The organism is Cupriavidus sp. AU9028, from assembly GCF_019795295.1.
Classification (GTDB): Bacteria; Pseudomonadota; Gammaproteobacteria; order Burkholderiales; family Burkholderiaceae; genus Cupriavidus.
Window position 1 is genome coordinate 1 of record NZ_JAIMCG010000007.1, and the last position, 57,671, is coordinate 57,671.

Annotated in this window: 48 protein-coding genes, 1 tRNA gene and 1 pseudogene (1 of these 50 running past the window's edge); 29 read left to right on the forward strand and 21 right to left on the reverse strand. The window is 65.7% G+C overall.

Annotated features, from left to right (window positions below; genetic code table 11):
- The first annotated feature begins 356 nt into the window (after positions 1-356).
- From K6V06_RS09430 to K6V06_RS09510, 18 genes and pseudogenes are all read left to right on the forward strand, one after another.
- Positions 357-1,571, forward strand: a complete 1,215-nt coding sequence (locus tag K6V06_RS09430) for an ABC transporter substrate-binding protein (protein WP_370637431.1) — start codon at positions 357-359, stop codon at positions 1,569-1,571.
- 73 nt (positions 1,572-1,644) lie between these two features.
- Positions 1,645-2,508 carry an NAD(P)-dependent oxidoreductase gene (locus K6V06_RS09435; protein WP_222242568.1) on the forward strand — a complete coding sequence of 288 codons (864 nt, stop codon included), beginning with the start codon at positions 1,645-1,647 and terminating at the stop codon, positions 2,506-2,508.
- Positions 2,509-2,722: 214 nt separating this feature from the next.
- On the forward strand, positions 2,723-2,908 hold the full coding sequence (locus K6V06_RS20685; RefSeq protein WP_255581736.1) for a hypothetical protein: 186 nt from the start codon (positions 2,723-2,725) through the stop codon (positions 2,906-2,908).
- 128 nt (positions 2,909-3,036) lie between these two features.
- Positions 3,037-3,121: transfer RNA gene (locus tag K6V06_RS09445), tRNA-Leu, on the forward strand.
- Between the two features lie 284 nt (positions 3,122-3,405).
- The gene (locus tag K6V06_RS09450) at positions 3,406-3,831 is read left to right on the forward strand and encodes a hypothetical protein (protein ID WP_222242580.1); all 426 of its coding nucleotides are present in this window, start codon (positions 3,406-3,408) and stop codon (positions 3,829-3,831) included.
- A gap of 327 nt (positions 3,832-4,158) precedes the next feature.
- Positions 4,159-4,413 carry a transcriptional regulator gene (locus K6V06_RS09455; RefSeq protein ID WP_370637432.1) on the forward strand — a complete coding sequence of 85 codons (255 nt, stop codon included), beginning with the start codon at positions 4,159-4,161 and terminating at the stop codon, positions 4,411-4,413.
- Positions 4,414-4,435: 22 nt separating this feature from the next.
- Positions 4,436-6,478 (forward strand): class I SAM-dependent DNA methyltransferase, encoded by a 2,043-nt coding sequence (locus tag K6V06_RS09460; protein WP_222242582.1) that lies wholly within the window; start codon positions 4,436-4,438, stop codon positions 6,476-6,478.
- On the forward strand, positions 6,465-7,709 hold the full coding sequence (locus K6V06_RS09465) for a restriction endonuclease subunit S (protein ID WP_222242584.1): 1,245 nt from the start codon (positions 6,465-6,467) through the stop codon (positions 7,707-7,709). The genes K6V06_RS09460 and K6V06_RS09465 overlap by 14 nt, the downstream gene beginning before the upstream one ends.
- Complete coding sequence (locus K6V06_RS09470) at positions 7,706-10,864, forward strand: type I restriction endonuclease subunit R (protein WP_222242586.1); 3,159 nt, start codon at positions 7,706-7,708, stop codon at positions 10,862-10,864. The genes K6V06_RS09465 and K6V06_RS09470 overlap by 4 nt, the downstream gene beginning before the upstream one ends.
- Positions 10,851-11,618: a M48 family metallopeptidase gene (locus K6V06_RS09475; RefSeq protein ID WP_222242588.1), complete on the forward strand. Its 768-nt coding sequence runs from the start codon at positions 10,851-10,853 to the stop codon at positions 11,616-11,618. The genes K6V06_RS09470 and K6V06_RS09475 overlap by 14 nt, the downstream gene beginning before the upstream one ends.
- Positions 11,619-11,713: 95 nt before the next feature.
- Positions 11,714-12,100 carry a helix-turn-helix domain-containing protein gene (locus K6V06_RS09480; RefSeq protein ID WP_222242590.1) on the forward strand — a complete coding sequence of 129 codons (387 nt, stop codon included), beginning with the start codon at positions 11,714-11,716 and terminating at the stop codon, positions 12,098-12,100.
- Positions 12,101-12,114: 14 nt separating this feature from the next.
- Entirely contained in the window at positions 12,115-12,525 is a 411-nt protein-coding gene (locus tag K6V06_RS09485; RefSeq protein WP_222242592.1) for a hypothetical protein, read from the forward strand.
- A 75-nt stretch (positions 12,526-12,600) separates the two neighbouring features.
- On the forward strand, positions 12,601-12,909 hold the full coding sequence (locus K6V06_RS09490; protein WP_370637443.1) for an ATP-binding protein: 309 nt from the start codon (positions 12,601-12,603) through the stop codon (positions 12,907-12,909).
- 108 nt (positions 12,910-13,017) lie between these two features.
- A pseudogene (locus K6V06_RS20870) lies at positions 13,018-13,113 on the forward strand (Fic family protein); the annotation flags it as partial.
- Positions 13,114-13,955: 842 nt separating this feature from the next.
- The gene (locus K6V06_RS09495; RefSeq protein WP_222242594.1) at positions 13,956-14,189 is read left to right on the forward strand and encodes an antitoxin VbhA family protein; all 234 of its coding nucleotides are present in this window, start codon (positions 13,956-13,958) and stop codon (positions 14,187-14,189) included.
- 261 nt (positions 14,190-14,450) lie between these two features.
- On the forward strand, positions 14,451-18,278 hold the full coding sequence (locus K6V06_RS09500) for a hypothetical protein (RefSeq protein ID WP_222242596.1): 3,828 nt from the start codon (positions 14,451-14,453) through the stop codon (positions 18,276-18,278).
- 501 nt (positions 18,279-18,779) lie between these two features.
- Complete coding sequence (locus tag K6V06_RS09505; protein WP_222242598.1) at positions 18,780-19,214, forward strand: helix-turn-helix transcriptional regulator; 435 nt, start codon at positions 18,780-18,782, stop codon at positions 19,212-19,214.
- Positions 19,215-19,299: 85 nt separating this feature from the next.
- Positions 19,300-19,710 (forward strand): VOC family protein, encoded by a 411-nt coding sequence (locus K6V06_RS09510; protein WP_222242600.1) that lies wholly within the window; start codon positions 19,300-19,302, stop codon positions 19,708-19,710.
- A gap of 49 nt (positions 19,711-19,759) precedes the next feature.
- Here K6V06_RS09510 and K6V06_RS09515 read toward each other — a convergent pair whose 3' ends face one another.
- From K6V06_RS09515 to K6V06_RS09540, 6 genes are all read right to left on the reverse strand, one after another.
- Positions 19,760-21,106, reverse strand: a complete 1,347-nt coding sequence (locus K6V06_RS09515; RefSeq protein WP_222242602.1) for an MFS transporter — start codon at positions 21,104-21,106, stop codon at positions 19,760-19,762.
- Between the two features lie 41 nt (positions 21,107-21,147).
- The gene (locus K6V06_RS09520) at positions 21,148-21,906 is read right to left on the reverse strand and encodes a glucose 1-dehydrogenase (protein WP_222242604.1); all 759 of its coding nucleotides are present in this window, start codon (positions 21,904-21,906) and stop codon (positions 21,148-21,150) included.
- 182 nt (positions 21,907-22,088) lie between these two features.
- Positions 22,089-27,221 (reverse strand): autotransporter domain-containing protein, encoded by a 5,133-nt coding sequence (locus tag K6V06_RS09525; protein WP_222242606.1) that lies wholly within the window; start codon positions 27,219-27,221, stop codon positions 22,089-22,091.
- A gap of 242 nt (positions 27,222-27,463) precedes the next feature.
- Positions 27,464-27,886: a VOC family protein gene (locus K6V06_RS09530; protein WP_222242609.1), complete on the reverse strand. Its 423-nt coding sequence runs from the start codon at positions 27,884-27,886 to the stop codon at positions 27,464-27,466.
- A 57-nt stretch (positions 27,887-27,943) separates the two neighbouring features.
- Positions 27,944-28,522, reverse strand: coding sequence for a hypothetical protein (locus K6V06_RS09535; RefSeq protein ID WP_222242610.1), 579 nt, complete (start codon positions 28,520-28,522; stop codon positions 27,944-27,946).
- A 23-nt stretch (positions 28,523-28,545) separates the two neighbouring features.
- On the reverse strand, positions 28,546-29,511 hold the full coding sequence (locus K6V06_RS09540) for a GlxA family transcriptional regulator (protein ID WP_222243066.1): 966 nt from the start codon (positions 29,509-29,511) through the stop codon (positions 28,546-28,548).
- 211 nt (positions 29,512-29,722) lie between these two features.
- On the opposite strand from K6V06_RS09540, the gene K6V06_RS09545 reads away from it, so the two are divergent.
- Together K6V06_RS09545 and K6V06_RS09550 are read left to right on the forward strand one after the other, a co-directional pair.
- Positions 29,723-30,481 (forward strand): SDR family oxidoreductase, encoded by a 759-nt coding sequence (locus tag K6V06_RS09545; RefSeq protein ID WP_222242612.1) that lies wholly within the window; start codon positions 29,723-29,725, stop codon positions 30,479-30,481.
- Positions 30,482-30,636: 155 nt separating this feature from the next.
- A complete protein-coding gene (locus tag K6V06_RS09550) occupies positions 30,637-31,551 on the forward strand; it encodes a VOC family protein (RefSeq protein WP_222242615.1) in 915 nt (304 codons plus the stop codon).
- A 9-nt stretch (positions 31,552-31,560) separates the two neighbouring features.
- On the opposite strand, the gene K6V06_RS09555 is transcribed toward K6V06_RS09550, so the two are convergent.
- On the reverse strand, positions 31,561-32,478 hold the full coding sequence (locus K6V06_RS09555; RefSeq protein ID WP_222242617.1) for a LysR family transcriptional regulator: 918 nt from the start codon (positions 32,476-32,478) through the stop codon (positions 31,561-31,563).
- Between the two features lie 174 nt (positions 32,479-32,652).
- Between K6V06_RS09555 and K6V06_RS09560 the strand changes: the two genes are divergently transcribed.
- The 3 genes from K6V06_RS09560 to K6V06_RS09570 all read left to right on the forward strand — a co-directional run bounded on the left by K6V06_RS09560 (position 32,653) and on the right by K6V06_RS09570 (position 35,361).
- On the forward strand, positions 32,653-33,672 hold the full coding sequence (locus K6V06_RS09560) for a zinc-binding alcohol dehydrogenase family protein (RefSeq protein ID WP_222242619.1): 1,020 nt from the start codon (positions 32,653-32,655) through the stop codon (positions 33,670-33,672).
- A 182-nt stretch (positions 33,673-33,854) separates the two neighbouring features.
- A complete protein-coding gene (gene nfsB, locus K6V06_RS09565; RefSeq protein ID WP_222242621.1) occupies positions 33,855-34,508 on the forward strand; it encodes an oxygen-insensitive NAD(P)H nitroreductase in 654 nt (217 codons plus the stop codon).
- 103 nt (positions 34,509-34,611) lie between these two features.
- Positions 34,612-35,361: a M48 family metallopeptidase gene (locus tag K6V06_RS09570; RefSeq protein WP_222242623.1), complete on the forward strand. Its 750-nt coding sequence runs from the start codon at positions 34,612-34,614 to the stop codon at positions 35,359-35,361.
- Between the two features lie 86 nt (positions 35,362-35,447).
- Here K6V06_RS09570 and hutG read toward each other — a convergent pair whose 3' ends face one another.
- From hutG to K6V06_RS09605, 7 genes are all read right to left on the reverse strand, one after another.
- The gene (gene hutG / locus K6V06_RS09575; RefSeq protein WP_222242625.1) at positions 35,448-36,263 is read right to left on the reverse strand and encodes an N-formylglutamate deformylase; all 816 of its coding nucleotides are present in this window, start codon (positions 36,261-36,263) and stop codon (positions 35,448-35,450) included.
- Between the two features lie 87 nt (positions 36,264-36,350).
- A complete protein-coding gene (locus tag K6V06_RS09580; protein WP_222243068.1) occupies positions 36,351-37,742 on the reverse strand; it encodes a formimidoylglutamate deiminase in 1,392 nt (463 codons plus the stop codon).
- A gap of 41 nt (positions 37,743-37,783) precedes the next feature.
- Positions 37,784-39,070 carry an imidazolonepropionase gene (hutI, locus tag K6V06_RS09585; protein WP_222242627.1) on the reverse strand — a complete coding sequence of 429 codons (1,287 nt, stop codon included), beginning with the start codon at positions 39,068-39,070 and terminating at the stop codon, positions 37,784-37,786.
- Positions 39,071-39,072: 2 nt separating this feature from the next.
- Positions 39,073-40,773: a urocanate hydratase gene (gene hutU, locus K6V06_RS09590; RefSeq protein WP_222242629.1), complete on the reverse strand. Its 1,701-nt coding sequence runs from the start codon at positions 40,771-40,773 to the stop codon at positions 39,073-39,075.
- 182 nt (positions 40,774-40,955) lie between these two features.
- Positions 40,956-42,539 (reverse strand): histidine ammonia-lyase, encoded by a 1,584-nt coding sequence (hutH, locus tag K6V06_RS09595; protein ID WP_222242631.1) that lies wholly within the window; start codon positions 42,537-42,539, stop codon positions 40,956-40,958.
- Between the two features lie 85 nt (positions 42,540-42,624).
- Positions 42,625-43,398: a histidine utilization repressor gene (hutC, locus tag K6V06_RS09600; RefSeq protein ID WP_222242642.1), complete on the reverse strand. Its 774-nt coding sequence runs from the start codon at positions 43,396-43,398 to the stop codon at positions 42,625-42,627.
- A 246-nt stretch (positions 43,399-43,644) separates the two neighbouring features.
- A complete protein-coding gene (locus K6V06_RS09605) occupies positions 43,645-44,721 on the reverse strand; it encodes a sugar nucleotide-binding protein (protein ID WP_222242644.1) in 1,077 nt (358 codons plus the stop codon).
- A 9-nt stretch (positions 44,722-44,730) separates the two neighbouring features.
- Between K6V06_RS09605 and K6V06_RS09610 the strand changes: the two genes are divergently transcribed.
- Together K6V06_RS09610 and K6V06_RS09615 are read left to right on the forward strand one after the other, a co-directional pair.
- A complete protein-coding gene (locus K6V06_RS09610; RefSeq protein ID WP_222242646.1) occupies positions 44,731-45,777 on the forward strand; it encodes a CDP-6-deoxy-delta-3,4-glucoseen reductase in 1,047 nt (348 codons plus the stop codon).
- A gap of 317 nt (positions 45,778-46,094) precedes the next feature.
- On the forward strand, positions 46,095-47,282 hold the full coding sequence (locus tag K6V06_RS09615; protein WP_222242648.1) for an acetylornithine transaminase: 1,188 nt from the start codon (positions 46,095-46,097) through the stop codon (positions 47,280-47,282).
- 526 nt (positions 47,283-47,808) lie between these two features.
- Here K6V06_RS09615 and K6V06_RS09620 read toward each other — a convergent pair.
- From K6V06_RS09620 to K6V06_RS09650, 7 genes are all read right to left on the reverse strand, one after another.
- Positions 47,809-48,525, reverse strand: coding sequence for an ABC transporter ATP-binding protein (locus K6V06_RS09620; RefSeq protein WP_222242649.1), 717 nt, complete (start codon positions 48,523-48,525; stop codon positions 47,809-47,811).
- Between the two features lie 13 nt (positions 48,526-48,538).
- Positions 48,539-49,315 (reverse strand): ABC transporter ATP-binding protein, encoded by a 777-nt coding sequence (locus K6V06_RS09625; protein WP_222242650.1) that lies wholly within the window; start codon positions 49,313-49,315, stop codon positions 48,539-48,541.
- A gap of 17 nt (positions 49,316-49,332) precedes the next feature.
- The gene (locus K6V06_RS09630) at positions 49,333-50,493 is read right to left on the reverse strand and encodes an ABC transporter ATP-binding protein (protein WP_222242659.1); all 1,161 of its coding nucleotides are present in this window, start codon (positions 50,491-50,493) and stop codon (positions 49,333-49,335) included.
- Between the two features lie 13 nt (positions 50,494-50,506).
- On the reverse strand, positions 50,507-51,442 hold the full coding sequence (locus K6V06_RS09635; protein WP_222242661.1) for a branched-chain amino acid ABC transporter permease: 936 nt from the start codon (positions 51,440-51,442) through the stop codon (positions 50,507-50,509).
- A gap of 206 nt (positions 51,443-51,648) precedes the next feature.
- Positions 51,649-52,848: a branched-chain amino acid ABC transporter substrate-binding protein gene (locus K6V06_RS09640; protein WP_222242663.1), complete on the reverse strand. Its 1,200-nt coding sequence runs from the start codon at positions 52,846-52,848 to the stop codon at positions 51,649-51,651.
- A 718-nt stretch (positions 52,849-53,566) separates the two neighbouring features.
- A complete protein-coding gene (gene ispH, locus K6V06_RS09645; RefSeq protein ID WP_222242665.1) occupies positions 53,567-54,526 on the reverse strand; it encodes a 4-hydroxy-3-methylbut-2-enyl diphosphate reductase in 960 nt (319 codons plus the stop codon).
- A 6-nt stretch (positions 54,527-54,532) separates the two neighbouring features.
- Complete coding sequence (locus K6V06_RS09650; protein WP_222242667.1) at positions 54,533-55,015, reverse strand: peptidylprolyl isomerase; 483 nt, start codon at positions 55,013-55,015, stop codon at positions 54,533-54,535.
- 89 nt (positions 55,016-55,104) lie between these two features.
- Between K6V06_RS09650 and radC the strand changes: the two genes are divergently transcribed.
- From radC to nadB, 4 genes are all read left to right on the forward strand, one after another.
- Positions 55,105-55,911, forward strand: a complete 807-nt coding sequence (gene radC, locus K6V06_RS09655) for a DNA repair protein RadC (RefSeq protein WP_222242669.1) — start codon at positions 55,105-55,107, stop codon at positions 55,909-55,911.
- A gap of 190 nt (positions 55,912-56,101) precedes the next feature.
- Entirely contained in the window at positions 56,102-56,335 is a 234-nt protein-coding gene (rpmB, locus tag K6V06_RS09660) for a 50S ribosomal protein L28 (RefSeq protein ID WP_006575661.1), read from the forward strand.
- Positions 56,336-56,349: 14 nt separating this feature from the next.
- Positions 56,350-56,520 carry a 50S ribosomal protein L33 gene (gene rpmG / locus K6V06_RS09665; RefSeq protein ID WP_144829977.1) on the forward strand — a complete coding sequence of 57 codons (171 nt, stop codon included), beginning with the start codon at positions 56,350-56,352 and terminating at the stop codon, positions 56,518-56,520.
- A 213-nt stretch (positions 56,521-56,733) separates the two neighbouring features.
- A protein-coding gene (gene nadB, locus K6V06_RS09670) for an L-aspartate oxidase (protein WP_222242671.1) crosses the window boundary here: on the forward strand, positions 56,734-57,671 show its 5' portion. The gene runs 667 nt beyond the window's last position; the window shows 938 of its 1,605 coding nt (coding positions 1-938); it begins with the start codon at positions 56,734-56,736; the stop codon falls past the right edge of the window.

Consider the following 57,671-nt stretch of genomic DNA (forward strand, 5'->3'; position numbering starts at 1 on the left):
GGCGTTGGTGGCAGCCATGCGAAAAGTCCTTGGCATGCTCAACGCCATGGCCAAGCACCGTTGCCCCTGGAATCCTGCTCTTTCCGCTTGACCGGCAAGACGGTTGCTCTCCCCCGGCCCCTCTCCCACGCGTGGGAGAGGGGAGCAAAACCGGGGCATTGCAGGCGCCGCCGGTTCGCTCCTTTCCGACCATGGGAGAAGGTAGACAAACTCCGGGCATTCCAGGCGCTGCCGGTTCGCTCCCCTCTCCCGCCCTGCGGGAGAGGGGCCGGGGGAGAGGGCAATGGACCCGGAACGCATCCACCGCATCTGCTGCAACGGTCTCACATCGAACAAGAAACCAAGGAGGAGCAACCATGCCAGTCCCCCCGCCGTCCCATCCGCATCTTCCCCTCGCGCGCCGCCTGTTGCTCAGAACAGTTCTGCTGGCCGGCATCGCGGCAGCCGGCATGGCCGGCATCCCGAAGGCCGCCCACGCCCAGATCCGCATCGGCGTCGACGTCTCCACCACCGGTCCCGCCGCCTCGATCGGCATCCCATCCAAGAACACCATCCTGATGTGGCCGGAAACGCTGGGCGGGCAGAAGGCCGAGTACATCGTGCTCGACGACGCCTCCGACCCCGCCGCGGCGGTGCGCAACGTGCGCAAGCTGATCGCCGAGAACAAGGTCGATGCCATCGTCGGGCCGAACATCACGCCCACCGCGCTGGCCGCGCTCGACGCCGTGAACGAGGGCGAGACGCCGATGATCGCCCTGGCCGCGTCGGCCTCCATCGTCGAGCCCCAGAGCGACCCCAAGCGCCGCTGGGCCTTCAAGATGCCGCAGAACGACTCGCACATGGCCACCGTGCTGACCGAGTACATGAGCAACCATGGCGTGCGCACGGTTGGCTTTATCGGCTTTGCCGACGCCTATGGCGAAAGCTGGTGGCGCGAGTTCTCGAAGCTGGCGGAGGTGCGCAAGATCCGCATCGTGGCCAGCGAGCGCTTTTCGCGCAACGACACCTCCGTCACCGGACAGGTGCTCAAGCTGATGGCCGCTAATCCCGATGCGATCCTCATTGCCGGCGCCGGCACGCCGTCGGTGCTGCCGCAGAAGACGCTGGGCGAGCGCGGCTACAAGGGCAAGATCTACCAGACCCATGGCATCGCCACCGGGGAATTCCTGCGCATGGGCGGGCGCGATGTCGAAGGCACGCTGTTTCCGACCGGGCCGGTGGTAGTCGCAAGGCAACTGCCCGACAATCATCCGGTCAAGCCGGTCGCCGTCGACTTCGTCAAGCGCTATGAGGCGAAGTACGGCGCCAACAGCATCACGCAGTTCGCTGGGGACGCCTGGGGGGCGTGGCAACTGCTCGACGATGCGGCGCGACGGGCGCTCAAGACCGGCGCGCAGCCCGGCACGCGCGAATTCCGCCACGCCATGCGCGACGCGCTCGAAACCACCAGCAATTTGACGGTGCCCAACGGCGTGCTGAACCTGAACCCGCGCGATCACCAGGGCTTCGACCAGCGCTCCCGCGTTATGGGGGTGATCCGCAACGGGAAATTCAGTTACGCGGGACAATAGCGGCAAGGGCGAGCCAACGCTGCCACTGCCGGTGGCCTTGGCAGGCCCTCGACAACACCAAGGAGCAAACCAGATGACGACGATCGCCTTTATCGGACTTGGCGCCATGGGCAAACCCATGGTGCGCCATCTGCTGGCCGCCGGACACACCGTGCGCGCCTCCGTACGCCGTCCCGAGGCCGCCGACGAGGCCCGTGCGCTCGGCGCCGAGCCGTTCTTCTCGCCAGCGGAAGCGGCGCAGGGCGCGGAGATCGTCTTCACCAACGTCACCTCCTCGGAAGACGTGCGCGCGGTGCTGCTCGGCCCGGGCGGCGCGGTCGAGGGCGCTGCTGCCGGCACCATCTGCGTGGATCACAGCACCATCTCGCCGGTGGTCACGCGCGAAATCGCCAAGGCATTGGCCGCGCGCGGCATCGAAGCACTGGACTGCCCAGTGTCGGGCGGCACCGCTGCCGCGGAAGCGGGCGCTCTCACCATCATGGCGGGGGGCAAAGCCGAGGTGCTGGAACGGGTGCGGCCGCTGCTGTCGTGCTATGGCAAGTCCATCACCCATATCGGCGAGAACGGCGCCGGACAGGTCGCCAAGCTTTGCAACCAGATCGCCCAGGTCGTCAATATCCAGGGCATCGCCGAGGCCATGCGCTTTGCCAACACCCAGCAGGTTGATGCCGGCCGGGTGCTGGAGGCGATGTCCACCGGTTTCGCCGGCAGCCGGATGCTGGACCTGATGGGCCCGAAGATGGTTAACCGCGATTTCGCCGCGGGCATCCAGGCCCGGCTGCACGACAAGGACTTCGGTCTCGCCGCGCAGGTCGCGCGCGAGGCCGGGCTGGAGCTGCCCGCGATGCAGGTAACCGCCGCCCAGCTGCACAAGCTGATGGAGAATGGCTGGGGGCGGGACGATACCTCGTCGCTGCTGCGCGTGCTGGAGGGCTGACGGCTCCCGTAGTACAGCCGTCGAAGGGAGCGAGATGGTCGTCAAACGCCGCCTTCGCGCCGGGCAGCTCGGCCAGCACGGGCCGCCCTCCCCGGCCGAAACCGGTGCCGGCCAGACGACCTGCCCGCTTTGCGGTCGCCCCCTGGTTGCCGGCCCCAGCGTCGATCTCCACCACCCCGTGCCGCGCAGCCGCGGAGGCAGGGAGGTGGTGCCCATGCACCGGATCTGCCACCAGAAAATCCACTCGGTCTTCACCGAAGCGGAGCTGGAGCAGCAGTACTACGACATGGAGCGGCTGCGCGGCCACCCGGCCATCGCCGACTTCATCCGCTGGATTGCCCGCAAGCCACCCGAGTATTTCGATCGCAGCCGGACCACGCGAGAGAAGCGGGGACGGTAGATCCGGGCGGTCGGGCGGCGTGGGGGCGGGGATCCAGTATTGTTGGCCCCGAGGATTTGCGGCATAATCCTCGGCTCTGTCTCGTGCTGACTGCCTCTCCGGCAGTCGCGACGGCGCGAGGGCCCCCGGCCCGGGTGGTGAAACAGGTAGACGCAGGGGACTCAAAATCCCCCGCCGCAAGGCGTGTCGGTTCGAGTCCGACCCCGGGCACCATCAGAAGATCTTCCGAAAATTCAAACAGTTGGAAGATGTCGTAGTCCATACCCCGCACCGGGGGATTTTCTTGAAATTGTGGTCAGGTACAGTTTCGGTACAGTGACGCGGCGCGAGCCTCACTTTTGACTGCACATGGCTACGATCGTCAAGACTCCAGGGTATCGGCAGCCTATGCGGAACCAGGCGATAGCCACTCGTCCGCCCGTAGCAGTTCAGGCGAACCCCTGATAAATCAAAGCGTTGCTCAATTTGATACGCCATCCATACCCTATCCGGAGGATATGGACAGGCGGCTGGGTAACACTACTCCTAACAGTAACTCTATCTATAACCCTACTACTACAGCCGCACCGCACCACAGTCTGCAATACCCTAGCGCGCTGGTGCCGGCGGAAAAGCTGTCGATCCAGAATCTCATTACAGGCATTCCCGCGCATGACGCCCAGGCTCTGCTGGATGAGTTGGAGGGAGCGATCAAAAAGCCCGGAACGATCAGAACATCGAAAGTCGCGTATTTCAAAGGACTTGTTGACTGGCACCGGTCGGGCGGTTTCGTGCCCGCAGCGGGCATCCAGATCGCTACCAGAAGGAATCGTCAAGCGGCTAGCGAGGAAGGGGCACCAGCGTCAACACCACTCAGCCGGGCCGAATGCCACGTGCGACTTCAAGAAATCAAAGCCAAACTGGCGCTGAGTGGGAGGATGTAGAAATGACGCGCAAGACCACACTCAGCATCCGCCTGGATGATGATCTGAAGCAACGTTGGCAGGCACTTTGTCTTCGCCAAGGCAGCACGCCCAGCGACGGCCTGCGACTCGGACAGCAAGCTGTTCGGGGCGGAAGCTCGGCAAATTCCGATACTCCGGCCAGCACAATCAACTGCCTCTGCATGTGTGCCACAGTGATAAACTCCCGGCCGTCTTTATCCCGCTTTCCCATCCGAGATGAAACGCTGCGTCGTTGGTATCCGTCGCCCGGAGGATCGGAGCCGTCCGGCCACCGGGCGGAACCAGCCCTCGATCTGGTTTCCATCGATGGCGACGATGGCGGCGGTGCTGTCGGAGGACAACCAAGCCCTGTTGCGCCTGATCCGCGACCGGCGGCCCAAGTCGCTGACGGCGCTGGCCGAACTGACCGGGCGGCAAGTGCCCAATCTGTCGCGCTCGCTGCGGATGATGGAAGGCTACGGCCTAGTCAAGCTCAAGCGCGACGGACACGGCGTGGAGCCGGTGGCGCTGGCGACGGAATTTCTGATCGTGCTGAACGACCCCAAGGCCGCCAAGGCGTAAATCGAACCCAGAACAACAAAGAATGAAGCTCACCCAACAACAACTCGAAACCCACCTCTGGGGCGCGGCCAACATCCTGCGTGGCAAGACCGCTGGGCAGGACTACAAGAACTACATCCTGTCGCTGATGTTCTACAAGCGGCTGTGCGACCAGTGGGAGAACGAGGCCGACGTTGCTATCGCCGAGCAGGAGCGCCAGCAGGGCCGCAGCTTCACGGAAAAGGAAAAAGCCGTCTTTCGCAAACGCGGCGAGCACCGCTATTCCATCCCCGAAGGTAGCCGCTGGGGCGATGTGCTGGCCGCTTCCACCAATCTCGGCGAAAAGCTCACCCAGGCCATGAAAGCAGTGTCCAACGCCAACGACGAACTGCGCGGCGTGTTCACCGTGGACTGGGCGCAGCCCGCGCCCGACGGCAGCGGCAAACCGCTCATCCCCAATGAAGTCGTCCACGCGCTGATCCAGCACTTTAATACGCACGATCTTTCCAACGCCAGCGTGCCGCCGGACGTGCTGGGCCACGCCTACGAATACCTCATCAAGCAGTTCGCCGACGACGCGGGCGCGAAAGCCGGCGAGTTCTTTACCCCGCCGGAAGTGGTGGACACGCTGGTCCGCATCCTCGAGCCGCAGCCCGGCGACTCCGTTTACGACCCCACCTGCGGCAGCGGCGGCATGCTGGTGCATTCGGCGGATTTCCTACGCGAGAACGGCCACCACGCCACCGCTGCCCAATACTTCGGACAGGAGATGAATTGGGGCAACGCCGCCATTGGCAAGATCAACTCCGTGCTGCACGGGCTTGAGGCCGACATCAAGGCGGGCGCGAGCACCATCACCGACCCGGCGTTCAAGGACAGCGCGGGCCAGGTGCGCAAGTTCTCGCTGGCGCTGGCCAATTTCCCCTTCTCCGACGAGTTTTGGTGGCTCAAGCCCGAACAGCAGACGGACGACAAGAAGAAAAGGGACAAGCTCAAGAAAGAAATCTTCGGCAAGGAAGGTTTCAAGGATGCCTATGGCCGCTTTGGGCGCGGCACGCCGTTCAAGGCCCCGCCCGCCGGCTACGGCGATTACGCGTTCATCCTGCACATCCTCGCCTCGCTCAACGAGCACGGCCGCGCCGGCATCGTCTGCCCGCAGGGCGTGCTGTTTCGCGGTCAGCCGGAGGTGGAGGAGGAAACCGGCGAGTTCGACGACGACGGAAGCCCGAAATTCAAACGCCGCAAGGCCGACGACGAGCACCTGATCCGCCGCGCGCTGCTGGAATCGCGCCTGATCGACGCGGTGATTTCACTGCCGCTCAATGTGTTCTACGGCGCGGGCGTGCCCGCCTGCCTCTTGATCCTGCGCAAGCAGCGCCCGCCAACGCGCCACGACAAGGTGCTGCTGGTCTATGCCGCGCGGCATTTCCGTGAGCTGTCCAATCAGAATGAACTGCGCCCGCAGGATGTGATGCGCATCCTGGTGCATGTTCAGGCGTATGGCGACGCGGCGAAGGTGCCCAAGCTAGTGGCGCAGCACAGCGGGCGCATCCGCGAGCAGATCAATGCACGCGAGCACGACGAGGTGGAGCGGCTGGAAGCCGAATACGCCGACGCGGCGGCGCGGCTGGTCTGGCTGGAAACCAAACTGGCTGAGAAGCAGGCCGAACTGCCCAAGATCAGCGCCAAGACCGCGAAGGACAAGGCCGAGGCGGCCATCCAGAAATTGAAAGCCCAGCGTGACAAGGCAGCGGCAAAGATCGCCGAGCGCGACGAGAAGATCGCCGAAGCGCGCCGCCGCGCCGAAGACGATCGCCGCGATGTGGAAGCCGTGGGCCAGGAACTGGGTGCGCTCTACGGCGATGCCGACGAACTGCTCAAGCACGCCCGCGTCGTGGACATTGCCGAGATCGAGGAAAACGAGTTCAACCTCAACATCCCGCGTTATGTGGACACCTTCGAGCCGGAGCCGAGGGTAGAGGTGAAAGATGCGCTGAAGGCGCTGGCTGATGCAGAGAGCGCCACCGCCACCGCAGAAAAGGAACTGAAACAACTGCTGGAGCGAATCGGATATGTCGCTCAGTAGAAACCTCTCCGGCTGCCAAGTGTTCCATCCGTCGGAACTACCGACGGATTGGGACTGCGTGCCGTTGAAGGATAGGCTTGAACTGCTCTACGGGCGTGCGCTGAAAGAAGAAATCCGCAAACCCGGCGACGTGGATGTGTTCGGATCGAATGGCAAGGTTGGCAGCCACAACGAGCATTGGCTTGACGCGCCGGGCGTACTGGTCGGTCGCAAGGGAACGGTCGGCGCTGTTCACTACACCGACAAACCGTTCTGGCCGATTGATACGACTTACTACGTCAAGCCGACAGGCGATGACAAGCTTCGATACCTGTTCTATCTGCTCGAGCAACTGCCATTGAAAAGTCTGAACGCCGCTACGGGCGTGCCGGGACTGTCGCGGCGCGACGCCTACGCGCTGCTCGGTGCGTTCCCGCCGCCGAACGAGCAAGCCGCCATCGCCCGTGTCCTGGATGCCGTGGGTGCGGCGATTGATCGGGCGCGGGAGGCTGCGGCGCAAGCCGCCGAAGTCAAGCGCGCGCTCGCGCAGGAACTTTTCAGCAAGGGAACGCGCGGTGAACCGCAGAAGAAAACGCCGGTCGGCTTCATCCCAGCGTCGTGGGAAGTGAAACCCGTGAACGCGGTCGTCACGAATTTCGAGTATGGCCTGTCGCTGCCAATGCACCTCAAGGGCGCGACACCCATCCTACGCATGGGCAACATCCAGCAAGGCGATGTCGTGATGGATGACTTGAAATATGTCACCCTCCCGGATGCCTTGGTTGACCGCTATCTATTGAAACGCGGCGATGTGTTGTTCAATCGCACGAACTCGCAGGAGTGGGTCGGCAAAGTCGGCATCTATCGCACGGATGCTCCCGCCGTTTTCGCGTCCTACCTGATTCGCCTGCATCCGGATGTTGCACAGGTAGACAACTACTATCTCGGCCAGTTACTCAATTCCTACAACGCACAATGCCGCATAAAGCGGTTTGCAACGCCAGGCGTGCAGCAGGTCAACATCAACGCGAAGAATCTCGGCAAGGTGCTGATTCCCGTGCCGGTTGGTAGCACCGCGTTGGATGAACAGCGTGAAATCGCAGCAGTGCTGGAAGCCGCCGATGAGCGCAGCCGTTCTTACGCGCCAGTCATTGCGGCGTTGAGCCAACTTAAAAAATCTCTGATGCACGACCTGCTTACCGGCAGTGTCCGCTTCGATCCCGCGCTGTTCCCGCAGGAGGCCAACGTATGAGCGAAGCCGGTTACGTCGAATTGCCCATTCTGCAATGGCTCTCCGGACACGGTAGCGCCACGCCCGGCGACAAAGGGCTGGGCTGGACTTACCGCGACGAGCCCGCAATGGCTGACTTCAACCGCCCGCTGGCCGACCCTCTGGTGGAGGAACTGCTGATCGCGGCCATCCTGCGCATCAACGATCACGTCACCACGCCGGAGCAGGCGAAGCTGGCGGTGAAGGCGCTGCGCACCACGATGGACGCGCCGGACCGGCTCACCGCCAACCGCGAAACCCTCGACCGCCTGCGCGACGGCGCGAGCGTGGAACTCGTGCCCGGCGAGGGCGCGCGCACCGTCCACTTCATCGCCTTCGAGCCGGAACGCCAGCACCTCAACGACTACACCGCCACCAACCAGTACCGTGTGCAGGGCGTCAAGCAATGCAAAGCTGACACGGTGTTGTTGGTCAACGGCATCCCGCTGGTGGTGGCCGAATACAAGAGCATCACCGCAAGTGGCGCCGAATGGCCGGAAGCGGTCCGCCAGTTGCACCGCTACCAGCGGCAGGCGCCGCAGATGCTGGTGCCCAATGTGTTCTGCGTGGCGGCGGATGAGGACACCTTCCGTTACGGCACGGTGCTGTTCCACGACGCGACGAAGGACGACATCGAGCGTCACCTCGACACCTGGGGGCCGTGGCTTTCGCGTTACCCGGACGTGAAAGGATGGTGGAACGAGCCCGAGGCCGACAACCCGGACGATCCGCTGGAAAGGCCGGTCAAGGCCCTGCTGCGCTTGAAGCCGGCACAGGTGCTGGACTTCTTGCAGCACTTCACCGTGTTCGAGACCAAGAAGGGCAAGACCGTCAAGAAGGTGGCGCGCTACCAGCAGTTCGAGGCGGTGAACGACATTGTGGACCGCTGCCTTGGGCTGATTGGCAAGTCGGTGAGCGCGCAGGATCGCACCGGCCTGATCTGGCACACACAGGGTTCGGGCAAATCACTGACGATGGTGTTCGCGGCCTACAAGCTGCGGCGGCAGGCGGTGCTGACCAACCCGACGGTGTTGATCGTGGTGGATCGGCGCGACCTGAAAACGCAGATTTCCGACGACTTCGACGCCTGCGACTTCCCGAATGTGCGCAAGGCAATGGGCGTGCAGGACTTGAAGGCCATTCTCAAGCAGCGCGAGCGGGGCACCTTCGTGACGACGGTGCAATCGTTCCAGCAGATGGGCGACCTTGCGCCGCTGGATGACGACAACATCATCACCCTGGTGGACGAGGCGCACCGCTCGCAAAAAGGGGCTACCGCCGAGAGCTACGCGATGACGATGCGGGTGAAGCTGCCCAACGCCTTCCGCTTCGGACTGACCGGCACGCCGATTGACCGCACCATGACCAACACCCACCGCGATTTCGGCCCGGTGGTGGACGGCCAGCAGGAGCGTTACCTCAGCTATTACGGCATCAAGCGCGCCATCAAGGACGGCGCGACGCTGGAGGTGCATTACCAGCGCGACCGCGTGCCCTTCATCGTGGACGAAAAGACGCTCAATGTCGGCTTCGAGGACATGTGCAAGGAGATGGAGGTCGAGGACGAGGAAGCCAAAGACCTGATCCAGCGGCAGCGTTCGCAATGGAAGGAACTGGCACGGCATCCGGATCGCGTGGAGATTGTGGTCGGCAAGGTGCTGGAGCACTTTCTCACCTATCCCGATCCCAACGGTTTCAAGGCGCAATTGGTTGGCGTAGATCGCACCGCCTGCGCGCGCTTCAAGGATGCGCTGGACGCCAAGCTAAAGGAGAAGGGACTGCCGCCGGACTGGTGTGATGTCATCATCTCCGAAGGCCAAAACGACGATCCTGATCTGGCGCGCTTTCACTACGGCAAGCAGAAGCAGGACGAGTTGATCGACTACTTCAAGCTGACGCCGAAGCAGTGGGAGGATTACAACCGCGAGGCTTTCGGCGAAGACACCGGCAAGTGGCGCCCCCCGCTGAAGATCCTGATCGTCTGCGACCGCCTGCTGACCGGCTTCGATGCACCCATCGAACAGGTGATGTATCTGGACAAGCCGCTGCGCGACCACAATCTGTTGCAGGCCATCGCACGAACCAACCGCCCGCTGCCGGCGATGAACAAACGCACCGGTGTGGTGGTGGATTACTTCGGCGTGTTCAGCAATCTGGCCAAGGCGCTGAACTTCGACGAGAACATCCGCGAGGAGGCGCTCATCGACTGGGACAAACTGCGCGCCACGGTGCCGGGCGAGGTGGCGCGCTGCATGGAGAGCTTCAAGGGCATCACGATTGCCGACACGCGCGAATGCCTGCTGGCCGCGCTGCGCGCGATCAAGGATCCGGACGCGGCCAAAATCTTCGAACACAACTTCAAGAGCCTGGAACGGCTTTGGGAGGCGGTATCGCCCGATCCCGTGCTCTACGAGCACCGCTACACCTACAACTGGTTGTGCAGTGTGTATATCGCTCATCGCCGCCGCCAGTGTGGCGCGGCGCAGCGCACCACCTTTGGCGAGTTGTCGGTCAAGACTCGGGAACTGATCGAGCAGAACACCACGTTCATGGAGATCGCCGATTCCCTGCCGGTGTTCAAGATCGACAAGGACTACGTCAGCAAACTGGAAGAGCTGCCTACGCCTGCGGACAAGGCGGCGGCGCTGGAAGCCATCTTGACCGCCGAACTGGCCGAGGACGACGGCAGCGGATTCACCTATCGTCATTTGGGTGAACGCCTCGCGCGCCTGAAGGCGCAGAAGGACGCCGCCGACAAGGCCGCCGAAAAACGCCTGAAGGAATTGCAGGACATCGCCGACGAAAAGGCCAAAGCCGACGAAGAGCCCGCGCGGCTGGGCCTGACGCAGCCCGGTGAATATGGTGTCTTCACCGTGCTGCGCGAGTATTCGGCCAACGAGGACGAAAGCTATCTGGCCGATTGCGCGCGGCGCATGGTGGCGCATTTGCGCGGCAATCGGTTGTTGGCGGTGGGTTGGAGCAATTCCAGGGGTGGAAGGATGCGCGTCGAACAATCGCTGCTGGCCGAATCGTGGAACCCGGCCTATGCGGGCTTGGGCTTCGATGCGGACGACGCCAATCCGCCCTTCCTCGCACACGCAGTGGATGAACTGGTGAACAGCGATGGCCTTGGCTGAAGCGAATCGCACGGATGCGCCGCAACGCCTTCTGATCGACGGGCAGGAGGTGGAATGGCGGCTCGTGCGCTCGGCGGCGGCCAAAAAGCTGCGGATCAAGGTCGGGCCGGATGGCGTCAAGGTCGTATTGCCGGAAGGGCGCGACAGCCGCGAAGCGGCGGCTTTCGTCGCCGACAACCGCGCTTGGGTGGCCGAACAACTGGAACGTACACGCAAATTGCAGGCGGCGCGGCGCTCCGAAAAGCGCGAGGACGGTTGCATCGCGTTTCGCGGCGAAATCGTGGCGGTGCGCGTTGTGCGCCCCGATGAATGGCGCGCGCCGAACAAGGTGATGCTGGACAACGGCGCGATCACGATCATCTGCGCGCCTGGCAGCAAAACGCCTGCGGACCGTTCGCTGGAAAACTGGCTGCGCAAGCAGGCGCGAGAACGCATCAAGCAGCACATCACCGACATCGGAAAACGCCTGAAGCGCACACCGAACCGTATTTACGTGATGGGCCAGCGTACCAAGTGGGGCAACTGTTCCGCGCTGGGCAATCTGTCGTTCAACTGGCGACTGGTCATGGCTCCCGATTCCGTGCTGCGCTACATCGTTACGCACGAGATGGTGCATCTGGCCGTACCCGACCATTCACGCAAATTCTGGCTGGCGGTGCAGAGCCTGTGCCCCGATGCGGAACGGGCGCGCCAGTGGCTGGTAGCGAATGGAAAGCGGTTGCAGACGGTGAAGTTGGGAATTGCAAATGGATAGGCAATGAGCATCACGTACACCAAACTCCCTCTCAACCTCAACGACCTGCTGCGCCAACGCACGGTCGAGGGCGAACGCATCTAGTACAAGGCCGGTTGGAACCCGGACGCGAGATCCACACCCTGTGCGCCTTCGCCAACGACTTCGAGAACCCGGGTGGCGGCTACGTGGTGATCGGGCAGGACTGCGATGCCAACGGCCAGCCCGTCTTTCCGCCGGTCGGCCTGCCCGACAACCAGCCTGACAAAATTCAGCGCGAACTGCTGGCGCACTGCCAGTTGATCCAGCCGCCGTATTTCCCGGTGTTAAGCCTTGAAGTCGTCGAGGGCCGCAACCAGATCGTGCTGCAAGCGCCGGGCGGGCAGACGCGCCCCTACAAGGCACGGAAGTCGTCACTGCCAACAAGAAAACCTGGCGCTACTACATCCGCCGCTACAGCAGCACGGTCGAGGCCAAGGGCGAGACCGAACAGGAACTGCTGAGTCTGGCCGCCAAGGTGCCGTTCGACGACCGCTTCAACCAGTTCGCGCGCGTCGATGATCTTTCCAAGCCCTTGATGCAGGGTTTCCCGGAGGAAGCTGGCAGCGCGCTGGCGGCGAATGCGCCGGGGCTTTCCGCCGAGGCGCTGGCGCGTCAGATGAACGTGGCGGGCGGCCCTATCGAGTCGCCCTGGCCCAAGAACGGGGGTCTGCTGTTCTTCAACGAAACGCCGGAACGGTTCTTTCCCGGCGTGCAGATCGACGTGGTCTGGTTCCCAGAAGGTGCGGTCGGCGACCGTTTCGACGAGAAGATTTTCAAGGGGCCGTTGGCGCGGATGACGCGCGAGGCGCTGGGCTACATCCAGCGCAACTTTCTGCGCGAGACGGTCATCAAGCACCCCGACCGCGCCGAGGCCACGCGGATCTAGAATTTCCCGTTCGCCGCCATCGAAGAGGCCGTAGTCAACGCGGTCTATCACCGTTCCTACGAGGAGCGCGAGCCCATCGGGGTACGCATCAGCAACGATGAACTGACTGTCAGCTTCCCCGGCCCGGATCGCTCTATCCGGATGGAAGACCTGAAGGTGGGCCGTGCGGTCAGCCGTCGCTACCGCAACCGTCGCATCGGCGAGTTCCTGAAGGAGCTGGACATGACCGAGGGGCGCTCCACCGGCATTCCGAAAATCCTGAAGGAAATGGCGGCCAACGGCTCGCCCGCGCCGCTGTTCGAGACGGATGATGACCGGCGTTCGTTCGTGATCCGGCTGCCGAGGCATCCGCTGGCGCTGACGACCGACCAAGTTACCGATTAAGTTACCGATCAAGTTACCCCGCAAGTTGAGGCGCTGCTGGTCCGGCTCAAAGGCGAAATGACCCGGCAGGCCCTGCAGGATGCCTTGGGAGTGTAGCATCCGCCGCACTTCCGGAAGACCTATCTGGCCCCGGCGCTGGAATTGGGTGTGATCGAAATGACCAAGCCGACAAGCCCAATAGCCGCAGCCAGCGATACCGGCTGACGGATGCAGGACGGCGCTGGCTGGCGCTGCGGCCCGATGAACGTTCGGGCTAGGCCCGGGCCGTCATGCGCTGTGGCACGCCATGACTTGGAATGCAGCGGCTCCCATCTGACCCTTGCTCACCTCCAACCCGGAGACTCCGAGTGCGGGGCGCTAAGCGTAACTTCCTGTCATACCGAAGCTTCTCAAGCCAAATCCATGGTCGGAAAAGCTTGACAGCGGACATTTTTCATATCGGCCGGCAAATACCTCCGCGCTTCGCTTGGGCAACCCCTTCGGTTTCATCCCGCGTCCGTACTTGCCGGACTGGCTGCGGGGGCAGGCCCCGGCGGCTCCGCCTCGTTCCTTCCCCCTTGGCCGACAGGCTATGTGGCTTCCAGAAGCATCAAGGGTGAAGGCTTCGCCCGGGATCCTCACCCGTTCCCTGCGCTTCGCTTCGGGCTGCGGCTTCCGGTCCCGCCCTTGACGCCTCTTCCAGCCAAACGACGTCGGTAGCAACGCTGTCAAGCGGATGACGGGTCAAGGGGTTGGTGCGGCCCGCAGCCCGCAGGGCGAGGACACGGCCCCTTGACGCGGCAGGAGCGCCCCACGCTATGCGCCCCGGGGGCAGGAGTCCGGGCCAGAGGCCCGCAACCCCTGCCCCCGAGGCTCCCGCCGGCGAGGGTGGAGAGTCCAGAGAGGCAAAGCCTCTTTGGAAACTGACTACTAGGCAGGCGGCCAATATTGCAGCCCATCGCGGATAAAACAAGACAAATTCAGCGCACGCCTTTTGGGCTACGCGTACCTAAATCCAAATACCCCTACCTCTTGTAAAATCAAGTTACCTACAGCAAGGAGACACCATGGCTGGCGATGGTAAACGCGGGTTACCGCCCCACAAGACCATATCGGATATCGAACGCAGCCGACGCGAGGCGGCCGTTAACTACGCGCGAGCGTCCGTCGGTTTAGAGGGTTTCTCGCTCAGTGAAGCAGATGAGGCTCACGCCCAGCGGTTCATGACGGGTGAGATAAGCCTGCAAGAGTTTGTACAGCCGCGCGCTGACGCGTTAGCACTCCCAAAGTCTTCGTCATGACGAAGAAAGCTAGGATTTGGGGACTAGTGCAGGATAGGCTGTCGCCGGGTTTTGCACTACATGCGCCTTCGGCGGCTTAAACATGGCCGATATGCTGCGAGCGACCCGGTATCGAATGGTCGATACCAGGCGGAGGTGGATAGCGGCCACGAATCGCTAAAAATTTGCCCATAGCCTCGGGCGAAATCAAGGAATCTGCCTGAGCTCAGGATTGGATAGCCTTTATAGTCCGGTCATCGGGAAAAATAGGGAGTGAGGAAAATGAAGAAGAAGAAGAACAAGCAAAGGGGTAAGAAGCCATTTTGCTCGCCGACTATGGGCCAGCAGTTGCCGGTTGAAATTCAGCGGACTATAGAACAACGTCAGAAAGCGCTTGAACAAGAGTTCCAGGCATCCTGCGGCCGAGTGCGTACGGTCCTCACACGTATCCATCCCAATGACGCGCTCATGGCGCTCAACATCTCTAACCTGTGGGTGCCAAATCGCGCCAGCCACGTCAAGCACCAGCTAGCCTTCAGCATGCTTGTTTCCACGCCGGCTGACAGCTTCGCCCCCACCCGCATACAGACCTACGAGCAATTCGCCGAGTTTTGCAGCGCCCTCATTGAGGTCCTGCCCGATTTCCCCTCATTGGAGGACTACGTTCCGGAGGCAGACTGGGGTGAAGTGAAGGTCCTATTCGGCCACGAGCCGGTAGCCATCCTGCACGGTGGCCCCGTGCAGCGGATCGTCGACTTCATTGATGCATTCCGCATTTGTCATCGGCACAACTCCCAGGCCATGAAGGACCTAGAGTGCGCGATCCGCTTGCAAGCTGAGTTGCTGCGACTGATACCAAACAACGGCAGTGATCCAGAGGACGGCCCGTATCCCGGACACATCGAGGTGCCGCCAGTGTCCTTTTGGGAAATTGGCGCGGCCGCCTTAATGCAGCTCTCAGTGACGCAGCGCATCGAGGCGGGCTACATCGCGGATTTGGGACAACCTACCTCTTGGAAGGATGCGAACGGCTTTGGCGACGCCGTGATGACCGGCGCGGTGTTGCCGTGGCTGGCAGTGCGCATCGAGGAGGGGGCGCCGCGCGCCATATCCCTGCTCGATTCTGCAACGGTCGTGATCGACGCGTGGGCTAAGGTTGCACCGGAGGCTCCAGACGAGCTCGCAGTTCGACTAGGCACTTACCTGGCGAGGCGAATCCCAAACCGCTCATGCCTGACCGGGCCGTTCGTGCTGCGGTCGCGCGGCGGAATCGTACCCGTGACGATCGCGGCGGCCCTTGTTGAAGGTGCGCATTATTTCCTGGTGGTACCCATGTCTCCCGGCCAGCTGAACCAAGCCAACAAGATCGTGGCCGCGATGCGCCGCATCGTGCAGGATGCAGATTGGGGCTTACAAGTCATTGGCACCTCCAACGGCTTCCAGCTCCGCGATGCGCAGGGCGTAGTACCAAAACCTGCGGCAGTGGAAATCATCTTGGTGCATACGCAGGTCTCTACCGGCCCTTCGATGATCACACCGCCAAGTGCCGGCGCCCGCCTGATGAGCCTAGTAGATGCTTGTACGATCTTTGATTCGATCGAATCAGTGGATGAACTGGCACGGTTTTGGGACTACGTCGACGGCCTGCGCAAGTTTGACGGCAGTTGGTTCAGCGACCTGGGCGATCTCTTCGGATCCTTCCGGGACTCGCATGCCCAGATTATTGAGGGAGCGTTAGTCCCGCACATGCTCGGACTGGATCCGCATTGGGGCGCCTCTTGGCGGTACGCCCAGCTCAGGGCTTTCTGGAAGAGGGCGCCGCTTGTGTTCCCCGACGAGGCCAGTGCTTGGACGACTCATGAGCGCGAGGGCGTGAGCTCGCTAACATATATCACTGCCAAGAATGCTCCCCGACTCGCTTGGTCATCAGTGCTTGGAAGATGCACGCTGCACTTCATCCTCGACGTCAACGCGGTCGGCCTTGAGCCCGAAGATGGTTCGTTACTCGAACTTTTCGTGCATTGCGCCGCAGACAGCATCGCCGAACGAGCTGGGATCATTGCCCCTTTCCTGCAACTTCCGCTTCGGCGGGTGAATTTGCATTGCTTCAGCGCGCCCCATCTGCTGGCATCCGCAGGGGACGAGCAGACCCAGCATGCGATGACAATGCCGATCATCACAGCCTGGGACGAGACACCGGCCGGCGACTCAGACAGCTACGAAGCACGGCTAACTGTCAACCTCGCGACACTGGTGCGAGACCTTGAGGATGCGGAGGACGCGCGCTTCGAAGTCACCTGCGCATTGGCCATCCTCGAGCGGCTCTTCGCCGTAATGGGCACCCCGATGCCTGACGACCTGAGACAGGCGTTGGAAGAATCGGCCGGCCGCCCACCACGCTTCACTCTTAGCCGGACGCAGCGCACGGTGGACGTCCCCGACTTTACCCTGGCGCAAGTGCCTAGGCCGGAGGACTACAAGGTGGCCCGACGTGACTTGGCCATCCTGCTCAAAACGCAGGGCGTCGCGCCGGGGACTTATACACTGGAGGCTGCTAAGGCATTAATCAATCCGGCTCGCGCGGATTACCGGGATGCAGTACATCAGCGTATTCGTGAGTTGGATCGCGAATCCTTGCTGCGATTTTGCGTTGACCAATACGACGCGCTGATCGCTTCCTATGATCGCGAGGAGCGTCGGATCAAGCAAAGTCTGCGTCACGAGGTGGACTATGACCGGGAACAATACCTCGCGAAAGCCCACGAGAAGTTTGTCCGCGAGAGCAGGAATTACCGGTATCTGCTGGAAAGCGCACTCGTCCTGACTTCCCCTAAGCCTACTCCTATACGTACCGAGACAGCCCTTTCTATCCAAGCCATGGTGGACTGGCTCTTCGTTCTGTACGGCGCCAGCGACGTGCTGCACAACGGCATCGACGTAGGTGGCCTGCGGGTCGACGATCAGTACGTCCCGGAGGTTTTCTACTCTGAGGTACGCGACGCGCAAGAAGAAATCTTCGCACGCGAAATGGCGGCCCTGCGGCTTGGTGTCAACGTTGCAGAAGAGGACAGGCTCACTACGGCATTGTCGATGGAAGCGTACCTTGCGATGCTCGACACAGCTTTCGCTAAGGACGTCCAATTTACTTACTCCCAGATGCTTCAAGTACTGTCGACACTAATCCTGTGGGTGTCGGTCGGCGGTGCGCCCGAACTGGCCTGCAGCTACGTCAGTGACCGTCAGACCATCGCGGATAGAGCTGTGGCGGCTCACCCCGACCTGCCGGTGGACGCGGCGTTGGCGGTGATCGAGTTCCTCCTGCTGAAACCTGATCAAGTTTGGCGCTTAATTGGCAAGAACGTTGCTGAGCAAGATGTTCCGGTCTGGGAGCATTCTAAACGCGGCAGCCGCCACACCATCCGACCGCTGATCGAGTTGCCGAACGGCCGCATACTATGGGGCGCTGCGGCAGTAGGACGGGCCAAGCGCATCTGGACCGGCTCAATCTCGGCGGGCTACCTGCCCGCCGACTTTCAGTGGCCGGCGATTCGCGCTGCAGTCGGTCAACTGAAAAAGGAACTGGAAGATCGCCTCGAAGACCGCGCATACGAAGTTTGTTCCCGCGCGATGCCTTACGCAATTAAGGGGATCGATTTCAAGGACCGGTTTCCCAAACTACAGTTTCCGGACGTCGGCGACTATGACGTACTGGCATATCGGCCGGAAGAAAATCTATGGCTCGCGGTCGAGTGCAAGTACAACCAGCCGGCTTTTTGCCTAAAGGACACGCGCCGACTACGCGATCGAATTTTCGGTGGCGGTAGTGAGCCCGGCCAATTTCGTAAGATCGAACGTCGGCGCGACTTCCTCATCCTGAACACAGACCAGTTGCGAGCCTTACTGGGATGGCCGCCACCCGCGAACAAGCCATTCTCGTTAGTAGAGCTTTACGTGTCCAAGGACATGCATTTTTGGCTGCGTTTCCCACCGTATGAGGTGCCAACGCACTTTGTGCAGATCGACACACTAGACGCCTGGCTGCAATCCGCTGATACGTTGCGCGGCATCACCAACGCTGGCGTACCGGCACTAGACACAGGGCCCGCCTAGCATGCGGCCGAATAGGTGAGCGCAACCACCGGCTCAGATTTCCGCCACGACCTTATATGCAACCGCAGCTATGTCGCCGCTTAATCGATTGTTGCTGAAAGGAGCCTGGCGCGGAGTGGGGGGATCATAGTTAATACGCGCCGGCATTTACTCACCTGACACTGTACCGAAATTTCAGTACAGCACTGGTACAGCAACCAGTTTTCACCAATTCGTCCAAGGTACGGTAAGCTACTGACTAAACTAATTTTTATCTATCTCAACCTACGCTTGACTTCGCCTCACTTCCCTGTACGAACACGGTAAATCCCCAACTCAAAATCCCCCGCCGCAAGGCGTGTCGGTTCGAGTCCGACCCCGGGCACCACGATACATCGGAAAGCCGTCCAACCCCGGCCATCAGGCTGCGCAGTGTCCGGCCTTGAGCGCCATGCGTTCCCGCAAAGCGTCGGGTCGGCACGGCGATTGAATCTGTTGCCTCGGCATGGCAGCATCGGGCACATGTCCGTCCCGCCCGATCGCCTCCTCCGTGACCTCGCCCGCCTGCGCCGCGTGCGCGACCGTATTGACCGCGACTACGCCCAGCCGCTTGACGTGGAAGCCCTTGCCAGCGCCGTCAATATGTCGGCCGGCCATCTGAGCCGCCAGTTCCGGCTCGCCTATGGCGAATCGGTCTATGCCTACCTGATGACCAGGCGCATTGAACGGGCAATGGCGCTACTGCGCCGTGGCGACCTGAGTGTCACGGAAGTGTGCTTCGCGGTGGGATGCGGGTCGCTAGGGACGTTCAGTACGCGCTTCACGGAACTGGTCGGCGTGCCGCCCAGCGCGTACAGGCGGGATCCCGAAAGCACCGAAGGGATGCCTTCCTGCGTCGCCAGACAGGTAACGCGACCGGTCTGGAATCGAGAAGCGCCGCGAAACGCGCCGGGCTAGACTGGCTGCCGTCGTCAGGGGTGCGGGCAACCCCTCACGTTGTTGTCTCGTGACCACTATTCGCTGTCAACCGAGGAGCCTGATCTTGGACATCACCATTCACTCGACCTTCCTTCCCCATAGCGATCCTGAGGCTTCGCTGTCCTTCTACCGGGATACTCTGGACTTCGAGGTGCGCAAGGACGTCGCATTTGGCGGCAACCGCTGGATCACCGTTGGCCCGAAGGGCAAGCCGGACACTTCCATCGTGCTGTACCCGCCCAATGCCACGCCCGGCGTCACCGATGAGGAAAAGCGGATGATTGCCGAGATGATGGCCAAGGGCACTTACGCCATGCTGCTGCTTGGCACGACCGACCTGGACGCCGCGTTCCAGCGCCTGCAGGACGGCGATGCCGACATTGCGCAGGAGCCCACTGACCAGCCCTACGGCGTGCGCGACATGGGTGTGCGCGATCCCGCCGGCAACATGATCCGTATCCAGCAACTGGCCTGAGACCAGCGCCCGCCGTCCGTCCGATACGGCGGACGGCTGCCATCAGCGTCTACCGAGTGGTGCCGAGCGCGCCGCCATAGGTTTCCACCCGCCGCCGCGACACCAGACGCGCCGGCACCAGCAGCGTCAGCACCGCACCGGCGACCAGACAGCCCGCCAGCAGATACATCCCGGAGTTCGTGCTCTGCGTCAGGTCCTTCAGCCAGCCGACCGCATACGGGCTGATGAAGCCGGCCAGGTTGCCCAGCGAATTGATCATCGCGATGCCGGCCGCGGCGCCGGTGCCGGCGAGGAATGCAGTGGGCAGGCTCCAGAACAGCGGCAGCGTGGTCATGATGCCGATGGTGGCCAGCGTCAGGCCAACCATCGCCAGCACGGTCCGGTCGTGCCATAGCACGGACAGCACCAGCCCGACGGCGCCAACCAGCGCCGGGATGGCGATATGCCAGCGCCGCTCGCCGGTGCGGTCGGCACTGCGCGCGACCAGCACCATGCCGAGCACCGCGAAGCCGTAGGGGATCGCCGTCAGCAGACCGATGTCGAGCGCGCCCTTGACGCCGGTCTGCCGGATGATGGTCGGCAGCCAGAAACTGATGCCGTACAGCCCCATCACGAAGCTGAAGTAGATCGCGCTCATCATCCACACGCGCGGTGTGGCAAACACCCGGCGCACGGGCAGATCTTCCTTGTGCACCGCCTCCGCCGCGACGTTGCGCTCGAGCACCGCTTTCTCCTCGGCGCTGAGCCACTTTGCATGGCTGATGCGGTCGTCGAGAAAGGCCAGCACCCACAGGCCGATCAACACCGAGGGAATGCCCTCCAGCAGGAACATCCACTGCCAGCCGGCCCAGCCGTTGTTGCCATCGAAGGTTTGCATGATCCAGCCCGACAGCGGCCCGCCGATCACGCCGGACAGGGCGACCGCGGTCATGAACCAGGTCGTCGTACGCCCGCGGCGCTCGGCCGGATACCAGTAGGTCAGGTACAGGATGATGCCGGGAAAGAAGCCGGCCTCGGCCACGCCCAGCAGGAAGCGCAGCACGTAGAACATCGTCGGCGTGGTGACGAACATCATCGCCGCCGAGATGATGCCCCACGTGATCATGATCCGCGCGATCCACACGCGCGCACCCACCTTGTGCAGGATCACGTTGCTGGGTACTTCGAAGAGGAAGTAGCCGATGAAGAAGACCCCCGCGCCGAGCCCGTAGACGGTCTCGCTGAACTGCAGGTCGTTCAGCATCTGCAGCTTGGCGAAGCCGACGTTGACGCGGTCCAGATAGGCGACCACGTAGCACAGCAACAGGAAAGGAACCAGACGCCAGCTGACCTTGCGGTAGATGGCATCTTCAAAACCGACATCCGTGGCACGCGCCGTGGTTGAGGTGCTGTTCATGCTGTCTCCTGTGGGATGAGGCCGAGCAATCGGACACGCAATCAGACGCAGCGTCCGCCGTCCACTTCCAGGCAGGCGCCGGTGACGAACGCCGCTTCGTCGGACGCCAGGAACACGCACGCGCCGGCAATATCGGCAGGGGTGGACATCCGGCCCATCGGGATCGTGGCGAGGAAGGCGGCGCGGTTCTCGGGCGTGTCGGGCTTGCCCATGAACTGCTCCAGCAGGCCCGTGACGCCGATCACCGGATTGACGCAGTTGACCCGGATATTGTCGGGGCCAAGCTCGGCGGCCATGCCCTTGCTCGCCGTGACCACTGCGCCCTTGCTCGCGTTGTACCAGACCAGCCCGGGCCGCGGCCGGATGGCTGCCGTCGAGGCGATATTGATGAAGACACCGCCGCCGCGCGCGCGAAAATGCGGGATGAAATGGCGCGCGCTCCAGTAGATGCTCTTGACGTTGACCGCATGGACGCGATCGAACTCGTCCTCGGTGATCTCGAGGATCGGCTTGTTGCGATGGGTAGTGCCGGCGTTGTTGACGACGATGCCGACATCGCCGAACGCGGCCAGCGCCGCGTCCCGCATTGCGGCAACATCTTCGCCCTTCGATACGTCGGCCCGGATGGCCCGCGCCTGTCCGCCAGTCTCGGCGATGCGCTGCACCACGCGCGTGGCGGAGGCCTCGTCGATATCGGCCACCAGCACGCGGGCCCCTTCGCGCGCGAACGCCAGTGCAATGCCTTCGCCGAAACCGGAACCGCCGCCGGTTACCACGGCGACCTTGTCAGCCAGCCTCATGGGTGTGTCTCCGTTATTGTGGTTTTCGGATTCGATGGCGCGAGGCCACTGCCGGAAACGATACACCGTCCACGCGGATACACCCAAGCGGCGTTACGCCTGCTCCCCGGTCCAGCGAAGGGGGTCGGGGCGTGTCTCCTTCAGCAGATCGCGACGACAACGCCCCGCGCCTTCGCGGCTGCTTAATACTTCCACCGCACCTGCACATTCCCGGCATGGGCCCGGTTGCCTTCGCCGAACTGCCCCGAATATCCCAGCCCGATGGCCATGCGCTCGCTGACGCGGGCGCTGGCGCCCAGTTCGACCAGCGCCGCGTCGCGCGCGATGGGCGTGCCGGCCACGGTGAAGACCTGGCTGCCCTGGAAGGCAAGCCGGGTCTCTGGCGTGACATCGCCGAAGGCATGACGCCAGCCCAGGGCGCCGGTGACGTCAAGATCGAGGCGGCCGACCGCGACAGTGGCCTGTCCACGTACGCCCAGTGAGGTGGTTGGCAAGCTGCTTCGCGTGGCCTGCCCCGACAGTGCGGCATTGCCTCCCGCCTCGGTGAAGCCGCGCGTGCGCTGGTCGCTCCAGGCCGCGCCGATGAACGGCTCGACCGTGGCGCGCGCACCGAGCGGCTGGGCATAGCCGATCTCCGTGAACAGCTGGGAGGTGTTGGCGCTGTAGCCGGCCGTCAGCGTCTGGGCAAGCGAGGCAACACCCACGCGGCGCTGCGTCTCGATGTCGTGCCAGGCATAGGCGCCGCCGAGCATGATGTTCAGCTTGCCCGCCCCCGCCTCGTAGCTGGCGCCTGTAAAGAGCGCGGCGTTGTAGCTGCGGATATCGGCGCTGGAACCGACATCGTCGGCGCGCAGCCGGCCATCGGTATAGCCGAAGGACGCGCCCATTCGCCAACGGCTCTCGCCCACCGGATGGTCCGCGCCGACGAAAATGCCGGCCGTGTTCTGGCGGATTGCCGCTGCCTCGCCGCCGCGCAGGCGGTCCCAGTTGCCGACCACCTCGGCCCACGCCGGCATGGCCGCGGAGCGTGGCAGCACCGCCGCGCTGGTCGTCGGTGCATCGGTCATCACGGTGCGCTGCGGAGGCAGCAGGGTCTGGGCAGTGGCCGCGCCTGGCAGCAGGCCGGCGTTCAGGTTGGCGCGCAGCCGCTGCATCGGCACCGCGCGTGCAGCCATGGCGGCGTTTTGCAGCGCGGTCGCCGTGCTGGCATGCGCTTCGCCGGACAAGGCATTGAAGGCCGCTGGGGGGGCGCCCTCGGGCAGCGTCAGCACGGCCTGGTACAGCGCATGGGTCGACGGCAGCGTCTCCAGCGCATTGGCGACGGCCCTCTGGTTGGCGCTGCGGGCAAGATCGGCGAAGCGGATCTGCGCGCCGGCGTTGTCGCGGCGCTCCAGCGTCAGCTGGATCGTCGCCGGATCGCTGTAGTCAAGCCCGGCGCTCAGATATGCGTAGTCCGAGGCGACCGTATCGAAGCGCCCCTGCACGGCCCCGGCACGCAGGATCGTATAGCGCATGGCGGGCGCGAAGTGGCCATCCGGTCCGACGTGGATGACGGAGCCGCCTTCGATGCGCGCTGTGCCGGCTACCTCCACCCGGTCGCTGCTGCCGTCCGGCGCGGCCTCGACCCGGTATGAGGCGCCGGGCGAGAAGGTCAGGTCGCCCTGCACCCTGAGCGTACCCACGCCGGCGCCCGGCGCAAGGGTCGCGCCGCCGGCGAGCACCGTGGTGCCGACCGTGCCGGAGCCGGTCAGTGTCGCGCCGTTCCGTACGTGCAGCAGGCCGCCGAGCGCGCCAGGTCCGCCGTCCCCGACCGAAAGCGTGCCGGCCGACACCGTGGTGGTGCCCGCGAACGCGCTGCTGTCCCCGCTCAACGCAAGCGTGCCGCTGCCGGTCTTGGCGACAGCGCCGGTGCCGGACAGCACGCCGGCGAAGCGCGTATCCGCGGCATCGTCGAGGACCAGTGTTCCAGCGGCGCCAACGGCGGCGTTGCCGCGGTAGCGCTGCGCGCTGGCGACGAGCTGCCCTGCTTCGATGGACCAGTCCAGCGCGCTGGCGCCGGCCAAGGTCAGGGTCCCGCGGCCGCGCTTGACCATGCTGCCGTTGCCGCCAGCGAACCCCGAGATGGCGCCGGCATGGATTCCATCGCTCTGCTGGTCGAATACGACCGTGCCGGCGCTGGCGATATCGCCGCGCACGGACGATGTGTCGCCGATCAGCGTGCCGGCCGCGACTTCGGTGGCGGCGTAATCGCCGGCGCCCACCAGGCGAAGCGTGCCCTGGCCGCTCTTGCGCAGCGTGCCCTGACCGGAGTTCTGGCCGCCGATACTGCCGTGCAGCGCCAGCGTGGCGCCGTCGGCGACGTCGAAACCGCCGCTACCGATCAGCGTGACCTGCCGAGCGGTGGCAACATCGGCGCTGACGGCCAGCGTGCCGCCTGCCAGCGTCAGGCCGCCCGCGCCGTCACCCAGGTTGTTGTCGCCACTGATGCGCAGCGTGCCGCCGCGGATCTGCGTGCCTCCGGTGTAGGTGTTGGCGCCGCCGAGGACCAGGGTGCCCTGCCCTTGCTTGACCAGCGCGCTGTCGCCGGTGAGTGCCGAGCTGATGGTCGCCGTCATGGCGGCACCTGCCGCAGTGCCATCGCCGACGTTGACGATGCTGTGGCCGTCCGGGCCTGCCAGCGCAAGGGAATCGCCCCGGACGCGATAGCCGTCGCGAGCGAACTGCATTCCCGTGACTGCGACATGGCCGGCACGACGATCGACCGACACGATGCCGGCAGCGCCCTGGAACACTGCGAAGCCTGGCGCCGGCTTGATCCGGCCGTTGAGTTGGCCGCTATCGTCGGTCCATGTGTTGGCGTCGGCAGTCCACGTGCCAGCGCCGCCGTCGATGACGCCGTTGCCGTGGCGGCTGCTGTCGCCCCCATCCCAGAATTGCAGGGTGACGCCGCTGGTGTTGATCAGGTTGACCTGGTTCGCCACCGCCGTCTGCACGCGCAGGTCCGCCGCGTCCACGCCGGGAACCGCAGCGATGGCAAGGCCGGCACCGCTCAGACTGCCGGTGTAGTCGATCAGGCGATAGACCCCCGCGCCGAAGCCGCCGCCATCGGCAATCGACAGCGTGCCGTTCAGGTTCAGGCTACCCGTGACATCGAACAGCGGCGTCGCGCTGGGCGTGCCAAGCGTCGTGCGCAATGTCGATCCGGCACGCAGATCCAGTCCGCCATCGATATGCAGGGTGCCCGCGTTGCTTTCCGCCGCCAGCGTGCCCCCCGCATCGACGACCGTCGCGCCGACCGTGCCGGTGCCCGTCAGCGTCGCGCCGCTGCCGACCTCTACCGCACCACCGAGCTGGCCAGTCACCGCCAGCGTTCCCCCCTCGACCACGCTGCGGCCGCCGAAGGCGCCGCTGTCGCCCTGCAGCGTCAGCATGCCTGCGCCGCGCTTGCGCAGGACACCGGCGCCCGACAGGCGGCCGGCAAAGGCGGTGTCGGCAGTCTCGTCCAGCACGAAGGTTGCCGTCGGCGCGCCGAGGGAGACCGCACCGCTGAAGCGACGAGCGCTGCTGACCACCGCGCCTGCGTCAATCTGCCAGTCGAGGCTGTTGTTGCCGGTCAGTGTCAGGGTACCGGCACCGGTGCTGCGCATCCTGCCGGTGTTGCTGCCAGCCGTCAGCGCGGCGATGTTGCCATCATGGGTCTGGTCGGCGCTGTCGAGAAGAACCACGACCGCGTCGCTGAAAATGTCGCCGCGAATGGACTGGAGCGTGCCGTCCAGCTGTCCGGCGGCAACGCGCGTGTTGCCGTAGCTGTTGGCTCCCGACAACCGCAGCCGTCCCGGGCCGGCCTTGATCAGGTCGCCGCCGCCGTCGATGCTGCCCGACAGCACCACCGATGCATCCGCCACCTCGATCGACGAGCTGGCCGCGAGGGTGAGGGAGCGCGACAGGTTGACCGGTGCGGCAACGTTGACTCGCAGCGTGCCGCCTGCAAGCGTCGCGCCATACGCCGCACTGCCGAGGCTGCCTTCAGCGCCGATCTCGAGCGTGCCCTGCTCGATGCGCCATGGCGTGGCCAGGGTGGTGGTGCCGGCGAGGACCCATGTACTGTTGCCGGTCTTGGTGAAGCTGTCAAAGCCGTGGTACTGGGCGCCAAGCGCCGACACATCGAACGAGCCGCTGCCGGTCCCGCCCAGCCTGAGGTTGCCTACCATGGCCTGATTGACCACATTGCCGACGATCACGGAACCCGGCTGCAGTTCGAGGGTGGCGAGCGTGCCCCCCAGCTGGACAGCGTCTGCGCGCACCGCACCACCGAGGCCGCCCGTGATGGTGCCGCTGTTGACCAGTAGTGCCGGCATGACTCCCCCGGACAGCCGCACGCCTACTCCGCCGACATTGCCAGCCCCTCCGCGGATGAGGCCGGCATTGTCCAGCGTGCCGGCGGACAGATCGACGCCGAAGCCGCCGGCCCCAGCGTAACCGGTACTGGCGTCCCGGCCAGCGTCGCCGCCCGCGATGGTGCCCCGATTGCTGACAATGCCAGACTCCAGCCGCACCCCGGAGCCGCCGTTGCCCGCCACGGTTTGTCCGATGCCGCCCCGCACCCCGCCGCCCTCGCCCCCGGAGATGTTGCCCGAGTTCGTCAGCTCCATCAGGTCGCGACTGTAGACGCCATGGCCGCCGGAGCCGCCGCTGCCGTCCGGATATGCCACCGCCAGTCCGCCCCTGCCGCCGGTTCCGCCGACCAGCGTGCCGGAGGTGCTCAGCCGCAATGCGCCGCGCCCGAAGAGTCCGGCGCCACCACCGCCGCCGCCGCCGGCGCCATAGCCGACGCTGGCCGGCGACGGGTCGCTGTTGCCGCCCGCCCCGCCCGCCCCGCCCTGTGCGTTGCTGGTGACGACGACGTCGAGCATGTCCGCCGGGGCAGCGGAATTCCATACGACCACGCCTGCGCCACCGCCACCACCGCCTGTAGCCGTCGTCGCGGCGGAGCCGTCCGTACCGGCCTGGCCATCGTAGCCAACCGGCGTGCCGACCGGTCCGAACGGCGGCTGGATCAGCATGCCGGCACCGCCGCCCATCCCGCCGCTGGTGCCCCCTCCCGGCACGATCGGCCCTCCGCCGCTTCCCTGGCCCGTGACGAAGCTGGACCCCTCACCGCCGAATGCGCCGTTCCCCGACCCCGCACCGCCCGCGGACCAGCCGAATGCGTGGTGCGGCAGGGCAATGGCCATGGCGACGGCGACCGTCAGCGGATTGGGGCGAAATGGAATGCGGCGCGATTGCGCCGCCAGGGAGGGGGAGAGGGCAGGCATGAGGTCCGGCTGCAAGGGCTGCCGCGGACCTGGATCGACGATGGCATGATGCCTGCGCGATGGGCACCGGCATCCGCCGCGGACTGGGTAGCGCGCGCGACCTTATAGCTTGCGGCGGACGATCGGCACAACACCCATCAAGAGGGGTGCGGATTTGCCGATAACCACCATCAGGGAGAAGGTGCGCACGGGGCAAGTCCGCTCGCGCCCGGTCTCGGCTCGATCCCCGACGCAGCCCTGGCTCAGCTCGGGGGCATCAGCGCCGGGTTCCAGACGACCTCCCACACATGCCCGTCCGGGTCGCGGAAATACCCGGCATAGCCGCCCCAGAAGGTGTCCTGCGCGGGCTTGAGCAAGGTCGCCCCCGCGTCGCGAGCTTGCGCCATCACCTGGTCTACCTCTTCCTTGCCGCGTACGTTGTGCCCGATGGTGAAGCCCGTCGGACATGGCGGCGTCTGCGGCAAGCCGGTGTCGTGGGCGATGTCTCGCTGCGCCCACAGGGCAAGCTTGAGCTGGGGCTGCAGATCGAAGAAAGCGACCGCGCCGTGTTCGAACTCCTTGCCGACGATGCCGTCGGTGGGCAGGCCGAGACCATCGCGATAGAACGCGACAGCGCGCTCGAGGTCCTGCACGGCCAGCGTCAGCACGGAAATATGAGGGTGCACTCCTGCTCCTTTTCCTGGATCACGATACGGACTGGAACGATGCGCGAGGGCTCGTCGTCAGGGCGATACCGAACGCAATTCGGTCAGCGTTCCCTGCAAGCCGATCTCCTTGTCCGCGTCGCGCCGCGCCGCCTCGGACATGCGGGCGATCAGCCTGTCGAAATCGCCGAGACTGCGGACCTCGACGAAGACCTTATTCTCGTGCAGAAAGACGACGGACGTCTTGCCGCGACGCAGCAACTCCACCACATCGCGCAGGGTCCCGCTGCTGCGCCCGTTCCAGACCATCAGCCCCCAATCCGCAGCCTGCGCCAGCGCCGTGTCCTTGCCGGCGAAAAAGGCACGCGTGCCCGGCTCGGCATGCGTCACCTCGACGTGCTCTACCGGCCAGTCGCCCACGTTGCTGCGCGGTGGTTCGCTGCCGCTGCTATAGACGACGGCGCAGCCGGCGCCCCGCTCCTGCAGATACGCCTGCACACAGCTGTCGATGCCGGCGGACTCGCCGATGACCAGGGTGTCGCCCTGCGCGATGGCGCGATCGATGCGCGCCTTCACTTCCGGGTCCAGTTCCCGGATGTCGATCGAGCCGCCGATAAAGACGGTTGCCATGTCCACCTCCGCGCGGGCGCGGCGCACGCAGCCCTCGCCTTGCCCGCCCTTCAGGCGTCGCGCACGTCGCCCTGCCCGCCGCGGCTGTCGCGCCGCATCGATTGCGGCGGCACGCCAAACCCTCGCACGAACACCTCGCGCATATGCCGCCGGTCGCGGAAGCCGGTCTCGCGCGCGACGACTTCGAGCGGATGCCGGCTCTGCTCGATCATCAGCCGCGCCGCCTCCAGCCGCAGCCCCTCGATGGCCTTGGCGGGCGACTGCCCCGTCTCGGCCGTGAACACGCGGCTGAACTGCCTCGGGCTCAGATTCACCTTTTCCGCCAGTTCTTCGACAGTCAGCGTCCGGGCGAGGTTCTGCCGCGCATAGTTCAGCGCGTCCTGGATGCGGTCCGACCTGGGCGCGAGCGCCAGCATCTCGGAATGCTGCGACTGGCCGCCCGAGCGGTGTTGATGCATCACCATCTTGCGCGCCACCCCTCGCGCGATGTCCGTGCCGAGGTCCCGCTCGACCAGCGCCACCGCAAGGTCCAGACCGGCGGTCATGCCTGCCGATGTCCACACAGGACCGTCCGCGATGTAGATACGGTCCTCTTCCACCTGGATGGCCGGAAAGCGCGTCTGCATCTCCTGCGCGAAAGCCCAATGCGTGGTGGCGCGGCGCCCCGCCAGCAGACCGGCTTCCGCCAGCGTGAAGGCGCCGGTGCAGATGGCCGCGACCCGGCGCGCCTGCTGGCTCGCCTTGCGCACAAAGGCCACTTCCCTGGCCGATGCCGGCGCCTCCAGCGGGTTCAGCACGCCGCCGACGATCCAGGTATCCGCGCGGGACGACGGCGTCAGCTTGCGCGTGGCAACGGTCAGCCCCAGCGACGAGCGCACCTGCCCACCTTCCAGCGAGTAGTTCTCGACGGCATAGAACGGCTCACTCGCGTCCGCGTTGGCGAACTCGAAGACCGTCTGCGTTGCCAGTGCCATCACCTGGAACCCGTCCCTGAGCAGATAGCCGATCCGATGCATGTTCCCTTCCCCCCGGTTCAATGTCCTGAAGACTGCCATGTCCGAAATCATGACTATATACGTCATTTCGGAAATCGACGACGGTTCTTAACATTGCTCCATCGAACCTGCCGCGCCGTGCACGGACCCCGCCCACGAGTGGCGACCGTCGCCGCCCGGTCCACCAAACCCCCTGACGCATCGAGCTACCGAACCAAACCTGGAGAACACCATGAAACTCAGCGGCAATACCATCTTCATCACCGGCGGCACCTCGGGCATCGGCCGTGCATTGGCCGAGGCCTTCCACCAGCGTGGCAACACCGTGATCGTCGGCGGACGGCGCAAGGCGCTGCTCGACGAGGTCGCCGCAGCCAATCCGGGCATCGGCGCCATCGAGTTCGACGTTGCCGACCCGGCCAGCATCGAGCGCGCCGCCGCCACGTTGATCGAGCAATATCCCGCGCTGAACGTGCTCGTCAACAACGCCGGCATCATGCCCTTCGACGATGCGGCCGGTGCCATCGATGACGCGGTGTCGCGCCGCATTCTCGACACCAACCTGCTCGGCCCGATCCGGCTGACCTCGGCGTTGATCGAGCACCTGAAGGCGCAGCCGGAAGCCACCATCATCCACAACACGTCGGTGCTGGCGTATGTTCCGCTCGCCGCCACCGCGGTCTATTCGGCATCGAAGGCGGCCCTGCACTCTTACGCCCTGTCCCAGCGCTTCCTGCTGCGCGAGACCAATGTGCGCGTGCAGGAAATCGCCCCGCCGTGGGTCGATACCGATCTGGTCAGGAAGAGCGGCGATCCGCGCGCCATGCCGCTGGATGCGTTCATCGCCGAAACGATGGCGAAGCTGGAAGGGGACGATGAGGAAGTGATCGTCGATGCGGTGCGGCCGATGCGCGACAACCCCGGCGCGAACGAACATGCGCTGGTCAACGACTTCAATGCGGCGCTGGCGGCGAATCCCATCCCGGTCTGAGCCGGCATTCATCCCCACGTTCGGCCCCGTACGGAAGGAAGCGGCTCGAGCCCTTCCGCTTCGTGCGGGGCGCTTGCGCTCGTCCTATAGTGTCTGGATCAATCGAGACAAGCGACGCCCCAACGGCGGGTGCCCCGCGACAAGGAGGAGAGCGCATGACCACCGTGACGCCCGTCATACCGCATCTGTGGTTTGACCGGGAGGCTGCCGAAGCGGCCCGCTTCTACACCTCGCTGTTTCCGGACTCGGCGGTGGACTTCGTGGGCAAGATCCGCAACACCCCGTCGGGCGATTGCGATATCGTCGCATTCCGCTTGTTCGGGCAGCCGTTCCGCGCCATCGCGGCCGGCCCGATGTTCCGCTTCAATCCGTCGATCTCGCTGTCCCTGCACTTCGATGCCATGCGCGATGCCACCGCGCGCGACCGGCTGGATGCCGCGTGGGAACAACTCTCCAGCGGCGGCTCCGTGCTGATGCCGCTCGATGCCTACCCCTTCAGTCCCCGCTACGGCTGGGTGCAGGACCGCTTCGGCCTGTCCTGGCAGCTGACGCTGTCGGCGGAATCGCCCGCGCCGCCGCCGGCCATCATGCCGACGCTGATGTTCTGCGGGGAAGTCTATGGCAATGCCGAGGAAGCCGGCCTCTTCTACCGCAAGGTCATCGGCGATTCCGAAGCGGGCCTCCTGCTGCGCTATGGCGAAGACATGCCGCCGAACCGGGCCGGCACGGTACTGGTATCCAGCTTCCGGCTGGGCGATACCTGGATCGCGGCCATGGACAACGCCTACCCCCACGGCTTCAGCTTCAACGAAGCGTTCTCCTTCATGGTGCTGTGCCGCGATCAGGCAGAAATCGACCGGCACTGGCGGACGCTGTCGGCCGTGCCGGAGGCCGAAGCCTGCGGCTGGTGCAAGGACCGCTTCGGCTTGTCATGGCAGATCGTGCCGGCCTGGCTCGATACGGCGCTGCGCAGCGGCGATCAGGAGCGCGTCGACCGCGTCATCCAGGCCTTGCTGCCGATGAAGAAGATCGATGTCGCGGCGCTGCAGGCCGCCTTCGGGGCAGGCTGACCGGAGCGCTTACCGCAGATGGGCCAACCCCGCCGTCAACCCGGCGCACTTGTCCTTCAGCAGCGCCTGCAGTTGCCGCACGGCGGGAGAAAACTGCTTGCGGTGCGGGCAGACGATCTGCAGCGGCGTGCTCTCGCCGGGCTGATGCGGCAGCAGCACTTCAAGCCGGCCCGCGAGTACGTCGCCGCCGACGTCCAGCCAGGATTTGTAGGCGATGCCCTCGCCCTGCACTGCCCAGCGCCGCACGATATCGGCATCGTCGGTGTAGAGCTGCCCCTGCACCTCGACCACCTGCCGCCCGGCCTCGGTCGGGAATGACCATTTGTCATAGGCGCGGCCGTTCACCTGGTACAGCAGGCAGCGGTGATGCGCCAGGTCCGACAGCGATGCCGGGCGTCCGTTGCGCGCCAGATAGTCCGGCGAGGCGATCAGCACCCGGCGGTTGTCCGGCGCCACTGGCAGCGCGACGAAGCTGGCATCCTCGATATGGCCATAGCGGATCGCCACGTCGACCGGGTCGCGGAAGACGTCGGTAATCTGGTCCGACAGGTACAGCCGCAAGGTCAGCGCCGGGTGGCTGCGGCGAAAGTCGGTCAGCCAGGGCAGCAGCACGTTGCGTCCGAGATCGGATGGCGCCGCCACCTGCAGCAGCCCGGACAACGCCGCGCCGTCGCCGCGCAGGCGCTCCTGCCCGGCCGCCATGGTCGCCAGCATCTCCTGCGCGTAGGGAAGATATCGCTCTCCTTCGGCGGTCAATCGCAGGCTGCGCGTGGAGCGCGCGAACAAGCGCGTATCCAGTTCGCGTTCGAGCCGCTGGATCGCCGCGCTGACCTGCCCCGGCAGCAGGTCCGCCTCGCGCGCCGCGCCGGAAAAGCTGCCCAGCGCCGCGCTGCGCACGAACAGGGTCAGGTCTTCCAGCCGGATCATTTTCATTCCTGAAGTGAAAGTGTTGGCGAATTCTACTGGTTTCCCGGCAGATCGCGAGCGGCGAAGATGCGGCCGACGACGGTGCGATACGTCCCGACAACCGGCGCCGCACCGCCATCCGACTTCAACCATTCGACTTCAACCATTCGACTTCAGCAAGGAAGCCCTCAAGCCATGAAAGCCATCGCCTACACGCAACACGGCCTGCCCATCGACGATCCCGCCGCGCTGGTCGACGTCGAGCTGCCCACGCCCGAACCGGGCCCGCGCGACCTGCTGGTCGCGGTGCGTGCCATCGCCGTCAACCCGGTCGATACCAAGGTGCGCGCCTCCTCCCCGGTGCAGGCGCCCCGCATCCTGGGCTGGGACGCGGTCGGCACGGTGACCAAGATCGGCAGCGAGGTCACGCTGTTCCAGCCTGGCGACGTGGTCTACTACGCCGGCTCGATCACCCGCCCCGGCAGCTATGCCGAATATGCGCTTGTGGACGAGCGCATCGCGGCGCGCAAGCCGGCGACGCTGTCCGACGCCGAAGCGGCGGCCCTGCCCTTGACCACCATTACCGCGTGGGAACTGCTGTTCGATCGCCTGCGGATTGCGCAGACCGAGGACCGCAACGGCGGCGCCGGCCAGCATCTGCTGGTGACCGCCGCGGCTGGCGGGGTGGGATCGATCCTGATCCAGCTGGCACGGCAGCTGACCGGCCTGACGGTGATCGGCACCGCCTCGCGTCCCGAGACGCGCGACTGGGTGCAATCGCTGGGCGCGCATCATGTGATCGACCACAGCCGGCCGTTGAAGGACGAGCTGGCTGCCATCGGCATCGATGCTGTCGAGCACATCGCGAGCCTGAGCCATACCGAGCAGCACTATGCGCAGCTGCTGGACGTGATCGCGCCGCAGGGACATCTGGCGGTGATCGACGACCCCGCCACGCTGGACGTGATGCCGATGAAGCGCAAGGCGCTGTCCTTCCATTGGGAGTTCATGTTCGCCCGGCCGATGTTCGAGACCCGCGACATGATCCGCCAGCACGAACTGTTGACGCAGGTCGCCGCGATGATCGATGCCGACACGCTGCGCACCACGCTCGGCGAGCATTTCGGCACGATCAACGCAGCCAACCTGCGCCGCGCGCATGCGCTGATCGAAAGCAACCGGGCCCGCGGCAAGATCGTGCTGGAAGGGTTCTGACAGAACTGCATCGCTCGGTGCTCCCTCTGCCTGACGGTGTTTCCGCTCTCCCGCAAGCGGGCGAAGGAAGCAGACCGACGGTCCATCCATCCCTGACGGCGTTCCCCCTCCACCGCAAGCGGGCGAGGGCAGCAGGCCGACGGTGTTCCAGCTGCATCAATCATCTACCCACACCACCAACCATGAAACTCTCCGACCTCGCTCTCTCCCGCCATACCGTCAAGGCCTTCGACCCCACCCGCACGGTGCCGCAGGCCGATATCGACGAACTGCTGGCGCTGCTGCGCTACAGCCCGTCGTCAGTCAACTCGCAACCCTGGCACTTCGTCGTCGCCGCCACCGATGCCGGCAAGGCGCGGCTGGCCAGCGCGGCCCAGGGCCCGTTTGCCTACAACCAGCCGAAGATCCTCAATGCCTCGCACGTGATCGTGCTGTGCGCCCGTAGCGAGATGCCGGAGTCGCAGCTGCAGGCGCTGCTCGACCAGGAAGAGCGCGACGGCCGCTTCCAGATGCCGGACGCGCGCGCCAACCAGCACAAGGGCCGCACCTCCTTCGTCGACCTGCACCGCTACCAGCAGAAGGATCTGCAGCACTGGATGGAGAAGCAGGTCTACCTCGCGCTGGGCACGCTGCTGCTGGGAGCGGCCACGCTCGGCGTCGAGGCCACGCCAATGGAAGGCTTCGACTTCCGCACGCTGGACGACGAGCTGGGCCTGCGCGAGAGCGGCTACACCAGCCTGGTGCTGGTGAGCCTGGGCTATCACGCGGAGGCCGACTTCAATGCGCGGCTGCCCAAGTCGCGCCTGCCGGCCGATACCGTCTTCAGCTACGTCTGACCCCACCTGGCAAGGGGCCGGGCTAGGCGCCCTTGCCGGCACCCGCCGTGTCTTCCGTTATCCTATGCGGTCTTCAAATTTGACCGGCACAGAAGGAGAAGACATGCTGCGCAAGATTCAACTCGGTTCCCTGGTTCTCGGCACGGCGCTGCTCGCCGGCTGCGCGGGCGCCAATATGCAGGGCCTGACCCAGGCCGGCGGCAGCCTGTTCACCGCTGCCACGCTGTCGGACACCCAGGTGCAGACCCTGTCCGAACAGTCGTGCGCCGAAATGGACAAGAAGAACAAGATCGCTGCCGCGGACAGCACCTATGGCCGCCGCCTCAACACCATCATGTCGGGCCTGCAGAACACCGGCCTGAACATCGACGCCAAGGTCTATGAGACCAAGGAAGTCAACGCCTGGGCCATGGCCAACGGCTGCGTGCGCATCTACAGCGGCCTGATGGACATGATGACCGACGACGAAGTGCGGGGCGTCGTGGGCCACGAAATCGGTCACGTCGCGCTGGGCCACTCCAAGGCGGCGATGCAGGTCGCCTATGCCACCAATGCCGCGCGGGGCCTGCTGGCCTCCACCGGCAGCGCGGCCCTGACGGCGCTATCCGCGTCGCAGCTGGGCGAACTGGGCGAGACGCTGATCAACGCGCAGTTCTCGCAGCGGCAGGAAACCGCCGCGGACAATTACGCCTTCGATCTGCTGACGAAGAACAACGCGAACCGGCAGGCCATGGTGACCGCGTTCCGCAAGATGGCGCAGCTCGATGGCGGCCAGACCAGCATGCTGAGCTCGCACCCCGGCTCCCTGGACCGCGCCCAGAACATCGAGGCGCGGCTGAAGAACGCGAAGTAAGCGCGCTTCCCTCCCGCATGAAAAAAACGGCGGCCCGCCATGCGGAGCCGCCGTTTTTTCTTGCGCTTGCGGTGCCACTGGACGCTTCAGCGCCGCTCCACGTAGGCCAGCACCGCTTCCAGCATCGCCCGCAGCGTGGGCTGCAACCGCGCGGCGAGCACCGTATCGTAGTCGAACGGGAACTGCTCGCTCATATAGGTGCATTGGGCCAGCTCCAGCTGGATCGCATGGATGCCCTGCTGCGGCGCGCCGTACTGCCGGGTGATATAGCCACCCTTGAAGCGGCCGTTCAGCACCGCGGTATAGCCCTGCGCTTCCTCGGCGATGGCCAGCACGCGCTGGGCCAGCGCCTCGTCACAGCTTGCGCCGTTGGCCGTGCCGAGATTGAAGTCGGGCAGCTTGCCCTCGAAGAAGCGCGGCAGTTGCGAGCGGATCGAATGCGCATCCCACAGGCCGACGGTACCGTGCGCGTCGCGCAGCCGCGCCAGCTCGCTGGCCAGCGCGTCATGATAGGGACGCCAGACCGCGTCGCGGCGCGCGAAGATCTCCGTCTCGTCCGGCCCCGGCCCGTCGGCATAGAGCGGCGTCTTGTCGAAGGTATCGACCGGGCAAAGGCCGGTCGTATCCTGCCCCGGGTACAGGTTCGCGTTGTCGGGCGGGCGGTTCAGGTCCACCACATAGCGCGAATGCGTGGCCATCAGGATCGATGCGCCCAGCTCGCGCGCGAAGTCGTACAGCAGGTCCATGTGCCAGTCGGTGTCGGGCACGGTGCGCGCCTCGTCAGTGAGGCGCTGCGCGACACAGGCGGGCAGATGGGTGCCCAGATGCGGCATGGAAACCAGCAGCGGGCGGGTGCCACGATGCAGGACGAAGGCGGGCTTGTCGGTGGAGAAGGCTGTCATGATTGCTGCGGGCATGCGCGCCGCGCATGCGGTTGTTGCACGGAAGATCCGATGGAGGAGACTGCCGCGGCTCGCCGAAGCGACCGGTTATTCGCGCAGCAGCGCGGCACGCGCCTGCACAAAGGCCGCCCCGGCGCTGTCCTGCAACGCATGCCGGCCCGCGCGGACCAGCGGCAGTCCGGCACACCGGACTTCCGCTAGTGTCTCATGACCTTGGTTGGCGAACACATGCGTGGCCAGCGCCTGCGGCGCCTGCAGCCCGGCAAGCGACGGGTGGCGGCCGTCCAGCACGACGAAATCGGCCTGCTGCCCGGCGCGCAGGCCCGCCACCGGCCGGCCCGAGGCACGCGCGCCCCCGGCGCTGGCTCCGAGGTAAAGCCGGTCCGCCACCTGCCCGTGGGCATCGGATGCCAGCACGTTGCGTCGCTGCAGCCCAAGCCGCTGGCCGTATTCGAACAGCCGCAGTTCCTCGGTGACGCTGACGCTGGCGTGACTGTCCGAGCCGATGCCCCACCAGCCGCCCTGCTCCAGATACGGCGATGCCTCGAACACCCCGTCGCCCAGATTGGCCTCGGTGGTCGGGCAGATGCCCGCCACGGCGCCGCTGGCCGCCAGCCGCCGGCGCTCGTCCCAATCCATATGCGTGGCGTGGACCAGGCACCAGCGCGCATCCACATCGACATGGTCGAGCAGCCACGCCACCGGCCGCGTCCCGGTCCATGCCAGGCACTGGTTCACCTCCTGCTGCTGCTCGGCGATATGGATGTGCACGGGCGCCTGCGCATCGAGGGCGGCGAGGCCGTCCAGCGCCTCGCGCAAGCTATCCAGCGGCACGGCCCGCAGCGAATGCGGCGCAAGACCCAGCCGCGCGTTGCCATGGCATTGCTTGCCCAGCCGCTGCAGCAAGGCCAGCACCGCGTCGGTCCGGTAAACGAAGCGGCGTTGCTCGTCCAGTACGCCCTTCTGGCCGAACCCCGAGGTCTGGTACAGCACCGGCAGCAGCGTGATGCCGATGCCGGTCTTCTCGGCCGCGCGCAGCAGGCGCAGCGACATCTCGCCCGGGTCCGCATAGGACTTGCCGTCGGGCTGATGGTGGACGTAGTGAAACTCGCAGACGCTGGTATAACCGGCGCGCAGCATCTCGATATAGAGATAGGTCGCAATCGCCTCCAGCGTGTCGGGCGACAGCCGCTGCGCAAAACGGTACATCAGCGCGCGCCAGCTCCAGAAGGAGTCGTCCTCGGCGCTGCGAAACTCCGTCAGGCCGGCGAAGCCGCGCTGGAAGGCGTGGGAGTGCAGGTTGACCATGCCGGGCAGCACCGGACCCGCCGCACGCGGCACCTCGGACGTCGGCATGGTGTCCGGCGTGACGGCGGTCAGCATGCCTTTCGCATCCCAGCGCAGCAGTACGTTGCGCGCCCAACCGTCGGGCAGCAACGCATCGCCCGCGAACAGGCTGCCGGCCGCAGGGTTGCGCATGGCATCGGCGCGCATTGCATCGGCGCGCATTGCATCGGCGCTCATTGCCGGCCCTCCCCTGACATGACAAACCCCGGCGTGGCATGGACACGCCCCTGCCGAACCGCCGCTGCCAGCGGGTTGCGGCCGACCCAGTAGGCCAGCTCCGCGGGCGACTCCACCTGCCACAGGGCGAAGTCCGCTACCCGGCCCTCGGCGATCCGCCCATGCCGGTGCTGCGCGCCGAGTGCGCGCGCGGCGTTGACCGTCACGCCGGCGAGGACTTCGGAAACGGTCATCCGGAACAGTGTGCAGGCCATGTTGAGCATCAGCAGCAGGGACGTGGCCGGCGACGTGCCCGGGTTGTGATCGGTCGCGATGGCGATCGGCACGCCGTACTGGCGCAGCAGCGCGATCGGCGGCAGATGGGTATCGCGCAGGAAATAGTAGGCGCCCGGCAGCAGCACGGCGACGGTGCCGGCCTCGGCCATCGCGCGCACCCCGGCCTCGTCCAGATGCTCCAGATGGTCCGCCGACAGCGCGCGATGGCGCGCGGCCAGCGCCGCGCCGCCGAGATTGCTCAGCTGCTCGGCGTGCAGCTTGACGGGCAGGCCGAGCCGGATGGCGGCGTCGAACACCCGCTCGGTCTGTGCCGGCGTGAAGCCGATCCCCTCGCAGAAGGCATCGACCGCATCGACCAGGCCTTCGTCGGCGAGCGCGGGCAGCATGGTGTCGCAGACCAGGTCGATGTACTGGTCCGGCCGTCCCGCATATTCGGGCGGCAGGGCATGGGCGCCCAGGAAGGTGGTGTGAATCGCAATGCCATGGATCTGGCCCAGGCGCCGTGCCACACGCAGTTGCTTGCGCTCGGACGCCAGGTCCAGGCCGTAGCCCGACTTGATCTCGATCGCGGTGACGCCCTCGGCCAACAACGGGACGAGGCGGCTGGACGCCTGCTGCAGCAGCGTGGCCTCGTCCGCCGCCCGCGTGGCGCGCACGGTGGAAACGATGCCGCCGCCGGCCCGGGCGATCTGCTCGTAGCTGGCCCCGGCCAGCCGCATGGCAAACTCGTCGGCGCGCTGGCCGCCGTAGACCAGATGCGTATGGCAGTCGATCAGACCGGGCGTGACCCAGCATCCGTGACCGTCGTGCCGGGCCAGCTCGGCATACTGCCGCGGCAATGCCGCCTGCGGCCCCACCCAGGCAATGCTGCCGTCCAGTACCACCAGCGCACCGTCGCGGATCGGTGTCTGCGGGTCGCCATCCGGCAGCAGATGGCAGCGATGCCAGACACCGTCCGCGCTGGCGCCGGTCAGCGCCGGCGCGATTCCCTGCACTCCGGCCGCCATGGTCACGCTCCCTTCAGCATCGGCAGGTCCAGCCCCTTCTCGCGGGCGCAGTCGATGGCGATCTCATATCCGGCGTCGGCATGGCGCATCACGCCGGTGGCCGGATCGTTCCACAGCACCCGCTCGATACGGCGCGCCGCCGCGTCGCTGCCGTCGCAGACGATCACCACGCCGGCATGCTGCGAGAAGCCCATGCCGACGCCGCCACCATGATGCAGGCTGACCCAGGTCGCGCCCCCCGCGGTGTTCAGCAGCGCGTTGAGCAGCGGCCAGTCCGACACCGCATCCGAACCGTCGCGCATCGCCTCGGTTTCCCGGTTGGGCGATGCCACCGAGCCGCAGTCGAGGTGGTCGCGCCCGATCACCACCGGTGCCTTCAGCTCGCCGCTGCGCACCATCTCGTTGAAGGCAAGACCGGCGCGATGGCGCTCGTCCAGCCCGACCCAGCAGATCCGCGCCGGCAACCCCTGGAAGGCGATGCGGTCCCGCGCCATGTCGAGCCAGCGATGCAGCGGCTTGTCGTCGGGGAACAGCTCCTTCATCTTCGCATCGGTGCGGTAGATGTCCTCCGGATCGCCGGAGAGCGCGACCCAGCGGAACGGCCCCTTGCCTCGGCAGAACAGCGGGCGGATATAGGCCGGCACGAAGCCGGGAAAGTCGAAGGCGTTCGCGACCCCTTCGTCGAATGCCACCTGGCGGATGTTGTTGCCATAGTCCAGCGTGGGCACGCCCATCTGCTGGAAGGCGAGCATTGCCTGTACATGCTTCACGATGGAGGCGCGCGCCGCCGCTTCCACCGCCTTCGGTTCGCCGGCGCGCCGCGCTTCCCATTCAGCGACGCTCCAGCCAGCCGGCAGGTAGCCATTGACGAGGTCGTGGGCGGAGGTCTGGTCGGTGACGATGTCCGGGCGCATGCCGCCCGCGCGGGCGCGCTCCACCAACTGCGGCAGGATATCCGCTGCATTGCCCAGCAGGCCGACCGAGATCGCCTGCCTTGCCGCAGTGGCCTCGGCGATCATCGCCAGCGCCTCGTCGACGCTCGTCGCCTTCCTGTCCAGGTAACGCGTGCGCAGCCGGAAGTCGATGCGCGACTCCTGGCATTCGATCGCCAGCACGCAGGCTCCCGCCAGCACGCCGGCAAGCGGCTGCGCCCCGCCCATGCCGCCAAGTCCGGCAGTCAGGATCCACCTCCCCGACAGGTCGCCCCCATAATGCTGGCGCCCCGCTTCGACGAAGGTCTCGTAGGTGCCCTGCACGATGCCCTGGGTCCCGATATAGATCCAGGAGCCGGCCGTCATCTGGCCGTACATCATCAGCCCCGCGCGATCCAGTTCGTTGAACTTGTCCCAGTTGGCCCAGTGGGGCACCAGATTCGAATTGGCGATCAGCACGCGCGGTGCGTCCGCATGCGTGCGAAACACGCCGACCGGCTTGCCGGACTGCACCAGCAGCGATTCGTCCTCACCCAGCCGGCGCAGGCTTTCCAGGATGGCGTCGAAGCACTCCCAGTTGCGCGCCGCCTTGCCGATGCCGCCGTAGACCACCAGATCCTGCGGGCGCTCGGCCACTTCCGGGTCGAGGTTGTTCTGGATCATGCGGTAGGCCGCTTCGATCAGCCAGTTGCGGCAATGCAGCTGGGTGCCGCGCGGGGCGCGCACGACGCGCGGCCCGCGCTGGAGGAATTGCTGGTCGTTGGCGTTCATGTTGGTCTCCTGTTCGTGTCTGTTTCTGGTTGAGTCGGTGCTTGTGCGAGCACTGTTGCCCTCTCCCCCGGCCCCTCTCCCGCGAGCGGGCGAGGGGAGCAAACCATCAGGATGGAAAGTCCGTCGGTGTTCTCCCCTCTCCCGCCTGCGGGAGAGGGGCGGGGGAGAGGGCAGCGACGCGACTACCTGCGACTCGGCAGCACCCCGCGCACCGCGGCCGGCCAACCGTCCCCCGCATCGCCCTGCAGCACCCATTGCTTCATCGCCTCGATATCCGGCGCCAGATAGCGGTCCCGTTCGACGAAGTCGACCCGCGTGCGAATGCGGGCGATCTCCGCCTCCAGCAGCGGCGACGAGCGCAGCGGCCGGTGGAATTCGATGCCCTGCGCGGCGGCCATCGCCTCGATGCCAACCACCACCGCGCTGTTCTCCGCCATCGTGCCCAGCCGGCGCGCACCGTAGGTCGCCATGGAGACATGGTCTTCCTGATTGGCCGAGGTGGGCAGGCTGTCAACGCTGGACGGATGCGCCAGCGACTTGTTCTCCGACGCCAGCGCCGCCGCGGTCACCTGCGCGATCATGAAGCCCGAGTGCAGCCCGCCATCGCGCACCAGGAACGGCGGCAGGCCCGACAGGCCGGTGTCGAGCAGCAGCGCGAGGCGCCGCTCGGAGATGGCGCCGATCTCGGCCAGCGCCAGCGCGATGATGTCGGCGGCAAAGGCAACCGGCTCGGCATGGAAGTTGCCGCCGGAGATGACGTCGCCCTGCTCGGGAAACACGAGCGGATTGTCCGACGCCGCGTTCGCCTCGATCCGCAGCACGCGCGCGGCGTGGCGCAGGTTGTCCAGGCACGCGCCCATCACCTGAGGCTGGCAGCGGATCGAGTACGGGTCCTGTACGCGCCCGCAGTCGCGGTGCGAGTCCAGGATCTCGCTGCCCTCCAGCAGGTCGCGCACTGCCTGGGCCACGTCGATCTGTCCCGCCTGCCCGCGCGCCTCGTGAATGCGGGCATCGAACGGCCGGACCGACCCCTTGATCGCCTCCAGCGATAGCGCGCCGGCCACCAGCCCGGCCGCGAACACGTCCTCGGCGGCAAACAGCCCCGCCAGAGCAAGCGCGGTGGAGACCTGCGTGCCGTTCAGCAGCGCCAGGCCCTCCTTGGGTTGCAGCGTGAACACGTCGAGTCCGGCATGGGCAAGCCCCTCGGCCGCCGGCAGGCGCCGGCCATCGACCATCACCTCGCCAACGCCAATCAGCGTGCAGGACAGATGGGCCAGCGGCGCCAGGTCGCCCGAGGCGCCTACCGAGCCCTTGGCCGGAATGCACGGCGTCACGCCATGGTTGGCCAGCGCCAGCAGCGCCTCGATCAGTTCGGGGCGCACGCCGGAATGGCCACGGGCAAGGCTCACCGCCTTGGTGGCCAGGATCAGCCGCACCGTGTCGGGGTCGAGGTCCGGTCCCGTGCCGACGCTGTGCGACAGCACCAGGTTGCGTTGCAGTTCGGCCAGCTTGTCGTGCGGAATGCGGGTCTGGGCGAGCTTGCCGAAGCCCGTGTTGATGCCATAGACCACGGCGTCGGTATCGACGATCTGCTGGACCGTCGCCTGGGCGGCGCGCACGCCTTCCCAGGCCGATTCCGCCATCTGCAGCCGTACCTCGCCGCGATGGATGCGGCGCAGATCGGCCAGCGAAACCCGGCCCGGATCGAGCGTCAGAACGGGGCGCGAGGGAAAGCCCGCGGCGCTGCGGGAAGTGTCGGTCGTCATTGTATGTTCCTGTCTATACAACTGTTGGCGAGCGAAGGACGGCAGAGCGCGCCGCCGCGCTCAGGGTTCGGTTGTCATGCCACGTCTAGCCAAAGGCCGGATTGCCGTCCGCACGGAAGCGGCTGCCCAGCCGATAGCGGTTGCCCGGATGCAGGCAGCGCACGAACGTCACCGGCGTGCCATGCGTCCAGGTGCGCCGCGTCAGCAACAGGCAAGGCTGGCTTGCCGGCATCTCCAGCAGTCGGGCCTGCTCGTTGCTGGCCGCCACCGCATCGACCACATGCTCGACCTCATCATAGGGCACGTGGCGCAGCAGATATTCCCCGGGCATCACCGCGTCGAAGTCCTGGTCCAGGAAATCCGGGGCGACGCGCGGATTGACGTAGCGGTCCTCCAGCTGCACCGGCACGCCGTCCTCGCGATGCACGCACACGGTGTGAAAGACCGATTCACCGGTGCGCAGGTCCAGCGCCGCGGCCACCTCCATCGAGGCCGAGGCGCGCTCGACCAGCACCAGGCTGCAGGCATAGTCGTGGCCGCGCAGGCGGATTTCCTCGGGCAGGCTGACCACCGACAGCAAGGTCGACTGCGGCTTCTGCTCGGCAACAAAGGTACCGACGCCCGCCACCCGCACCACCCGGCCCTGCTCGGCCAGTTCGCGCAGCGCCCGGTTCGCGGTCATCCGCGACACCGAGAACTGGCTGACCAGCTCCTGCTCCGAGGGCACGCGGTCGCCCGGTTGCCAGGCGCCGCTCTGGATCTGCCGGGCGATATGCTCCTTGAGCTGGCGGTAGAGCGCGGATGGCACCGCAGCGGCGCTACGGTCGGCCTGGCGGGGTTGGTCGGTATCGGTCGGCATATCCAGAAAGAAAACGCGATGGCATCGCCACCGCCGCATGCCCTCTCCTCCGGCCCCTCTCCCGCGAGCGGGCGAGGGGAGCAAACCGGCAATGTCCGAGTGCCTGCCGGTTTTCCCCCTCTCCCTTCAAGGAGAGAGGGCCGGGGAGAGGAGTGGGTCCGCAAACCACGGCGGCTTCTCCACCGCACTTGTCGACAAGAATAGCGCTACCTGTATATACAGGTCAACCGAAGGGCCGCTCGTGCGCTACCGGCCGAGGAAGTCCGCCACGGTCGGATAGCGCAGGCGCAGGCGCAGCTCGCGCTTTAGCCGCCGGTTCTCCAGCCGCCGCGATTCGCCCATGAAGCTGAGCAGCGGCGGCTCCACCACCTCGGCGATACCCGCGCGCGTCATCCGCGGCGGACGCGGCAAGCCATGCCGGTCCGCGACCAGATCGAAGTAGTCGCCCATGCGCAGTTCGGAATCGTCGCTGGCGTGAACAATCCGCTGCGGCAGGCCGCGCATCAGCTTGGCGATCAGGATCCGGGCCAGATCGTCGGCATGGATATGGTTGGTAAAGACATCGTCCTGCGGCGCCAGTGCCGGCGTGCCCTTGCGCAGGCGCGCCAGCGGCAGCCGGTCCTCGGCATAGATGCCGGGGATGCGCACGATGCCGGCACGCCAGCCGCTGCGCAGCGCGAAGGCGCGGATCGCCGTTTCCGCCGCGACGCGGCGCCGCGCCCGTGCCGTGGTGGGACGAGCCGGATCGCTTTCCGCCACGCGCGCCCCACGCCGGTCGCCATAGACGCCGCTGGTGCTGCCATAGACCAGCACCGGACGGGTGCCAGGCTCGGCCGCCTGTGCATGCCGTTGCCTGCCGACGCGGGCCGCCCACGGCTGGCTGGCCGGCCGGCTGCCAAGCCGCTCGGGTAGAATGCGAGGTTTGCGTGCGCCGGCCACGCGCGGTACCGTGCTGCCCGGGGGCAGCGCGGCGAGCCGGCCGGCGCCACGCCCGCGCAGCGCCTGCAGCAATGCAGCCGTGCGGGGATCGCCGTCGCCCTGCCCGGGCGGCGGCGCGAGATGCACCACGCGAGCGGCGAGGCCGTGCAGCCGCGCCAGCGTCGCGCCCTTGTGCGTGCGCTGCGCCACCGGCATGTCCAGATTGCCAACCAGCGGCACCGCGCCGGCGGCACGCAACTGCGCCACCCGCGACGGCTGCGAGGTCAGCGCGAACACGCGCCAGCGCCCCGCGAGCAGGCGCAGGCAGCGGGTACCGACATCGCCGCAGCCGACGATCAGCAGGCGGGGCCGGCCCAGGCGAGGTGACGACAGATCTTTGCTCATCGAGAGATTATGGCTTATCAAGTAACCCTGATGCCGAGCGGACGCCAGTTCGAAGCGGACGCCGACGAAACCATCCTCGCCGCCGCGCTGCGCCATGGCGTGGGCCTGCCCTATGGCTGCAAGAACGGCGCGTGCGGCTCGTGCAAGGGGCGTGTCACGGCCGGCGAATTCGTGCAGGGCGACCATGCCGCTTCGGCCCTGACGCCGCAGGAAAAGACCGAAGGCCGCGCGCTGTTCTGCTGCGCCACGGCGGCGTCGGACGTGACGATCGAATGCCGCGAGGTCCAAGGCGCGGGCGATATTCCGATCAAGAAGGTGCCCTGCCGGGTCCAGTCGATGGAACGCGTGGCCGATGATGTCATCGTCGCGCGCTTCCAGCTGCCCGCCACCGAGCGCCTGCAGTACCTGGCCGGCCAGTATGTCGAATTCCTGCTGCGCGACGGCAAGCGGCGCAGCTATTCGATCGCCACGCCGCCGCACGAGGAAGGCCCGATCGAGCTGCATTTCCGCCATATGCCGGGCGGCGCGTTCACCGACTACGTGTTCGGCGTGCGCGAGGGCCAGCCGGCGATGAAGGAGCGCGACATCCTGCGCTTCGAAGGTCCCCTGGGCAGCTTCTTCCTGCGCGAGGACTCCGAGCGCCCGGTGATCCTGCTGGCCTCGGGCACCGGCTTCGCACCGATCAAGGCCATCGTCGGCCACGCCGCCTTCACCGGCATCACCCGCCCGATCACGCTGTACTGGGGCGGCCGCCGTCCCCGCGACCTGTACATGCATGCGCTGTGCGAGCAATGGGCGCGCGAGCTGCCCAACTTCCGCTATGTGCCGGTGATCTCCGACGCGCAGGCCGAGGACGAGTGGGATGGCCGCACCGGCTTCGTCCATCGCGCCGTGATGGAGGACTACCCCGACATGTCCGGCCACGAGGTCTATGCCTGCGGCGCGCCGATCATGGTGCAGTCCGCCCGCGAGGACTTCGTCGCGCAGTGCGGCCTGCACGAGGACCACTTCTACGCCGATGCCTTCACCTCGGAAGCGGATCTGCACAAGGCCTGACGGCCTGTCTGCCAGCCCGTCTGCCAGCCCGTCTGCCAGCGCAGGTCGCCGCGGGCGGCGTTCCGCGGGTACAACACCCGCGGCGCCGGCCGGCCATCGGCTGCCCTTTCGTTTTGACAGTCGCCGGCATGCGCCTTATAGTTGCCCGCATGAACCAAGCCATCGACCGACGCAGCTTCCGTACGTCGCATCCCGCCAGGGTGCCACGCGGCTGACCGTCGACAGCGTCTGTTCAGGTCATCAAGCCACGGGCAACCCCCGTGGCTTTTTGTTTTGCCCGATCGCCCATCCATCCTCGCCGACCTCTGGAGTCCGCCATGGCATTTGCTGAGTATCCCGTCCAATCGCTGATGTACATCACCAACCGGCCCGAGCTGGTCTTCACCGAAGGCAAGGGCTCGTGGCTGACGGACCATGAGGGCAAGCGCTATCTCGATTTCGTGCAGGGCTGGGCGGTCAACTGCCTCGGCCACTCGAACCAGGGCATGATCGACGCCCTCACCGCGCAGGCAGCCAAGCTGATCAACCCGAGCCCGGCGTTCTACAACGAGCCGATGATCCATCTGGCCAGCCTGCTGACCCAGCATAGCTGCTTCGACAAGGTCTTCTTCGCCAACAGCGGCGCCGAGGCCAACGAAGGCGCGATCAAGCTGGCGCGCAAATGGGGGCGCAAGCACAAGAACGGCGCCTACGAGATCATCACGATGGACCACAGCTTCCATGGCCGCACGCTGGCGACCATGAGCGCGTCGGGCAAGGCCGGCTGGGACACCATCTTCGCGCCGCAGGTGCCGGGCTTCCCCAAGGCCACGCTGAACGACCTCGCCTCCGTCGAGGCGCTGATCACCGACAAGACCGTCGGCATCATGCTCGAGCCGGTGCAGGGCGAAGGCGGCGTGATTCCCGCCACGCGCGAATTCATGCAGGGCCTGCGTGCGCTGGCCGACAAGCACAAGCTGCTGTTCATCGTCGACGAAGTGCAATCGGGGTGCGGGCGCTGCGGCACGCTGTTCGCGTATGAGCTGTCGGGCGTGGAGCCGGACATCATGACGCTGGGCAAGGGCATCGGCGGCGGCGTGCCCCTGTCGGCGCTGCTGTGCAAGGCCGAGGTGGCGAGCTTCGAAGCCGGCGACCAGGGCGGCACCTACAACGGCAACCCGCTGATGTGCGCGGTCGGATCGGCCGTGATCGAGCAGCTGGTGGCCCCCGGCTTCCTCGAACAGGTGCGCCAGCAGTCGGCCTACCTGCGCGAGCAGCTGCTGGCGCTGTCGTCCGAGTTCGGTCTTGCGGGCGAGCGCGGCGAGGGCATGCTGCGTGCGCTGCTGCTGGGCAAGGACATCGGCCCACAACTGGTCGAGCAAGCGCGCGACATGCAGCCGCAGGGCCTGCTGCTGAACGCCCCGCGCCCCAGCCTGCTGCGCTTCATGCCGGCGCTGAACGTCACGCGGGAGGAGATCGACCAGATGATCGGCATGCTGCGCACGCTGCTCAAGAAGCTGGCCTGATCACACTGGCAAGAAAAAACCCGCGGTGTTTGCGCACCGCGGGCTGTCGTCGTCCCCGCGAACGCGGGGACCCAGTGGCTTTCGAAAGACTCTGGATTCCCGCTTTCGCGGGAACGACGCGTTGGTTGTTCCGGCAGTACTTCGTCGTCCCCCCGAACGCGGGGACCCAGCGACTTTCCAAGACACTGGATTCCCGCTTTCGCGGGGACGACGCGTTGGTTGTTCCGGCAGTACTTCGTCGTCCCCGCGCACGCGGGGACCCAGTGGCTTTCGAAGACGCTGGATTCCCGCTTTCGCGGGAACGACGCATTGGTTGTTCCGGCAGTACTTCGTCGTCCCCGCGCACGCGGGGACCCAGCGACTTTCCAAGACACTGGATTCCCGCTTTCGCGGGAACGACGCGTTGGTTGTTCCGGCAGTACTTCGTCGTCCCCGCGAACGCGGGGACCCAGCGACTTTGCAAGACCCCGGATTCCCGCTTTCGCCGTAACGACGCGTTGGTTGTTCCGGCACTGTCGGCCCGAACTTACTCGCCGAGGTAGGCTGCCCGCACCTTCGGATCGTCCAGCATGTCGGCGGCATTGCCGTTCATGGTGATCAAACCCGATTCCATCACGTAGCCGCGGTGCGCGGCCTGCAGCGCCAGCCGCGCGTTCTGCTCGACCAGCAGCACCGTCACGCCCTGCGCCGAGATGTCGCGCACGACCTCGAAGATCTTCTCCACCATGATCGGGGACAGGCCCATCGACGGCTCGTCCAGCAGCAGCAGGCGGGGCTGGCTCATCAGCGCGCGCGCCATTGCCAGCATCTGCTGCTCGCCGCCCGACATGGTGCCGGCCAGCTGATTGGCCCGCTCCTTGAGCCGCGGGAAGATGCCGAACATGCGCTCGATGTCGTCCTTGATGCCGGCCTCGTCCTTGCGCGTGAAGGCGCCCATCAGCAGGTTCTCGGTGATCGTCATGCGCGCGAACACGCCGCGGCCTTCCGGCACCATCGCCAGGCCCTGCTTGAGCAGCTCGTAGCTGGGCACGCCCTTGATCGAGCGGCCCAGATACTCGACGTCGCCGCCGGCCCACGCCTGCAGGCCGGTGATCGCCTTCATCGTGGTGGTCTTGCCGGCGCCGTTGGCGCCGATCAGCGTCACCAGTTCGCCGTCCTGGATTTCCAGGTCGATGCCCTTGACCGCCTGGATGCCGCCATAGGCGACCTTCAGGCCCGAGATTTTCAGTAGCGTCTGTGTCATGTGCGGCTCCCCCTCAGTGCGCCGAGGTACCGAGGTAGGCCTCGATCACCGCGGGGTTGTTCTGAACTTCCTGCGGCAGGCCCTGCGCGATCACCTTGCCGTAGTCCAGCACGGTCAGGCGGTTGCACAGGCCCATCACCAGCTTCACGTCGTGCTCGATCAGCAGGATGGTCCTGCCATCGCTGCGGATCTTGTCGAGCAGGCCGCGCAGCTCCACCTTCTCGGTGGCGTTCATGCCGGCCGCCGGCTCGTCCAGCGCCAGCAGCTTGGGCTCGGTCGCCAGCGCGCGGGCGATCTCCAGCCGCCGCTGGTGGCCGTAGGACAGGTTGCGCGCGGTGAAGTTGGCGTACTTGCCGATGCCGACGTACTCCAGCAGGTCGTGCGCCATGTCCTCGACCTCTTCTTCCTCGCGCCGCACCGAAGCCGGCCGGAGGATCGCGCCGATCACGCCCGCCTTGGTCCGCACATGGCGGCCCACCATCACGTTCTCCAGCGCGGTCATGTCGCCGAACAGGCGGATGTTCTGGAAGGTTCGCGCGATGCCGGCGCGGGCCACTTCGTGCACCGCGGTCGGCTGGTATGCCGTGCCGGCCAGACGGAACTCGCCGGAATCCGGCGTGTACAGCCCGGTGATCACGTTGAAGAAGGTGGTCTTGCCCGCGCCGTTTGGCCCGATCAGACCGTAGATTTCGCCCTTGCGGATTTCAAGCCCCACTTCGGACAGCGCCTGCAGGCCGCCGAAGCGCTTGTTGACGCCCTGCACGGACAGCAGGATTTCGTGGTTGCTCATATCGTCGATTCCTCCGCTCACAGACGCGCGCCCGCGGTACCCGGCCGGCGCACCACCGGACGGTCTTCCTTGCGCGGCGACGGCCACAGGCCCGCCGGGCGGTACAGCATCACGCCAACCAGCGCCAGGCCGAACAGCAGCTGGCGCAGCACCTCCGCGTCGACGATGGTATGGCCGAACATCATCTGCTGGGCCGGCTCCGCCACCACGCGCAGCAGTTCCTGGAAGCCGATCAGCAGCACGCCGCCCAGGATCACGCCCGGGATATGCCCCATGCCGCCGAGCACCACGATGGCGAGCACGTAGATCGACTCCCACAGCGTGAACGACTCGGGCGAGACGAAGCCCTGGAAGGCGCCGAACACCGCGCCGGAGACGCCGCCGAAGGAAGCGCCCATGGCGAAGGCCAGCAGCTTGATGTTGCGGGTGTTGATGCCCATCGCCTTGGCCGCGATCTCGTCCTCGCGGATCGCCACCCAGGCACGGCCGATGCGCGAATTCTGCAGCCTCAGGCAGATGAACACGATGATGACGACCAGCACCACCAGCAGGTAGTAGTACATGAACACCGGCGTGAACTTCAGCCCGATGATCTCGTGCGACTTGGAGAAGTCGAAGCCGAACAGCCGGATCGGATCCACCGCGGTGATGCCCTTCGGGCCGTTGGTGATGTTCACCGGCCGGTCCAGGTTGTTCATGAAGATGCGGATGATCTCGCCGAAGCCCAGCGTCACGATGGCCAGGTAGTCGCCACGCAGCTTCAGCGTCGGCGCGCCCAGCAGCATGCCGAAGATACCCGCCACCAGCGCGGCGAGCGGCAGGACCCACCAGACGCTGACATGAAAGCCATTGGGGAACAGCTGCGCGATGATCTCGAACTGGTTCGCCAGGTGCGGCGAGCCCAGCAGCGCCATCAGGTAGGCGCCTACCGCATAGAAGGCGATATATCCCAGGTCCAGCAGGCCGGCGAAGCCGACCACGATGTTCAGGCCCAGCGCCAGCATGATGTACAGCATGGCGAAGTCCAGCACGCGAACCCAGTAGTTGCCGCCGAAGGCGTGCACGATGAACGGTGCGCACAGGCCCACGACCAGGAAGGCGACCAGCGCCACCATGGTCTTGGCCGGCGTCTTGGTCAGCGGCGCGGCCTGCGCCGGAGTGGAAATTGGAGTCGTCATGGTTCTGTCTCCCTCAGGCACGGTCCGCGACGCGTTCGCCCATGATGCCGGACGGACGGAACACCAGCACGGTGATCAGCACGATGAAGGCAAACACGTCCTGGTAGTTCGAGCCGAACACGCCGTTGGTCAGGTCGCCGATATAGCCGGCGCCCAGCGCCTCGATCAGCCCGAGCAGCATGCCGCCCAGCATCGCGCCGGCCAGGTTGCCGATGCCGCCCAGCACCGCAGCGGTGAACGCCTTCAGGCCCGGGATGAAGCCCATGTAGAAGTGCGCGTTGCCGTAGTTGGTCGCCATCATCACGCCGGCCAGCGCGGCCAGCGTCGCGCCGATCATGAAGGTCGCCGAGATGACGAAGTTCGGGTTCACGCCCATCAGCCCGGCCACGCGCGGGTTCTCGGCGGTCGCGCGCATCGCGCGGCCCAGCTTGGTCCGATTGACCAGCGCCAGCAGGCCGGCCATCACCATCACGGCCATGCCGATGATCACCATCTCCTTGCCGGTGATGGTGGCGCCGGTGGTACCGATATCGATCGGGGTCGACGGCAGCAGCTGCGGGAAGGTCAGCGGGTTGCGCGACCAGATCATCATCGCCACGGTCTGCAGCACGATCGACACGCCGATCGCGGTGATCAGCGGTGCCAGGCGGGGCGCATTGCGCAGCGGCCGGTAGGCAACCTTCTCGATCGAATAGGAAAGCATGGCGCAAACGGGCATCGCGACCAGCGTCGCGATCACCAGCGTCAGCCATTCGGGAAGATCGGGCGCGAGCGCCTGCAGGCCGAGGATGGCCGAGAGCGCGGTCAACGCGCCGATCATCAGCACATCGCCGTGGGCGAAGTTGATGATGCCGAGAATGCCGTAGACCATGGTGTAGCCGAGTGCAATCAGCGCATAGATGCTGCCGAGCACCAGACCATTCACGATCTGCTGGATAAGGATATCCATGAATACTCCTGGCTGCCGCCGCGTACCGCGCCCGGATGAGACGCAGGCAAACGACGGTGTGTGAGTGGTTTGGTAAGAGATATGTGCTGGTAAGCGGCCTGCCTTGCCCGCCCATGGTCAGGGCGTCGTCTTGATGGCGAGGCTGAAAAAGAACGGCACCGTTCCAACATCTGACGGTGCCGTTCTGGGGACCGGATAGGTCCGGATTACATCTTCACGACGTCGAGCACGGACTTCTTCTTGTCCTTGTAGTCGTACAGCGTGATGGTGCCTTCCTTCATGTCGCCCTTCTCGTCGAAGGCGATCGTGCCGATCACGCCCTGATAGTTGGTCTTCGGCATTTCGGCCAGGATCGCGGCAGGCTCTGCGGAGCCGGCGCGCTTCATGGCGTCGACGATGACCATCACGGCGTCATAGGTGAACGGAGCATAGATCTGCACCGGCGCATTGAAGCGGTCCTGATAGCGCTTCTGGAACTCCGCGCCCTTCTCCATCTTCGACAGCGCCAGACCGGCTTCGGAGCAGATGATGTTGTCGACCGCGTCGCCGGCCAGCTCGGCCACCTTGTCGGTACAGACCCCATCGCCGCCGACGATCTTGGCGGCAATGCCCAGTTCCTTGGCCTGCTTGGCGAACGGACCGCCGGTGGCATCCATGCCGCCGTACATGATCACGTCCGGCTTCTTGCCCTTGATCTTGGTCAGGATCGCCTTGAAGTCGGTCGCCTTGTCGTTGGTGAACTCGCGCGCCACCACGGTCACGCCCGCCGCCTTCGCGGTCTTTTCGAACTCGTCGGCCAGGCCCTTGCCGTAGGCGGTCGCATCGTCGACGATGGCCACGCTCTTGGCGTTCAGGCTCTTGCTGGCATAGTTCGCCAGCGCCGGGCCCTGCTGGGCGTCGGTCGCCACCACACGGTAGGTGGTCTTGAAGCCCTGCTTGGTGTAGTCGGGGTTGGTCGACGAGGGCGACACCTGGACGATGCCGGCATCGCTGTAGATCTTCGAGGCGGGGATCGACACCCCCGAGTTCAGGTGGCCGACCACCGCGACGACCCGGTTGTCGACCAGCTTCTGCGCGACCGCGGTGCCAGTCTTCGGGTCGGCGGCGTCATCTTCGCCTACCAGTTCCAGACGGATCTTCTTGCCGCCCAGTTCGAGGCCGGCCTTGTTGACCTCCTCGACGGCCAGCCTGGCGCCGTTCTCGTTGTCCTTGCCGAGGTGCGCGATGCCGCCAGTCAGCGGAGCGACGTGGCCGATCTTGACGACCAGCGCGTCGCCACCGGCGGCCGGCGCGGCTGCGGCCGGCGCGGAAGCGGCGTCAGCGGGCGCCTCTTCCTTCTTGCCGCAGGCAGTAACCAGCGCCACCGCCGCAGCAATCGGCAGGATCCTGGCAAACGTGATTTGCATGAGTGATCTCCTAGGATTCACATGGCAGGGTATCGCAACGCCTCCCGTTCGTTACCCTGGACCGCTTTCTGTAGTTTCAATTTGAAACGCGCGAATTGTATCCCCTTTTTTTGGCGATGCAATACGCGACGCAACAACCCGAGCCTTTTACCCGTCAAATGCGCTAGGTAATTTCCCCAATGCCGGGATTGAGGCAATTCCCGACTGCAGGAGCAGCGCACCGCGGGATATAACAAGAAGTGTGCCCGGCATCATGCGGAAGCGGCGCAAGGTGCCCCGCAATACGCCGCCAGCCACGCAGGCAGGCGGGATGGCGGCGTCCGGACCGGCGTTGGCGCATGACGATCGAGGAAGCGCAGGAATTGGTATGTTTCCTCTAATTAATCAGGCGCTTCATAACCTCCCGTTTGCACCAATTTAGTAACAGCACAGAAACGTGCCGCACCAATTCAGGGAAAACCCGGATTATTCAGTTTCGGCCTCGCTATTAATCCGGCGCGCCGCAATTCGCCATAGGGCCTTGCCATAGGGATTAGCCACAGGCAGCTTGCCGTTGGACTTCCACCGCAATCCACCCGGGTTTTGAAGGTGTTACTTAATAATCACGAAAACCCGGCTGCCCAACCTGGTCATCCATCGCGACAGCCAAAAGATAACGCCCCGCTGCGGGCGGGGCGTTTCTTCTGGACGACACCGGCATTGCCGGCGGCAGGCGCGCTCAGTTCGCGCTGGCCTGCAGCCCCTTGGGCAGGGGGAAGGACATGTTCTCCTCCACCCCGCCAAGCGGCCGGACCTGACGGGCACCCAACGCCCGCAATTGCTCGACGATCGACTGCGCCAGCGCCTCGGGCGCCGACGCCCCGGCGGTCAAGCCGATGCGCCGCTTGCCGGCAATCCACTCCGGCCGGATCTGCTCCGGGGCGTCGACCATATAGGCCGGCACGCCCAGGCGCTCCGCCAGCTCGCGCAGCCGGTTGGAGTTCGAGCTGTTGGGACTGCCGACCACGATCACCACTTCCACCTGCGGCGCCATGAACTTGACGGCGTCCTGGCGATTCTGCGTCGCGTAGCAGATGTCCTGCTTCTTCGGCTCGCGGATGGCGGGAAAGCGGGCCTTCAGCGCCGCCACGATGGCGCGGGTCTCGTCCACCGACAGCGTCGTCTGCGTGACATAGGCGAGGCGCTCCGGGTCGGCCACCTGCAGGCCGGCGACGTCGTCCACCGACTCGACCAGCAGCATGCCGCCATCGGCCTGGCCCATCGTGCCCTCGACTTCGGGATGCCCGCGATGGCCGATCATCACCACCTCGCACCCTTCCGCACGCATCTTGCCGACCTCCACATGCACCTTGGTCACCAGCGGACAGGTCGCATCGAACACGTTCAGCCCCAGCGCCTCGGCACGCGCCCGGACTTCGCGGGACACGCCGTGCGCACTGAAGATGACGGTCGCGCCAGGCGGCACCTCGTCCAGTTCCTGCACGAAGACCGCGCCCTTGCTCTTCAGGTCCGCGACGACATAGGCGTTGTGCACGATCTCGTGGCGCACGTAGATCGGCGCGCCGAAGCGCGTGAGCGCGCGCTCGACGATCTCGATTGCGCGATCGACGCCCGCGCAGAAGCCGCGCGGCTGCGCCAGCAGGATCTCGGCCTCGGGGGCGGTGGTGATATCGGACATGGGCAATCAGAGAATGCCGATCAGCTGCACGTCGAACAGGATGGTCTGCCCGGCCAGCGGATGATTGAAGTCGAACAGGGCCGAGGTCTCGCCCAGTTCCTTCAGCACGCCGGCGTACTTGCCACCGCCGGGGGCGTTGAACTCGACCAGGTCGCCCGGGCTGTAGTCTTCCTCGAACGAGCTGTTCTCGCGCAGCATGGTCAGCGAGACGCGCTGCAGCAGATCCGGGTTGCGCGGACCGAAGGCCTGCTCGGGCGCGAGACGATAGCTGGCGCTCTCGCCCTCGCCCATGCCGAGCAGGGCCTGCTCCAGCGTGGGCGCGAACTGTCCCTGGCCCAGCAGCAGCGTCGCCGGCTTGTCGTCGAACGTGCTGACGATCTCGGTGCCGTTTTCCAGCGAGAGACGGTAGTGCAGCGTCAGGAAGGAGTCGGTCTGAACGGTCTTGCGCGCCGCGCTGCCGCTGTCCGACGCAAAAGTTTGCGAAGTCATGAATTTCCAGCCAGTGAACAGGCGATATTCTAAACGACTGGGACCCGGCCCGCCGGACCGCGGCCCGGCCACCGACGAGGACCCGACCCATGCCAGCCAGCGCCTGCGTTTCCGCCGTCGTTTCTCCCTTCGATGCCCTCGCCAGGCCGCTTTCACCCTCGCTGCCGCATTCCTCGGCCGCCACGCAACAGGAAGCCCGCCGAGACACCGCCCGTGCATACTGGCCCATCGCCGAATGGCCGATCAACGACCGTCCGCGCGAAAAGCTGCTGAACACGGGCGCGGCCGCGCTGTCCGATTCGGAGCTGCTCGCCGTGTTCCTGAGGACGGGCCTGCCGGGCAAGAGCGCGGTCGAGCTGGCGCGCGAACTGCTCGCCAGCTTCGGCTCCCTGAGCCGGCTGCTCGCCGCAACGCCCCAGGAGCTTGCCGCGGTACGTGGCGTCGGCAACGCAAAATCGGCCCAGCTGATGGCCATCGTCGAGCTGACGCGCCGCTCGCTGGCGGAAAAGCTGGCGGTGCCGCACAATCTCGGCTCGCCCGGCATGGTGCGCGACTACCTGCGGCTCACCGTCGCGCATCTGCCCTACGAAGTGTTCGTCTGCCTGTTCCTCGATGCCCGCAACGGCCTGCTGGCGGCCGACCAGCTGTTTCGCGGCTCGCTGACCCGAGCCACGGTGTTCCCTCGGGAAGTGGCCCGGCAGGCGCTGCACCGCAACGCCGCCGCGGTGATCCTTGCCCACAACCATCCATCCGGCAACCCCGAGCCCAGCCAGGCGGACGTGGAACTGACGGTGGCGCTATCCAGAGCGCTGGCACTGATCGATGTCCAGGTGCTGGATCACTTCGTGGTGGGCAGGGACTGCGCCTACTCGATGGCCGAGCACCGCCAGTTGTGAGGCTGGCGCCACAAACGCGTCCGACGGACACGGCCTGTGGCGGCATCGCACCGAAAGCATTGATTCGATGGCGCTTTCCGGTCTATAATGCCCGTTTTGCTGAAGTCTCAACCGCTGCAGTCCGGGCCAGCGCGCCTTTTGTTGATCTGTTGCGAACATTGTCCACGAATAGAAGAGTTAGGAGTGCTTCATGGCACGCGTCTGTCAAGTGACCGGGAAAGCGCCGATGGTCGGCAACAACGTTTCCCACGCAAACAACAAGACCAAGCGCCGCTTTCTGCCCAACCTGCAGAATCGTCGTTTCTTCGTTGAATCGGAAAACCGCTGGGTGAGCCTGCGCGTCTCGAACGCCGGTCTGCGCCTGATCGATAAGAAAGGCATCGACTCCGTGCTCGCCGACCTGCGCGCACGCGGCGAAGTCTGAGTTAGGAGTACACCATGGCCAGCAAAGGCGGACGCGACAAGATCAAACTGGAATCCACCGCGGGTACCGGTCACTTCTACACCACGACCAAGAACAAGCGCACCATGCCCGAAAAGATGGCGATCATGAAGTTCGATCCCGTCGCTCGCAAGCATGTGGAATACAAGGAAACCAAGATCAAGTAACGATCCGGTTTCGGCCGAGTCGCTTCGGCCACGCATCAAACCCCGCCTCGGCGGGGTTTTTTGTTGCCTGTGCGGAATGACGTCTGACGAGGGCACGAGAAGCGCGACTCTTCGCGCCACGTTGAGCCGGGGGACACGTCCGCGGGCCACGCCCATGTACACTTGCATTCTTCATCCGCACCAGCCGGCGCACTGCCCCCGCCGGAACGCCTCATGAATTTCGACGTTGCCATCGTCGGCAGCGGGCTGGCCGGCCTGACGGTCGCCCTGCAGCTGGCCGACACCCATCGTGTCGTCATCGTCAGCAAGCGCGCCATGACGCAGGGCGCGAGCGACTGGGCGCAAGGCGGCATTGCCGCCGTGCTCGATTCGGCCGACAGCCATGATGCGCATATCCGGGACACGCTGGTAGCGGGCGCAGGCCTGTGCGATGAAGGGGCAACGCGCCATATCGTCGAGAACGGCCGCGCGGCGATCCAGTGGCTGATCGACAAGGGCGTGCCCTTCACCCGGGACGAGCAGGCCGAACTCGGCTTCCACCTGACGCGCGAGGGTGGACACAGCCACCGCCGCATCATCCACGCGGCCGATGCGACCGGCCACGCGGTGGTCAGCACGCTGGCAGACCAGGTGCGCCGCCATCCCAACATCACGCTGCTGGAAGACCATTTCGCCATCGACCTGATCACCTCGCGCAAGCTCGGCGTGGACGGCAACTGCTGCCTGGGTCTCTACGTGCTGGATGATCGGGATGGCAAGGTGGTGACCATCACGGCGACCCATACGGTGCTCGCAGCAGGCGGTGCCGGCAAGGTCTACCTCTACACCACCAACCCGGACACCGCGACCGGCGACGGCATCGCGATGGCCTGGCGCGCCGGCTGCCGTGTCGCCAACATGGAATTCATCCAGTTCCATCCGACCTGTCTGTACCACCCCTATGCCAAGTCCTTCCTGATCTCGGAAGCCGTGCGCGGCGAAGGCGGACGGCTGGTCCTGCCGGACGGCACCCGCTTCATGCCGGAGCATGATCCACGGGCGGAACTGGCGCCGCGCGACGTGGTGGCGCGCGCGATCGACTTCGAGATGAAGAAGCGCGGCCTGGACTGCGTGTACCTGGACATCTCGCACCAGCCCGAATCCTTCCTGCG

Coding starts and splice junctions, on each gene's coding strand:
- hutI (WP_222242627.1), bottom strand. CDS start 39,070: ATGGCGGCCGGAGTGCAGGGAATCGCGCCGGCGCTGACCGGCGCCAGC.
- K6V06_RS20685 (WP_255581736.1), top strand. CDS start 2,723: ATGCACCGGATCTGCCACCAGAAAATCCACTCGGTCTTCACCGAAGCG.
- K6V06_RS09465 (WP_222242584.1), top strand. CDS start 6,465: ATGTCGCTCAGTAGAAACCTCTCCGGCTGCCAAGTGTTCCATCCGTCG.
- K6V06_RS09640 (WP_222242663.1), bottom strand. CDS start 52,848: ATGCAAATCACGTTTGCCAGGATCCTGCCGATTGCTGCGGCGGTGGCG.
- K6V06_RS09470 (WP_222242586.1), top strand. CDS start 7,706: ATGAGCGAAGCCGGTTACGTCGAATTGCCCATTCTGCAATGGCTCTCC.
- K6V06_RS09495 (WP_222242594.1), top strand. CDS start 13,956: ATGGCTGGCGATGGTAAACGCGGGTTACCGCCCCACAAGACCATATCG.
- K6V06_RS09580 (WP_222243068.1), bottom strand. CDS start 37,742: ATGCGCAACCCTGCGGCCGGCAGCCTGTTCGCGGGCGATGCGTTGCTG.
- K6V06_RS09460 (WP_222242582.1), top strand. CDS start 4,436: ATGAAGCTCACCCAACAACAACTCGAAACCCACCTCTGGGGCGCGGCC.
- K6V06_RS09435 (WP_222242568.1), top strand. CDS start 1,645: ATGACGACGATCGCCTTTATCGGACTTGGCGCCATGGGCAAACCCATG.
- K6V06_RS09475 (WP_222242588.1), top strand. CDS start 10,851: ATGGCCTTGGCTGAAGCGAATCGCACGGATGCGCCGCAACGCCTTCTG.
- rpmB (WP_006575661.1), top strand. CDS start 56,102: ATGGCACGCGTCTGTCAAGTGACCGGGAAAGCGCCGATGGTCGGCAAC.
- K6V06_RS09610 (WP_222242646.1), top strand. CDS start 44,731: ATGGCTTATCAAGTAACCCTGATGCCGAGCGGACGCCAGTTCGAAGCG.
- K6V06_RS09540 (WP_222243066.1), bottom strand. CDS start 29,511: ATGCATCGGATCGGCTATCTGCTCAGGGACGGGTTCCAGGTGATGGCA.
- hutU (WP_222242629.1), bottom strand. CDS start 40,773: ATGAACGCCAACGACCAGCAATTCCTCCAGCGCGGGCCGCGCGTCGTG.
- K6V06_RS09615 (WP_222242648.1), top strand. CDS start 46,095: ATGGCATTTGCTGAGTATCCCGTCCAATCGCTGATGTACATCACCAAC.
- rpmG (WP_144829977.1), top strand. CDS start 56,350: ATGGCCAGCAAAGGCGGACGCGACAAGATCAAACTGGAATCCACCGCG.
- K6V06_RS09650 (WP_222242667.1), bottom strand. CDS start 55,015: ATGACTTCGCAAACTTTTGCGTCGGACAGCGGCAGCGCGGCGCGCAAG.
- K6V06_RS09525 (WP_222242606.1), bottom strand. CDS start 27,221: ATGCCTGCCCTCTCCCCCTCCCTGGCGGCGCAATCGCGCCGCATTCCA.
- K6V06_RS09555 (WP_222242617.1), bottom strand. CDS start 32,478: ATGATCCGGCTGGAAGACCTGACCCTGTTCGTGCGCAGCGCGGCGCTG.
- K6V06_RS09550 (WP_222242615.1), top strand. CDS start 30,637: ATGACCACCGTGACGCCCGTCATACCGCATCTGTGGTTTGACCGGGAG.
- K6V06_RS09455 (WP_370637432.1), top strand. CDS start 4,159: ATGGCGACGATGGCGGCGGTGCTGTCGGAGGACAACCAAGCCCTGTTG.
- K6V06_RS09635 (WP_222242661.1), bottom strand. CDS start 51,442: ATGGATATCCTTATCCAGCAGATCGTGAATGGTCTGGTGCTCGGCAGC.
- K6V06_RS09620 (WP_222242649.1), bottom strand. CDS start 48,525: ATGACACAGACGCTACTGAAAATCTCGGGCCTGAAGGTCGCCTATGGC.
- K6V06_RS09545 (WP_222242612.1), top strand. CDS start 29,723: ATGAAACTCAGCGGCAATACCATCTTCATCACCGGCGGCACCTCGGGC.
- hutC (WP_222242642.1), bottom strand. CDS start 43,398: ATGCCGACCGATACCGACCAACCCCGCCAGGCCGACCGTAGCGCCGCT.
- hutG (WP_222242625.1), bottom strand. CDS start 36,263: ATGACAGCCTTCTCCACCGACAAGCCCGCCTTCGTCCTGCATCGTGGC.
- K6V06_RS09625 (WP_222242650.1), bottom strand. CDS start 49,315: ATGAGCAACCACGAAATCCTGCTGTCCGTGCAGGGCGTCAACAAGCGC.
- radC (WP_222242669.1), top strand. CDS start 55,105: ATGCCAGCCAGCGCCTGCGTTTCCGCCGTCGTTTCTCCCTTCGATGCC.
- K6V06_RS09630 (WP_222242659.1), bottom strand. CDS start 50,493: ATGACGACTCCAATTTCCACTCCGGCGCAGGCCGCGCCGCTGACCAAG.
- K6V06_RS09605 (WP_222242644.1), bottom strand. CDS start 44,721: ATGAGCAAAGATCTGTCGTCACCTCGCCTGGGCCGGCCCCGCCTGCTG.
- K6V06_RS09560 (WP_222242619.1), top strand. CDS start 32,653: ATGAAAGCCATCGCCTACACGCAACACGGCCTGCCCATCGACGATCCC.
- K6V06_RS09430 (WP_370637431.1), top strand. CDS start 357: ATGCCAGTCCCCCCGCCGTCCCATCCGCATCTTCCCCTCGCGCGCCGC.
- nfsB (WP_222242621.1), top strand. CDS start 33,855: ATGAAACTCTCCGACCTCGCTCTCTCCCGCCATACCGTCAAGGCCTTC.
- K6V06_RS09505 (WP_222242598.1), top strand. CDS start 18,780: ATGTCCGTCCCGCCCGATCGCCTCCTCCGTGACCTCGCCCGCCTGCGC.
- hutH (WP_222242631.1), bottom strand. CDS start 42,539: ATGACGACCGACACTTCCCGCAGCGCCGCGGGCTTTCCCTCGCGCCCC.
- K6V06_RS09450 (WP_222242580.1), top strand. CDS start 3,406: ATGGACAGGCGGCTGGGTAACACTACTCCTAACAGTAACTCTATCTAT.
- K6V06_RS09515 (WP_222242602.1), bottom strand. CDS start 21,106: ATGAACAGCACCTCAACCACGGCGCGTGCCACGGATGTCGGTTTTGAA.
- K6V06_RS09520 (WP_222242604.1), bottom strand. CDS start 21,906: ATGAGGCTGGCTGACAAGGTCGCCGTGGTAACCGGCGGCGGTTCCGGT.
- K6V06_RS09570 (WP_222242623.1), top strand. CDS start 34,612: ATGCTGCGCAAGATTCAACTCGGTTCCCTGGTTCTCGGCACGGCGCTG.
- K6V06_RS09500 (WP_222242596.1), top strand. CDS start 14,451: ATGAAGAAGAAGAAGAACAAGCAAAGGGGTAAGAAGCCATTTTGCTCG.
- ispH (WP_222242665.1), bottom strand. CDS start 54,526: ATGTCCGATATCACCACCGCCCCCGAGGCCGAGATCCTGCTGGCGCAG.